Source organism: Methylobacterium sp. Leaf113, from assembly GCF_001423325.1.
In the GTDB taxonomy this organism is placed as follows: domain Bacteria; phylum Pseudomonadota; class Alphaproteobacteria; order Rhizobiales; family Beijerinckiaceae; genus Methylobacterium.
The window spans coordinates 281,795-337,760 of sequence record NZ_LMNJ01000012.1; the positions used below are offsets into that span (position 1 = coordinate 281,795).

At 68.0% G+C, this 55,966-nt stretch carries 52 protein-coding genes and 1 tRNA gene (2 of these 53 cut by a window edge); 16 read left to right on the top strand and 37 right to left on the bottom strand.

From position 1 onward, the window contains the following. A protein-coding gene (locus ASF60_RS10455; RefSeq protein WP_162241303.1) for a GGDEF domain-containing protein crosses the window boundary here: on the bottom strand, positions 1-868 show its 5' portion. 452 nt of this gene lie to the left of the window's left edge; only the first 868 of its 1,320 coding nucleotides appear in the window; it begins with the start codon at positions 866-868; its stop codon lies beyond the left edge, outside the window. Positions 869-1,330: 462 nt separating this feature from the next. Between ASF60_RS10455 and ASF60_RS10460 the strand changes: the two genes are divergently transcribed. Together ASF60_RS10460 and mobA are read left to right on the top strand one after the other, a co-directional pair. Next, a complete protein-coding gene (locus tag ASF60_RS10460; protein ID WP_056184102.1) occupies positions 1,331-2,470 on the top strand; it encodes an Mrp/NBP35 family ATP-binding protein in 1,140 nt (379 codons plus the stop codon). 4 nt (positions 2,471-2,474) lie between these two features. After that, positions 2,475-3,095, top strand: a complete 621-nt coding sequence (gene mobA, locus ASF60_RS10465) for a molybdenum cofactor guanylyltransferase MobA (protein ID WP_056184104.1) — start codon at positions 2,475-2,477, stop codon at positions 3,093-3,095. A 154-nt stretch (positions 3,096-3,249) separates the two neighbouring features. Here the strand turns inward: mobA and ASF60_RS10470 are convergent, their stop codons facing one another. The 7 genes from ASF60_RS10470 to ASF60_RS10500 form a co-directional block, all read right to left on the bottom strand. After that, positions 3,250-3,708: a peptidylprolyl isomerase gene (locus ASF60_RS10470; RefSeq protein WP_056184106.1), complete on the bottom strand. Its 459-nt coding sequence runs from the start codon at positions 3,706-3,708 to the stop codon at positions 3,250-3,252. 4 nt (positions 3,709-3,712) lie between these two features. Then, a complete protein-coding gene (locus ASF60_RS10475) occupies positions 3,713-4,192 on the bottom strand; it encodes a hypothetical protein (protein WP_443136750.1) in 480 nt (159 codons plus the stop codon). Between the two features lies 1 nt (position 4,193). After that, positions 4,194-4,766, bottom strand: a complete 573-nt coding sequence (locus tag ASF60_RS10480) for a peptidylprolyl isomerase (RefSeq protein WP_056184108.1) — start codon at positions 4,764-4,766, stop codon at positions 4,194-4,196. 48 nt (positions 4,767-4,814) lie between these two features. Next, complete coding sequence (coaD, locus tag ASF60_RS10485; protein WP_056184111.1) at positions 4,815-5,315, bottom strand: pantetheine-phosphate adenylyltransferase; 501 nt, start codon at positions 5,313-5,315, stop codon at positions 4,815-4,817. 174 nt (positions 5,316-5,489) lie between these two features. Beyond that, a complete protein-coding gene (gene gyrA, locus ASF60_RS10490) occupies positions 5,490-8,150 on the bottom strand; it encodes a DNA gyrase subunit A (RefSeq protein WP_443136753.1) in 2,661 nt (886 codons plus the stop codon). A 501-nt stretch (positions 8,151-8,651) separates the two neighbouring features. Beyond that, a complete protein-coding gene (ssb, locus tag ASF60_RS10495; protein WP_056184115.1) occupies positions 8,652-9,236 on the bottom strand; it encodes a single-stranded DNA-binding protein in 585 nt (194 codons plus the stop codon). Positions 9,237-9,457: 221 nt separating this feature from the next. Next, on the bottom strand, positions 9,458-10,489 hold the full coding sequence (locus ASF60_RS10500; RefSeq protein WP_056184118.1) for an NADP-dependent oxidoreductase: 1,032 nt from the start codon (positions 10,487-10,489) through the stop codon (positions 9,458-9,460). A 356-nt stretch (positions 10,490-10,845) separates the two neighbouring features. Between ASF60_RS10500 and ASF60_RS10505 the strand changes: the two genes are divergently transcribed. Further along, positions 10,846-11,241, top strand: a complete 396-nt coding sequence (locus tag ASF60_RS10505; RefSeq protein ID WP_056184120.1) for a DUF4174 domain-containing protein — start codon at positions 10,846-10,848, stop codon at positions 11,239-11,241. 132 nt (positions 11,242-11,373) lie between these two features. Here ASF60_RS10505 and ASF60_RS10510 read toward each other — a convergent pair whose 3' ends face one another. Then, the gene (locus ASF60_RS10510; protein ID WP_056184121.1) at positions 11,374-11,865 is read right to left on the bottom strand and encodes a hypothetical protein; all 492 of its coding nucleotides are present in this window, start codon (positions 11,863-11,865) and stop codon (positions 11,374-11,376) included. A 242-nt stretch (positions 11,866-12,107) separates the two neighbouring features. Between ASF60_RS10510 and ASF60_RS10515 the strand changes: the two genes are divergently transcribed. Further along, on the top strand, positions 12,108-12,965 hold the full coding sequence (locus tag ASF60_RS10515) for a phosphodiester glycosidase family protein (protein WP_244478387.1): 858 nt from the start codon (positions 12,108-12,110) through the stop codon (positions 12,963-12,965). Between the two features lie 9 nt (positions 12,966-12,974). Here the strand turns inward: ASF60_RS10515 and ASF60_RS10520 are convergent, their stop codons facing one another. From ASF60_RS10520 to ASF60_RS10545, 6 genes are all read right to left on the bottom strand, one after another. Next, positions 12,975-13,289, bottom strand: coding sequence for a hypothetical protein (locus ASF60_RS10520; RefSeq protein WP_056184123.1), 315 nt, complete (start codon positions 13,287-13,289; stop codon positions 12,975-12,977). Between the two features lie 25 nt (positions 13,290-13,314). Further along, complete coding sequence (locus ASF60_RS10525) at positions 13,315-13,497, bottom strand: hypothetical protein (protein WP_056184125.1); 183 nt, start codon at positions 13,495-13,497, stop codon at positions 13,315-13,317. Between the two features lie 33 nt (positions 13,498-13,530). Next, positions 13,531-13,890, bottom strand: coding sequence for a hypothetical protein (locus tag ASF60_RS10530; protein WP_056184127.1), 360 nt, complete (start codon positions 13,888-13,890; stop codon positions 13,531-13,533). Positions 13,891-13,974: 84 nt separating this feature from the next. Then, the gene (locus tag ASF60_RS10535; RefSeq protein ID WP_056184129.1) at positions 13,975-15,093 is read right to left on the bottom strand and encodes an NADH:flavin oxidoreductase/NADH oxidase; all 1,119 of its coding nucleotides are present in this window, start codon (positions 15,091-15,093) and stop codon (positions 13,975-13,977) included. Positions 15,094-15,189: 96 nt separating this feature from the next. Continuing rightward, positions 15,190-17,160: a propionyl-CoA synthetase gene (locus tag ASF60_RS10540; RefSeq protein ID WP_056184132.1), complete on the bottom strand. Its 1,971-nt coding sequence runs from the start codon at positions 17,158-17,160 to the stop codon at positions 15,190-15,192. A gap of 221 nt (positions 17,161-17,381) precedes the next feature. Beyond that, on the bottom strand, positions 17,382-17,564 hold the full coding sequence (locus tag ASF60_RS10545) for a YdcH family protein (protein ID WP_056184134.1): 183 nt from the start codon (positions 17,562-17,564) through the stop codon (positions 17,382-17,384). A gap of 242 nt (positions 17,565-17,806) precedes the next feature. Here ASF60_RS10545 and ASF60_RS10550 point away from each other — a divergent pair, with 242 nt between their 5' ends. From ASF60_RS10550 to ASF60_RS10565, 4 genes are all read left to right on the top strand, one after another. Beyond that, positions 17,807-18,025, top strand: coding sequence for a YdcH family protein (locus ASF60_RS10550; RefSeq protein ID WP_056184136.1), 219 nt, complete (start codon positions 17,807-17,809; stop codon positions 18,023-18,025). 136 nt (positions 18,026-18,161) lie between these two features. After that, a complete protein-coding gene (gene purE, locus ASF60_RS10555) occupies positions 18,162-18,659 on the top strand; it encodes a 5-(carboxyamino)imidazole ribonucleotide mutase (protein ID WP_056184138.1) in 498 nt (165 codons plus the stop codon). Between the two features lie 48 nt (positions 18,660-18,707). After that, positions 18,708-19,817, top strand: coding sequence for a 5-(carboxyamino)imidazole ribonucleotide synthase (locus tag ASF60_RS10560; protein WP_082507856.1), 1,110 nt, complete (start codon positions 18,708-18,710; stop codon positions 19,815-19,817). Positions 19,818-20,078: 261 nt separating this feature from the next. Continuing rightward, a complete protein-coding gene (locus ASF60_RS10565; protein ID WP_056184142.1) occupies positions 20,079-20,954 on the top strand; it encodes a tetratricopeptide repeat protein in 876 nt (291 codons plus the stop codon). Between the two features lie 11 nt (positions 20,955-20,965). Here ASF60_RS10565 and ASF60_RS10570 read toward each other — a convergent pair whose 3' ends face one another. The 5 genes from ASF60_RS10570 to ASF60_RS10590 form a co-directional block, all read right to left on the bottom strand. After that, positions 20,966-21,748, bottom strand: a complete 783-nt coding sequence (locus tag ASF60_RS10570) for an SGNH/GDSL hydrolase family protein (protein ID WP_082507857.1) — start codon at positions 21,746-21,748, stop codon at positions 20,966-20,968. 90 nt (positions 21,749-21,838) lie between these two features. Next, positions 21,839-23,506, bottom strand: a complete 1,668-nt coding sequence (locus tag ASF60_RS10575) for a methyl-accepting chemotaxis protein (RefSeq protein WP_056184146.1) — start codon at positions 23,504-23,506, stop codon at positions 21,839-21,841. Between the two features lie 289 nt (positions 23,507-23,795). Continuing rightward, positions 23,796-24,788: a class II fructose-bisphosphatase gene (gene glpX, locus ASF60_RS10580; protein ID WP_056184148.1), complete on the bottom strand. Its 993-nt coding sequence runs from the start codon at positions 24,786-24,788 to the stop codon at positions 23,796-23,798. Positions 24,789-24,924: 136 nt separating this feature from the next. Then, a complete protein-coding gene (locus ASF60_RS10585) occupies positions 24,925-26,247 on the bottom strand; it encodes a homoserine dehydrogenase (RefSeq protein ID WP_056184149.1) in 1,323 nt (440 codons plus the stop codon). A gap of 172 nt (positions 26,248-26,419) precedes the next feature. Beyond that, entirely contained in the window at positions 26,420-27,124 is a 705-nt protein-coding gene (locus ASF60_RS10590; RefSeq protein ID WP_056184355.1) for a ceramidase domain-containing protein, read from the bottom strand. Positions 27,125-27,357: 233 nt separating this feature from the next. Between ASF60_RS10590 and xth the strand changes: the two genes are divergently transcribed. Both xth and ASF60_RS10600 read left to right on the top strand, forming a co-directional pair. Next, positions 27,358-28,152: an exodeoxyribonuclease III gene (xth, locus tag ASF60_RS10595; RefSeq protein WP_056184152.1), complete on the top strand. Its 795-nt coding sequence runs from the start codon at positions 27,358-27,360 to the stop codon at positions 28,150-28,152. Between the two features lie 82 nt (positions 28,153-28,234). Next, complete coding sequence (locus ASF60_RS10600) at positions 28,235-28,864, top strand: glutathione S-transferase family protein (RefSeq protein ID WP_056184154.1); 630 nt, start codon at positions 28,235-28,237, stop codon at positions 28,862-28,864. A gap of 46 nt (positions 28,865-28,910) precedes the next feature. Here the strand turns inward: ASF60_RS10600 and ASF60_RS10605 are convergent, their stop codons facing one another. The 5 genes from ASF60_RS10605 to ASF60_RS10625 all read right to left on the bottom strand — a co-directional run bounded on the left by ASF60_RS10605 (position 28,911) and on the right by ASF60_RS10625 (position 35,089). Continuing rightward, positions 28,911-29,810, bottom strand: coding sequence for a tetratricopeptide repeat protein (locus tag ASF60_RS10605; protein ID WP_056184156.1), 900 nt, complete (start codon positions 29,808-29,810; stop codon positions 28,911-28,913). Then, a complete protein-coding gene (gene ilvD / locus ASF60_RS10610; RefSeq protein ID WP_056184157.1) occupies positions 29,797-31,527 on the bottom strand; it encodes a dihydroxy-acid dehydratase in 1,731 nt (576 codons plus the stop codon). Before ilvD ends, ASF60_RS10605 begins: the two co-directional genes overlap by 14 nt. Before the next feature lie 354 nt (positions 31,528-31,881). After that, positions 31,882-32,697, bottom strand: a complete 816-nt coding sequence (gene eutC / locus ASF60_RS10615; RefSeq protein ID WP_056184159.1) for an ethanolamine ammonia-lyase subunit EutC — start codon at positions 32,695-32,697, stop codon at positions 31,882-31,884. Then, positions 32,694-34,091: an ethanolamine ammonia-lyase subunit EutB gene (locus ASF60_RS10620; RefSeq protein ID WP_056184162.1), complete on the bottom strand. Its 1,398-nt coding sequence runs from the start codon at positions 34,089-34,091 to the stop codon at positions 32,694-32,696. Before ASF60_RS10620 ends, eutC begins: the two co-directional genes overlap by 4 nt. 137 nt (positions 34,092-34,228) lie before the next feature. Next, positions 34,229-35,089, bottom strand: coding sequence for a transglutaminase-like domain-containing protein (locus ASF60_RS10625; RefSeq protein ID WP_056184357.1), 861 nt, complete (start codon positions 35,087-35,089; stop codon positions 34,229-34,231). A 301-nt stretch (positions 35,090-35,390) separates the two neighbouring features. On the opposite strand from ASF60_RS10625, the gene ASF60_RS10630 reads away from it, so the two are divergent. Beyond that, on the top strand, positions 35,391-35,867 hold the full coding sequence (locus tag ASF60_RS10630) for a hypothetical protein (RefSeq protein ID WP_056184164.1): 477 nt from the start codon (positions 35,391-35,393) through the stop codon (positions 35,865-35,867). 41 nt (positions 35,868-35,908) lie between these two features. On the opposite strand, the gene ASF60_RS10635 is transcribed toward ASF60_RS10630, so the two are convergent. Genes ASF60_RS10635 through ASF60_RS10645 form a run of 3 tightly spaced genes read right to left on the bottom strand, consistent with a single transcriptional unit; the run spans position 35,909 to position 38,891 of the window. Beyond that, entirely contained in the window at positions 35,909-36,505 is a 597-nt protein-coding gene (locus ASF60_RS10635; RefSeq protein ID WP_056184166.1) for a LutC/YkgG family protein, read from the bottom strand. Further along, positions 36,502-38,151 (bottom strand): lactate utilization protein B, encoded by a 1,650-nt coding sequence (locus tag ASF60_RS10640; protein WP_056184169.1) that lies wholly within the window; start codon positions 38,149-38,151, stop codon positions 36,502-36,504. The genes ASF60_RS10635 and ASF60_RS10640 overlap by 4 nt, the downstream gene beginning before the upstream one ends. Continuing rightward, positions 38,148-38,891, bottom strand: coding sequence for a (Fe-S)-binding protein (locus tag ASF60_RS10645; protein WP_056184171.1), 744 nt, complete (start codon positions 38,889-38,891; stop codon positions 38,148-38,150). The genes ASF60_RS10640 and ASF60_RS10645 overlap by 4 nt, the downstream gene beginning before the upstream one ends. A gap of 693 nt (positions 38,892-39,584) precedes the next feature. On the opposite strand from ASF60_RS10645, the gene ASF60_RS10650 reads away from it, so the two are divergent. Both ASF60_RS10650 and ASF60_RS10655 read left to right on the top strand, forming a co-directional pair. Further along, positions 39,585-41,486 (top strand): putative bifunctional diguanylate cyclase/phosphodiesterase, encoded by a 1,902-nt coding sequence (locus tag ASF60_RS10650; protein ID WP_056184174.1) that lies wholly within the window; start codon positions 39,585-39,587, stop codon positions 41,484-41,486. Between the two features lie 212 nt (positions 41,487-41,698). After that, positions 41,699-42,319: a hypothetical protein gene (locus ASF60_RS10655; protein WP_056184176.1), complete on the top strand. Its 621-nt coding sequence runs from the start codon at positions 41,699-41,701 to the stop codon at positions 42,317-42,319. 140 nt (positions 42,320-42,459) lie between these two features. Here the strand turns inward: ASF60_RS10655 and ASF60_RS24355 are convergent, their stop codons facing one another. The 8 genes from ASF60_RS24355 to ASF60_RS10690 form a co-directional block, all read right to left on the bottom strand. After that, positions 42,460-42,603, bottom strand: coding sequence for a hypothetical protein (locus ASF60_RS24355; RefSeq protein ID WP_156633981.1), 144 nt, complete (start codon positions 42,601-42,603; stop codon positions 42,460-42,462). 301 nt (positions 42,604-42,904) lie between these two features. Beyond that, positions 42,905-44,947, bottom strand: coding sequence for a calcium-binding protein (locus ASF60_RS10660; RefSeq protein ID WP_056184177.1), 2,043 nt, complete (start codon positions 44,945-44,947; stop codon positions 42,905-42,907). Positions 44,948-45,294: 347 nt separating this feature from the next. Further along, positions 45,295-47,070 carry a ubiquinone-dependent pyruvate dehydrogenase gene (gene poxB / locus ASF60_RS10665; protein ID WP_056184179.1) on the bottom strand — a complete coding sequence of 592 codons (1,776 nt, stop codon included), beginning with the start codon at positions 47,068-47,070 and terminating at the stop codon, positions 45,295-45,297. Between the two features lie 209 nt (positions 47,071-47,279). Beyond that, a tRNA-Pro gene (locus ASF60_RS10670) sits at positions 47,280-47,357 on the bottom strand. 103 nt (positions 47,358-47,460) lie between these two features. Continuing rightward, positions 47,461-50,673, bottom strand: coding sequence for an efflux RND transporter permease subunit (locus ASF60_RS10675; protein ID WP_056184181.1), 3,213 nt, complete (start codon positions 50,671-50,673; stop codon positions 47,461-47,463). Positions 50,674-50,798: 125 nt separating this feature from the next. After that, a complete protein-coding gene (locus ASF60_RS10680; RefSeq protein WP_200935840.1) occupies positions 50,799-51,935 on the bottom strand; it encodes an efflux RND transporter periplasmic adaptor subunit in 1,137 nt (378 codons plus the stop codon). A 128-nt stretch (positions 51,936-52,063) separates the two neighbouring features. Then, a complete protein-coding gene (locus tag ASF60_RS10685) occupies positions 52,064-52,387 on the bottom strand; it encodes a rhodanese-like domain-containing protein (protein WP_056184185.1) in 324 nt (107 codons plus the stop codon). Positions 52,388-52,451: 64 nt separating this feature from the next. Continuing rightward, positions 52,452-53,786 carry a glycosyltransferase family 4 protein gene (locus ASF60_RS10690; protein ID WP_156633983.1) on the bottom strand — a complete coding sequence of 445 codons (1,335 nt, stop codon included), beginning with the start codon at positions 53,784-53,786 and terminating at the stop codon, positions 52,452-52,454. Between the two features lie 119 nt (positions 53,787-53,905). On the opposite strand from ASF60_RS10690, the gene ASF60_RS10695 reads away from it, so the two are divergent. Further along, positions 53,906-54,775 (top strand): MBL fold metallo-hydrolase, encoded by an 870-nt coding sequence (locus tag ASF60_RS10695; RefSeq protein ID WP_056184189.1) that lies wholly within the window; start codon positions 53,906-53,908, stop codon positions 54,773-54,775. Positions 54,776-54,781: 6 nt separating this feature from the next. Here ASF60_RS10695 and ASF60_RS10700 read toward each other — a convergent pair whose 3' ends face one another. Continuing rightward, positions 54,782-55,486 carry a glutathione binding-like protein gene (locus ASF60_RS10700; RefSeq protein WP_056184191.1) on the bottom strand — a complete coding sequence of 235 codons (705 nt, stop codon included), beginning with the start codon at positions 55,484-55,486 and terminating at the stop codon, positions 54,782-54,784. Between the two features lie 194 nt (positions 55,487-55,680). Between ASF60_RS10700 and ASF60_RS23545 the strand changes: the two genes are divergently transcribed. Together ASF60_RS23545 and ASF60_RS10705 are read left to right on the top strand one after the other, a co-directional pair. Next, positions 55,681-55,914: a hypothetical protein gene (locus ASF60_RS23545; protein ID WP_082507858.1), complete on the top strand. Its 234-nt coding sequence runs from the start codon at positions 55,681-55,683 to the stop codon at positions 55,912-55,914. Positions 55,915-55,955: 41 nt separating this feature from the next. Continuing rightward, positions 55,956-55,966, top strand: the beginning of a protein-coding gene (locus ASF60_RS10705) for a hypothetical protein (protein ID WP_056184194.1). 193 nt of this gene lie beyond the right edge of the window; 11 of the gene's 204 nt are visible here — the first part of the coding sequence; it begins with the start codon at positions 55,956-55,958; the stop codon falls past the right edge of the window.

The window sequence follows — 55,966 nt, forward strand, 5'->3', positions numbered from 1 at the left end:
AGCGCGCCACGCAATCGCGTCCGTTGCGCGTCTCGCCGGACAGGGATTCGGCGATCCGGCGCAGGCAGGCATCGCCTGCCGGATGGCCATAGGCGTCGTTGAAGCGCTTGAAGTGATCGACGTCGATCATCAGCAGGGCGATTCCGCGGGTTTCCCCGGCGGTGGCGGCCAGGGCGGAATCCAGGGCGCGGCGGTTGGCCAGGCCCGTCAGGGCGTCGGTTTCGGACAGGACGGTGAGCACCCGCCGGTCCTGCTCCAGGCCGGCCGAGCGCAGGATCTCGCGGAGCGAAACCAGGTAGGCCCGCCGCCGGACCCCTTCGATCTGGTGGTTGCCGTAGAGCACGAAGAAGCTGCCGGTCAGGGTCTGGAAGGCGAGGCAGAGGGCGAGGTCGGACGAGAGGTCCGAGCGCAGCCCGATGCTGGCGAAGGACGCCGCCGCGCTGAGGCCGGTGAGGATGAGAGCGTGCGGGAATCGCAGCACCAGCATCATGGTGGCGAACACCATCATCAGAGGATACTCGATGTAGCAGACGGCGCTCACCGTCTCGTGCTCGAGGCTGAACAGCAGGATCGGCACCGCCGTCACCAGCAGCATCGTGGCGGTGACCATGCGCTCGCGTCGCGGACCCGACATCCGGGTCACCGACCAGGCCAGCAGCAGGCCGATCGGCGTGACCAGCAGCAGTCTCAGGCCCATCGCCAGGGGCAGCATGCCGGGCATCAGCAGCGCCGTCGTGAGATTGTAGGCGTTGTGGAACACGAGACCGATCAGGATCGTGCGGCGCAGATGCAGCGCCCGCTCCCGGCCGGTGTCGATCTCGAAGCGGGCCGAGACGGGCCGCGAGAATCGCAGCAGCGTGCGGCTCATCGTCAGGTCGCCGTCGGCGACGTCACCGCGCGCGCGGACCTGCGAGCTCCGTACCGAAGTCGGAGACCGAAAACGCAACCAATGAAACACGAATGGGCGATCCTGAGAGGAGCGAGGCCGCCGTCCGGCGCCCTCCTTATGTGGCCTATCGAACGTTGCCGAGGGGCGGGTGGACGCAAAGTCCCCCTCGTCCCCTCGCCTCATGCCTAGCGAAATCTGAATGGAGTCTCCGAAACCCGGATCTTGGCGGATGATGCCGGCGCCCTCGTCCCGATCCGGCCAGCGCCCACCCGCGACCCGCGGTCTCGCCCCCGGGAGGCCGGGCAAGCCTTGCGCTCGGGCGGCGCCTGTGCTGTCGCATGGGTTCCCCGTGGATGGGACGGCCGCCGCCGGACGATCCGCGCTTCCCCGTTAGTCTCCCGCCCCAGCCGTTTCGGCCGGACGCGGTAAGGAGCCGGCCCCTTGGCGATCACCCGTGACGACGTCCTGAAGGTGCTCTCGACCGTGACCGTGGACGCGGCCGGGACCACCCTGCCGGCCTCCGGCCGCCTGTCGCAGGTGGTGGTGGATCCGACCAACCGGGTCATGTTCTCGATCCTGATCGACCCGAGCGAAGCCGAGCGGTTCGAGCCGATCCGGCGCCGGGCGGAGGGCGCGCTCCTGGCGACACCGGGCGTCTCCGGCGTGTTCGCGAGCCTGACCTCGGAGCGCGGCCCGAACCAATCGGCCCAGACGCCGCCGCCGTCCCAGCCCCCCGCCTCCGGTCGCGCAGCGGCGGCCCCGCCGCCTCGCACCGGCCCGGCCCTGCCGGGCGTCCGCCACATCGTCGCGGTCGCCTCCGGCAAGGGCGGCGTCGGCAAGTCCACCACGGCCTGCAACCTCGCCCTCGCGCTCGCCGCACAGGGCCTGAAGGTCGGTCTGCTCGATGCCGACATCTACGGACCCTCGGTGCCGAAGCTGTTCGGCCTGTCGGGCAAGCCCCGCGTCATCGAGGAGCGCCTGCTCGCCCCGATGGAGGGCTTCGGCATCAAGGTGATGTCGATCGGCTTCCTGATCGAACCCGAGACGGCGATGATCTGGCGCGGTCCGATGGTCCAATCCGCCATCACCCAGATGCTGCGCGAAGTCGCCTGGGGCGAACTCGACGTCCTGGTGGTCGATATGCCCCCCGGCACCGGCGATGCCCAGCTCACCATGGCGCAGGCGACGCCGCTTTCCGGCGCCGTCATCGTCTCGACGCCCCAGGATCTGGCCCTGATCGACGCCCGCCGGGGCGTCACCATGTTCCGTAAGGTCGCGGTGCCGATCCTCGGCGTCATCGAGAACATGGCGACCTTCATCTGCCCACATTGCGGCACTGCCTCGCACATCTTCGGGCATGGCGGCGCCCGCGCCGAGGCCGAGCGCCTGGAGGTGCCGTTCCTCGGCGAGGTGCCGCTGAACATGACCATCCGCGAGACCTCCGATGCCGGCCGCCCCGTGGTGGCGGTGGACCCGGACGGGCCGCACGCGCAGGTCTATCGCGGCATCGCCGCCAAGCTCTGGGCCAACCTGACCGGCGGCCCGGCCCCGCGCGCGGCCCCCCGCATCGTCATCGAGTAGGCCGATGCCGCCGGTGCTGGGCGTCGTCCTCGCCGGAGGGCTCTCGCGACGCATGGGCGGCGGCGACAAGCCCCTGCGCCAGCTCGGCGGCCGCACCCTCCTCGACCGGGTGGTGTCGCGCTTGGCGCCGCAATGCGGGGCCGGCCTGATCCTCAACGCCAATGGCGACCCGGCGCGGTTTCCGGGGTTTCCCGGCACGGTCGTGCCCGACGGCGTTCCGGACCACCCGGGTCCCCTGGCCGGCATTCTCGCCGGCCTCGATCACGCGGCGTCCCACCATCCGGTGGTGACCCATCTCGCCAGCGTTTCGGGCGATGCGCCGTTCCTGCCCCTCGACCTCGTCGCCCGACTCGCCGACGCGGCCGAACGGGTCGGCACCATCGCGATGGCGGCCTCGGGCGCGCGCGAACACTTCACGGTGGCGCTGTGGCCGGTGGCCCTGCGGGCGGACTTGCGCGAGGCCCTCGTGGTGCGGGGCGAGCGCCGGGTCGGCGCCTTCCTGAGGCGCCACGCGGCCGTCGCGGTATCGTGGCCGGTGGAACCCTACGATCCGTTCGCCAACATCAATGCGCCGGAGGACCTGGTCGCGGCGGAGGTGGTCCTGGCCGACATGGCCGGGCCGTGATCGCCCGGCCGGCCGGCGACGGGACCGGGTGCGGCGGGAATTGAGGACGGACCCCGAAAAACGAAAGACGTGCCCGCGCTCTCGCGCGGACACGTCTTTCAAGATCGATCGTTCCCGAAGAAGCGTTCCCGAAGACCGGTCGATCCGGGTCGGATCAGGCGGCGCCGACGGTCGCCTTGACGATCTTGTCGGGGGTGCGCGGCGGCTCGCCCTTGTTCAGGGTGTCGACCACGTCCATGCCCTCAACCACCTTGCCCCAGACGGTGTACTGCTTGTCGAGGAAGCGGGCATCGCCAAAGCAGATGAAGAACTGCGAGTTGGCCGAGTGCGGGAAGTTGGTGCGGGCCATCGAGCAGGTGCCGCGCACGTGCGGCTCGGCGTTGAACTCGGCATTCAGGTCGGGGAGGTCGGAGCCGCCCGAGCCGGTGCCAGTCGGGTCGCCGGTCTGGGCCATGAAGCCGTCGATGACGCGGTGGAACGGCACCCCGTCATAGAAGCCCTGTCCGGCGAGCGTCTTCAGGCGCTCGACGTGGCTGGGGGCGAGGTCGGGGCGGAGCCCGATCACGACGCGGCCCTTGGTGGTCTCCAGGATGATGGTCTCGGTCTCTGCCATGGGTCTAGACTCCTTGTCCCTTGGGTCCTTGGTAGATGAAGCGGAGCGCGATGGGGCGCCCCGCAATGGCCGCGCCGAGGGCGGGGGTGATCCGGGCCGGCGTGCAGCGCCGGATCGCCGCCAGGGTCGCATCGGTGAGGATGCGGTCGGCACGGGTATCCAAATCCTGCGTCGCGTAGGTGACGCGCGGCGCGCCGATGACGCTGCCGTCGCGCCGGAGCGCGAAGCGGGTCGTGATCTCGGCGCGCCCCAAACCCGTCAGCCCCGGCGGGATTTTCCAGCAGGCGGCGAGGACGGGATACAGGCTCCGGAGCGTATCGGCGGGCGACCGCGCGTCCGCCCGGCCCGGGACCGGCACCCGGACGGTGCCGCGCAGGGTTTCGGGAAGGCTCAGCGGGCCGGTCGACGGGGCGGCCTGCGCGACGGCCGAGACCGTGAGCGTGGCCGCTCCGATCAGGGCGCTCCGCAGGCCGCCCTGCCGCACCTTACTTGGCCCCCTGTGCCATCTGCATCTTCACGATCTTGTCGGGGTTCTGGACCGCGCCGCCGGGCGCGCCCGGGGCGGCCTTCTTGATCGCGTCGACGGCCTCCATCCCGGAGGAGACCAGCCCCACCACCGTGTACTGGCCGTTCAGGAACGGCGCGTCGCCGAGGCAGATGAAGAACTGGGAATTGGCCGAATTCGGGTCCGACGAGCGGGCCATTCCGACCGTGCCGCGACGGAACGAGGCCTGCGAGAACTCGGCCGGAATGTTGGGCAGACTCGAGCCGCCGGTGCCGTTGCCCTTCGGGTCGCCGGTCTGGGCCATGAAGCCGTCCATCACCCGGTGGAACTTGAGGCCGTTGTAGAAGCCCTGCTTGATCAGGGTCTTGAGCTGCGCCACGTGTTTCGGCGCCAGCTCGGGCCGCAGCTCGATGGTGACGCGGCCGTCCTTGGTGTCCAGGTAGACGGTGTTCTCGTCCGCCGCCCGCGCCGCCGGTGCGGTCGCCAGCAGGCCGGCCACGGCCAGAAGGGCGACCCGGCGGTTGAGTCCGAAAGTCTTTTTGCCAGAAGTCATGAGAATCAGCGGTCTCTCGTTGGACGTGACGGAGGGAATCAGTGGCGTTCAGGCCGTGCTGAAGCGCTGCGCGAGTCGCGTCGCCACCACCTGCGGCACGAACGGCGAAACATCGCCACCCATGGCGGCGATCTGGCGGACCAGGGTGGCGGTGATGGGCCGGACGCCCGTGGACGCAGGCAGGAACACGGTCTGCACCTCCGGCGCCATGGCGCCGTTCATGCCCGCGAGCTGCATCTCGTAGTCGAGGTCGGTGCCGTCGCGCAGGCCGCGGATGAAGACGCTGGCGCCGACCCGTCGCGCCGCCGTCACCGCGAGGTCGTCGAAGGTCACGATCGTCAGCGCCGTGCCCTCGGCCTCGGCCAGGGGCTCGCAGGTGAGGCGCAGAAGCTCCGCCCGTTCCTCGGGCGAGAACATCGGCGCCTTGCCGGGATGCACACCGATGGCGATGACGAGGGTGTGCACGAGCCGGCACGCCTGACGGATGACGTCGAGGTGTCCGTTCGTGACCGGGTCGAACGAGCCGGCATAGAGGGCGGTGCGGATCATCGCGGCCCGGGGTAGAGCATTTCGTCTCGAAACGGAACCTCCGGCCCGGAGGGAACCCCTCAGCCGGGAGGGAAGCCCTCAGCCGCGAAGCAACCCCTCAGCCCGGAAACGACACGGGCGGGTCCTCCGCCGAGGGCCCGCCCGTGTCGTTCGTTCGTGGCCGTGCGCCGTGGCCTACGCGGCCTCGTCGCCGCCCTCGGTCTCGTCCTCGCCCTCGATGTGCTCCACCGACACGACCTTCTCGGTCTTCTCGGTGTTGAACACCGTCACGCCCTGCGAGGCGCGGCCGACGATGCGGATGTCGTCCACCGGCACCCGGATGAGCTGGCCGCCATCGGTGACCAGCATGATCTGGTCGGAGGGCTGGACCGGGAAGGAGGCCACGAGGTTGCCGTTGCGGGCATTGACCCGCATGGCCGTGATGCCTTTGCCGCCGCGGCCCGAGGTCCGGTATTCGTAGGACGACGTCCGCTTGCCGAATCCGCGCTCCGACAGCGTAAGCACGAACTGCTCGTTGGCGCCCATCTCGTTGTAGCGATCGAGCGAGATCGCGCTGGCCTCTGCGACGCCCTCCTCCGCCTCGGGGCTCGTCGTCTCCTCGCCCTCGACGCCGTCGCCGATCACAGCGCGCCGCATCTTCAGGTAGCCGGCGCGCTCCTCGGGGCTGGCGTCGAAGCTGTTGAGGATGGTCATCGAGATGACGCGGTCGTCCTTGGCCAGGTTGATGCCGCGCACGCCGGTGGAATCGCGGCCCTTGAAGACGCGGACATCTTCGACGGGGAAGCGGATGCACTGGCCCGCCTGCGTGGTGAGCAGCACGTTCTGGTCGGCGCGGCAGATCTCCACGTGGACGATGTGGTCACCCTCATCGAGCTTCATGGCGATCTTGCCGGCGCGGTTCACCTGCACGAAGTCCGAGAGCTTGTTGCGTCGGACCCCGCCGCTGGCGGTGGCGAACATGACGTCCAGGGTCTCCCAGGAGGCCTCGTCCTCCGGCAGCGGCATGATGGTGGTGATGCGCTCGGTGCCGGCATCCATGGACAGGATGTTGACCAGCGCCTTGCCGCGCGCGTTCGGCGCCGCCATCGGCAGGCGCCAGACCTTCTCCTTGTAGACCTGGCCCTGGTTCGAGAAGAACAGCACCGGCGTGTGGGTGTTGGCCACGAACAGGCGGGTGACGAAATCCTCGTCGCGGGTCGCCATGCCGGAGCGGCCCTTGCCGCCGCGGCGCTGGGAGCGGTAGGTCGAGAGCGGCACGCGCTTGACGTAGCCCGCGTGGGACACGGTGACGACCATGTCCTCGCGTTGGATCAGGTCCTCGTCCTCGACGTTGGCGTCCCAGTCCAGGATCATGGTCCGGCGCGGGGTGGCGTAGGCCTCGCGGACCTCGGCGAACTCGTCCTTGACGATACCCATGATGCGCAGGCGCGAGCGCAGGATGTCGAGATAGTCGGCGATCTCGTCGGCGAGCTTCTTCAACTCGTCGCCGATCTCGTCGCGCCCGAGGGCGGTCAGGCGCTGCAGGCGCAGGTCGAGGATGGCGCGGGCCTGGACCTCGGACAGGCGATAGGTGCCGTCATCCGACACCCGGTGGCGCGGATCGTCCACGAGGGCGATCAGCGGCGCGATGTCGTGGGCCGGCCAGTCGCGCGCCATCAGCGCGTCGCGGGCGCTGTTGGGGTCGGGCGAGGTCCGGATCAGGCGGATCACCTCGTCGATGTTGGCGACCGCGATGGCGAGGCCGCACAACACGTGGGCGCGCTCGCGCGCCTTGTTGAGGAGGAACTTGGTCCGGCGGGACACCACCTCTTCGCGGAAATCGATGAAGGCCTGGAGCAGGTCCTTCAGGTTCATCAGCTCGGGGCGGCCGCCGTTCAGCGCCACCATGTTGCAGCCGAAGGACGATTGCAGCGGGGTGAAGCGGTAGAGCTGGTTGAGCACCACGTCCGCCATGGCGTCGCGCTTGATCTCGACCACGATGCGCATGCCGTCGCGGTCGGATTCGTCGCGCAGGTCGGAGATGCCCTCGATGCGCTTCTCCTTCACCAGCTCGGCGATCTTCTCCATCAGAGTCGCCTTGTTCACCTGATACGGGATCTCGGTGAAGATCAGCGCCTCGCGCTCCTTGCGCAGCTCCTCCACGTGGGACTTGGCCCGCATGATGACCGAGCCGCGCCCCGTGGCGTAGGCCTGGCGCGTGCCGGCCCGTCCCAGGATCGAACCGCCGGTGGGGAAATCGGGGCCGGGCACGATCTCGGTGAGCTGCTCGATCGACAGGCCGGGTTCGTCGATGAGGGCGACGCAGGCGTCGATCAGCTCGCCGAGATTGTGCGGCGGGATGTTGGTGGCCATGCCCACCGCGATGCCGCCGGCGCCGTTGACCAGCAGGTTGGGGAAGCGGGCCGGCAGGACGGTCGGCTCCTCGCGCGACTCGTCGTAGTTCGGCTGGAAGTCGACGGTGTTCTTGTCGATATCCGCCAGCAGCGCGTTGGCGGGCTTGGCGAGACGCGACTCGGTGTAGCGCATGGCCGCCGCCGGATCGCCGTCGACGGAGCCGAAATTGCCCTGCCCGTCGATGAGCATCAGGCGCATCGAGAAGTCCTGGGCCATGCGGACCAAGGCGTCGTAGATCGATTGGTCGCCGTGCGGGTGGTAGAGACCGATCACGTCGCCGACGATGCGGGCCGACTTGACGTATTTGCGCTCGGGCAGGTGCCCGCTCTCGTAGGCCGCGTAGAGGATGCGCCGGTGCACCGGCTTGAGGCCGTCGCGCGCATCCGGCAGCGCCCGGCTCACGATCACGCTCATGGCGTAATCGAGGTAGGAGCGCTTCATCTCGTCGGTGATGGAGACGGGCTTGATATCGGAGGCGGGCGGCGGCGTGCCGGCGCCCGGAAGTTCGTTGTCTGCCAAGGTCTTCGGTCTCTGCTGATACGAAGGCCCGGAGCGTCGGCGGCGCCGGTCAGGCGCGCCCGCTCACGGGATGTGTGTGCGCATCACCGGCGATCGGGCCGGGCCACGCATGGTCCTGCCCAAAGCCATAGCGCATTTCGATGGCGCAGGCCACCAAATCAGCCTTAACCCTCTGGCAACCAACGGTTTGCGCAGGCGTCGCCCAGGACGCTTTCGTGCGGGGGTGGCGAGCGACGGCCGTCCACCGAACGCGAACGGGCGCGACACCCCCGGTGCCGCGCCCGTCAGCCGCCGCGAGGGCTCGGCTGATCCGTGAGGGACGATCTTCGGTACGGCGCGTGGCCTTGAAGACCTTGGCCCGGGAGTCTTCCGTTCTCGTGTGTCTGGTCGGGATCACCGGTTTCCCCTGATCCCTGACAAACTCTAGAACGGGATATCGTCGTCGAGGTCGAAGTTCGGCTTGGAGCCGCCGCTGCCCCCACCCGATGCGGGCCGGCGATCGCCGCCGCCACCGGACGAGCGGCCGCCGCCGGCACCGCCACCACCGCCGTAATCCCCGCCCCGGTCGCCGCCGCGTCCGCCACCGCCGCCGAAATCGCCGCCGCGGCTGATCTGGCCGCCGCCCTCTTCGTCCATGCCCATCTCGCCGCCGCCGCTGCGCCCGTCGAGGAGCGTCAGCTCACCGCGGAAACGCTGCAGCACCACCTCGGTGGTGTACTTCTCCGCGCCGGATTGGTCGGCCCATTTGCGGGTCTGGAGCTGGCCCTCGATATAGACCTTCGAGCCCTTGCGCAGGTACTGCTCCGCCACGCGGGCGAGGTTCTCGTTGTAGATCACCACCGAGTGCCATTCGGTCTTCTCCTTGCGCTCACCCGACATCTTGTCCTTCCAGGACTCGGATGTGGCGATGCGCAGGTTCACCACCGGATCGCCGGAGGCGAGGCGCCGCGTCTCGGGATCGCGCCCGAGATTGCCCACCAGGATCACCTTATTCACGCTGCCGGCCATGCCGCTCTCTCCTACCGATCGATCTCACGATGCGCCGCAGCTCCGGGACCCGTCCTCCCGGCGGCCGCGATGTCGCCTTTCATGAGCTTCCGAACGGCTCCGGGCAATCGCGGCCAGCGAACTGTCCCCGTGACTCTCACGGGATTCGCGCAGGTTCACGTTCTATATTTGTTCTCATCGCTTGGCAAGGCGCATCGCGGGGATGCGCCTTGCCCTCGGCCTCACCCGAGGCGCACGAGGAGCTTGCCGAAGTTGCGCCCCTTCAGCAGGCCCGCGAAGGCATCGGGGGCGTTCTCCAGGCCGTCGACGATGTCCTCACGGTGGACGATCAGCCCGTCGCGGAGCCAGCCGCCGACCTCGGCGAGGAAGTCCCGCTCCTGGGCGGCGAAATCCCAGACGATGAAGCCCTGGACGTGCAGGCGCTTCGACAGGATCGCCCGCATCAGCAGCGGGATCCGGTCCGGCCCGGGCGGCAGTTCGGTGGCGCTGTAGCCGGAGACGAGACCGCAGACCGGGATACGCGCGAAGGTGTTGAGGAGCGGCAGGACCGCATCGAACACCGCCCCGCCGACATTCTCGAAATAGACGTCGATGCCGTCCGGGCAGGCGGCCGCCAGGGCGTCGGGGAAATCCTCGGCCCGGTGATCGAGGGCGACGTCGAAACCGAGGGTCTCGCGCAGATAGGCGCATTTCTCGGGGCCGCCCGCGATGCCCACCGCCCGCGCGCCCTTGCGCTTGGCGATCTGCCCGACGAGGGAGCCGACCGGTCCAGCGGCGGCGGCCACCACCACGGTCTCGCCGGCCTTGGGCTGTCCGATGTTGAGGAGGCCCGTATAGGCGGTCATGCCGGGCATCCCGAGGACCCCGAGGGCGGTGGTCACGGGGGCCGCTTCGGGATCGAGCTTGCGCAGGCCCTCACCCGCCGCGGTATAGGAATCCTGCCAGCCGCCGAACCCCACCACCCATTCGCCGACGCGGTAATCGGGATGGTTCGAGGCCGCGACCTCAGCCACGGTGGCCCCCACCATGGTGTCGCCGATCGCGACGGGCTCGGCATAGGATTTCGCCGCGCTCATGCGGCCGCGCATGTAGGGATCGAGGGAGAGATAGCGGTTGGCGAGCAGCACCTCGCCGGCCTGCGGGGTCGGCATCCGCGCCTCTTCCAGGCGGAAGTGCGACGCGTTCGGTTCGCCGTGCGGGCGGGCGGCGAGGACGATGCGGCGATTGAGGGTGGTCGCAGGAACGGCGGTCATGGCGTCTCCGGGGATTTTCACGCCTGCGCGATGGCGGGCGAATCGACGAACGGGTGAGTGGGCCAGAAGGTGGGCACGGCCGGCCCCGCATGCGGTCAACAACGCGGATGGCAGACATGGCGGAAGAGCCGGCAACGCGGAAAAACGGGCAACGCGGAAAATGGGCAACGCGAAAGAACAGAAAACGTCGATGAATGCGCAACGCGGTTCCATGAACGAGAACGGGGGCCGGATTGCGAAAATGGATGCAGCGGGGCGAAGACAACGCGTCGAATCGACTGCACGAACCGGGCGCCGGGTTCCGCGCGGGGCGGTTGTGCGTTGTCCGATCGGAACGCTCAGGCGGGAGGACGCGGATGCGGCTGGGGTTGATGATCGGTGCGACGCTGCTGGGGATCGGCGCGGCGGAGGCCGCAGAGGATGCGCTGGCCCGGTATCGCGGGGTCTCGCGGGTTCTGGTGCTCTCGGCGCCCGACGCCGCCGATCCGAACCTCGCCGCGCAGCGCGCCATTCTGGCGAAGGCCGCGCCGGGTGTGAGGGAGCGGGACCTGGTAACCCTGGAGGCCATCGGCGACACCCCGGAGGCCCATCGGCTGCGCGGCGCACTCGGTTTGCCGGGCGGCACGTTCCGGGTCGTCCTGGTCGGTAAGGACGGCGGGGCGAAACGGACCGACTCATCTCCGCTGGCGGCCGGTGCGCTGTTCGACACCATCGACGCGATGCCCATGCGCCGCGACGAGCGGCGTCGCTGAGGTCAAGCGCCGCGACGAGCGGCGTCGTTAAGATGGAGCGCCGCGACGAGCGGCGTCGCTGATCGGCCGGAAATCCGTCGCCCAACGAAAAAGGGCCGCACGCGGCGGCCCTTTCCGTGTCGCCGGAACGGCTCAGTAGCAGCGCTCGACCAGCACCCGGCGATAGCCGTAAGGCGTCCAGCGCACGCGCGGGACAGTGTAGCAGCCGCCGCCGTAGCCGTAATCGTAGGCCCCGTAGCCGACGGGGGCGTAGCCGTAGCCGTAGCCCGGGCCGTAGCCACCGTAGAGACCGCCGGCGGCGAGGCCGAGGCCGACGCCGAGACCCAGGCCGCCGAGACCGTAGCCGAAACCGCGTCCATAGCCACGGCCATAATAGCCGCCGCGATAACCCCCGAAGCCGCCGCGGTAGCCGCCGAATCCGGCATGGCGATAGCCCCCGAAGCCGCCGCGATAGCCGCCGAAGCCACCCCGGAAGCCGCCGCCGCCAAAGCCGCCCCGGAACCCACCGCCGCCGAATCCGCCGCCGTGGAAACCACCACCATGGAAGCCGCGGGCCTCGACCGTGGCCGGGATCATCGCGAGGGCGCCGATCATGGCCGCAGAGGCCAGAACCACTCGTTTCATCGCAGGATACTCCGAGAGAATCGAAAACAGTCCCCTTATGACTGAGAACGCCGTGGCACCGGAAACGGTTCAGGTGCGTTGCATCTCTCCCGCTTTCGTGAAACCCACCCCGCCCGTCGCCCGCGTGCGGGCGCACTTGACCCATTGCCCGCGTGCGGGCGCTCTTGAAATCAGCGTCGGTTTCGGGCGAGGAAGCGGGCCACCGCCGCGATCCCTCGGCGCGCGGTCGTCGGACATGCGGGATGATGATGGTTCAGGGTGTCGCGCGGGCTCGCCTTGGGACGAGCCGTTCTCCGGGTCAGGTCCGGACCCTGATCCGCGCCGCCTGCCTCGGCCTCGCGCTGACCGGCACGGCATTCGCCGCTCCGGCCTCCCCTCCCAAAGCGGCGTCGGTCCCTGCACCGGTCCCTGCCCCGGTGTCCTCCGCGGTGTCGGCACCTTGCCGCGCCGTCCTGGCGGGGGGCGAGACCTATACGGTGTGCACGGTCGACCTGCGGCGTGAGCGGGTGCGCCTGTTCTGGCTCGGGGCGGACGGCCTGCCCTATTCCTCGCTCTCGACTCTGGCGGAGAAGCAGGGCGCGTCCCTCCGCTTCGCCATGAATGCCGGCATGTACGACAAGGGTCAGGCCCCGGTCGGGCTCTACATCGAGGACGGGCGCGAGCTGAAGGGCGTCTCCACCGCCAACGGGCCGGGCAATTTCCATCTCAAACCGAATGGCATCTTCTGGGTGAAGGGCGACCGGGCCGGGGTGATGGAGACGGGCCGCTACCTGCGCAGCCCGCCCAAGCCCGATTTCGCCACGCAATCCGGCCCGATGCTGGTGGTGGACGGGCACATCCATCCCAAGATCTCCGCCGACGGCCCGAGCCAGAAGATCCGCAACGGCGTCGGGGTGCGCGACGACGGGCGCACCGCCGTGTTCGCGATCTCGGAGCGTCCGGTGAGCTTCGGCGCCTTCGCGCGCCTGTTCAAGGACGGCCTGGGCTGCCGCAACGCGCTGTTTCTCGACGGCAGCGTGTCGAGCCTCTATGCCCCGTCGATGAAGCGCCAGGACATCAGCCGCCCCCTCGGCCCGATGGTCGGGGCGGTGGCGCGCTGACCTCCGGCCTCAGGCATCGTCCTCGCGGCTGAAGACCTCGCCCTCCTCCGCCAGCCGCGCATCGGCCTCATCGCTGCGAAGGATCTGGTCGTCACGAAGAATCTGGAGGGCGCGGTACTGCTGGAGCAGGCCGCGCAGGCGGATGTTGGCCTCGGTGCAGTCGGCCGGCTCCGGGCTGTCCGCCGCACAGCCCGCGATGGTCTCGTCGGTCTGCCGCTCGATGACCGCCCGATCGGCCGCGCTCGCGGCGTCGAGGTCGCCGAAGCCCAGCTCCAGCGCGATCAGTTCGGCGATCTCATGCCGCTTGTCCTCGATCTCGGACATGTCCCCTCCCGGGTTGCTCTCCGTCCTAGAGAACGGTCAGGGCGGTCAGGTCGATCCAGGCCTCCTGCTCGTCGCCATCGACGTCGCCGTCCACGAACCAGCGGCACAGGGCCCGGTCGCCGTCCAGGGCCACCACCGTCATGGTGGCCTCGTTGTCGTCGGATGCGACGTAGTCGCCGACCTTGATCGCCACGGCTCGGGTCTCCACGGAACGCCTCCTCGCCTCTGTGATGGATGGGTGTCAGGCCCGCCTGGCCCGTTTGCCGAAGGCGACCGAGAGGCGCGCGCGCACGCCCTCGGGGATCTCGGTGCGTGATTCGATCCGCACGCAGGGCATCTCGGCCCCGATGGTGCTGCGCGGGTCGAAGTCGAAGCGCATGTGGCGCAGGCCGAGTTCGAGGCCGGTGACGCCGTCCGACTGGGTCAGGTCCTCGCCGAAGACCTCGATCAGCGGCCCGTCCGGATCGCCCTTCTCGATCTGGATGATGAAGTAGCCCGCCGGCTCCTCCTCGTCGTCGGCCCCCGAGATCAGGGTGATGCCATTCTCGATGTCGAGGCGGACCCGCTCCACCGCGAAGGTCGTGACGTCGTCGTCGTCCATGCCGTGTGTCTCTCGCGAAACGCCCGCCGCGGCGGGGTGACTGAAGGGAAGCGGCCGAGGGCCGGGAGGTTTCGGCGGGCTCGCTCAGCGCTGTCCGTGCCGGGTATCGGTGAAGAGGTCCTTGAACTGACGCGGCTGCGAACGCCAGTACTGCCGGGGCGCCCGCACCTGCGCGCCGAGCTCGGCCGCCGCGTGCCAGGGCCAGCGCGGGTTGTAGAGGAGGGCGCGCGCCAGCGAGACCGCGTCGGCTTTGCCCTCCTTGAGGATCGATTCGGCGTGGGCCGCCTCGGTGATGAGCCCGACCGCGATGGTGGTGAGACCGGTCTCGGCCTTGATCCGCTCGGCGAAGGGCACCTGGTATCCCGCCGAGAGCGGGATCTGCTGGCGGGTGGAGAGGCCGCCAGTGGAGACGTGGATCGCCGCCGCGCCCCGGCGCTTCAGGGCATGGGCGAATTCCACCGTCTCCTCCAGGGTCCAGCCGTCCTCGACCCAGTCGGTGGCCGAGACCCGCATCCAGACCGGCTTGCCGGCCGGCACGACCTCGCGCACCGCCTCGAAACATTCCAGGGGAAACCGCATCCGGTTGGTCAGCGAGCCGCCATACTGGTCGGTGCGCTGGTTCGAGAGCGGCGACAGGAACTGGTGCAGGAGGTATCCGTGGGCGCCGTGCAGCTCGAACCCGTCGACGCCGAGGCGCAGGGCGCGCCGCGCGGTCTCGACGAAGCCGTCGCGGATGCGCTTCAGCCCCTCCGAATCGAGGGCGTGGGGCGCGACCTCGCCGTCCCCGTGCGCCAGGGCCGAGGGGCCTTCCGTGCGCCAGCCGTCCGCAGCCTCCGGGTCGATCTGGGCGCCGCCGTCCCAGGGGGCGCGACTGGAAGCCTTGCGGCCCGCATGGTTGATCTGGATGGCGATCGGCACCGGCGCATAGCCCCGGACCGCATCGAGGACGCGGCCGAGCGCCCGCTCGGTCTCGTCGGAATAGAGCCCGAGGTCGGTGGGCGAGATGCGGGCCTCCGGCGAGATCGCGGTCGCCTCCAGGGTGAGGAGGCCGGCGCCCGACATCGCCATCTGGCCGAGATGCATCAGGTGCCAATCGCCGGCCTCGCCCGCATGGGCCGAGTACTGGCACATCGGCGCGACGATGATGCGGTTGTCGAGGGTGAGGTCGTCGAGGCGCAGGGGCTCGAACAGGCGGGCATTCATGCGGGGCTCCGGCTTGGATGCATGCTGGCTGGGCCACGGGCCTGGCTGCATGCGCGGCGGCGTCCCCGCATAGGTGGCGCGCCGGCGCGCGCTTGGCTACCCGCCCGATCGGTTCCCCTGCCCCGTTCCGCCTCCTCCGATCCCCCGGCTCTTCAGGCTGGCGCCGATCTCGTCGAGGACGCCGGCATCGTCGATGGTCGGCGGCGTCGTCCAGGGCTCGCCGTCGGCGATGCGCTTCATGGTTCCGCGTAGGATCTTGCCCGAGCGCGTCTTCGGCAGCCGCTGCACGGTGAGCGCCAGCTTGAAGGCCGCGACAGGGCCGATCTGGTCGCGGACCAGGGCCACCAGCTCGGCCTCGATCGCCGCCGTCGACCGGTCCACGCCCGATTTCAGCACGACGAAGCCGCAGGGCTGCTCGCCCTTCAGGGCGTCGCGGATGCCGATCACGGCGCATTCGGCGACGTCCGGGTGGCTCGCCAGCACCGCCTCCATGCCGCCGGTGGAGAGCCGGTGCCCGGCGACGTTGATGATGTCGTCGGTGCGCCCCAGCACGGTGACGTAGCCGTCGGAATCGACGATGCCGGCATCCGAGGTGTCGTACCAGCCCGGGAAGGTGGCGAGGTAGCTCGACCGGAAGCGCGCCTCCGAACCCCAGAGGGTCGGCAGGCAGCCCGGCGGCAGGGGCAGCTTCAGCGCGATGGTACCCATGGTGCCGGCGGGCACCGGCTTGCCGGCCTCGTCGAGGACCTTGAGGTCGTAGCCGGGCATCGGCACGCAGGCGCTGCCGTGCTTGACCGGCAAGGCTTCGAGGCCGACCGGATTGCCCGCGATGGCCCAGCCGGTCTCGGTCTGCCACCAATGGTCGATGACCGGTCGGCCGAGGGTGCGTTCGGCCCAGGCCACCGAATCGGGATCGGCCCGCTCGCCGGCGAGGAACAGGGTGCGGAAGGCCGAGAGGTCGTAGGCGCCGACCCGCTCGGCCCGCGGGTCCTCCTTCTTGATCGCTCGGAGCGCCGTCGGCGCGGTGAACAGGCAGGCGGCGCCGTAATCCGAGACCACCCGCCACAGGGCGCCGGCATCGGGCGTGCCGACCGGCTTGCCCTCGTAAAGCACCGTCGTGCAGCCCTGCAGCAGGGGCGCGTAGACGATGTAGGAATGGCCCACCACCCAGCCGATGTCGGAGGCGCAGAAGTAGGTCTCGCCCGGCGCCACGGCGTAGAGGTTGGGCATCGACCAGGCCAGCGCCACGCAGTAGCCGCCGGTGTCCCGCACCACGCCCTTCGGCTTCCCCGTCGTGCCCGAGGTGTAGAGGATGTAGAGCGGGTCGGTGGCCGCCACGCTCACGCATGCGGCCTCCCGGCCTGCGGCGGCGGCCCGCGCCACCGTCTCGGCCCAGTCGTGGTCGCGCCCCGGCACCAGATCGGCCGGGCCCTGCGGGCGCTGGAGGATGAGGCAGGCGGCCGGTATGTGGGTCGAGGCCGCCAGCGCCGCGTCGAGCAGCGGCTTGTAGGCGACGACGCGGCTCGGCTCGATGCCGCAGGAGGCGGCCAGCACCACCTTCGGGGCGGCGTCCTCGATGCGGATCGCCAGCTCGTTGGCGGCGAACCCGCCGAAAACCACGGAATGGACGGCTCCGAGCCGGGCGCAGGCAAGCATCCCGAACAGGGCCTCGGGCACCATCGGCATGTAGATCACCACGCGATCGCCCCGCCCGACCCCGAGATCGCGCAGCACGCCGGCCAGCACCGCCACCGAATCGCGCAGCTCCGCGTAGGTGATTCGGCGCTTCGTGCCGGTGACGGGCGAATCGTACAGGATCGCCGCCTGGTCGCCGCGCCCGGCGGCGACGTGGCGATCGACGGCGTTGTGGCAGGCGTTCAGGGTCGCGTCGGGAAACCAGCGGCCATAGGCGCCGAGCGTCGGATCGAAGGCGCGGGTCGGTGGGCTGGCCCAGTCGATCGCCCGTGCCGCGTCGAGCCAGAAGGCCTCCGGATCGGCCAGCGAGGCCGCGTGGGTCTCGGCATAGCGGCCGGGCCGCGGGTTCGGGGCGTGAGGCGTGGCGTCCATGGCGTATCCTGCGGGCGACCGGTCGTGCGCGCCGGTTTGCCCGGCACTCTACCGGACTTTTCGCCGCCGGACTGCACGGCCCTGACGAACAGCGGCGCAGAGCCTCTTCCCAACGAAAGTCCCTTCCCCACGAAAGTCCCTTCTCAACGAAAACCGCCGCCCTGGAGACCAGCGGCGGCGGCGAACGCTCTAGAGACTACGAGGGAGGAACGGGACGGCCGCTAATGCAGCGCGTCGGTATCGGTTCGCAGGCGGTTCATCTCGTCCTTGAGGTGGAGCTTGCGTCTCTTGAGCTCTGCGATGCGCAGGTCGTTCGCCGAGGGTCGGACGGTGGCGTTGTGGATCTCCCGCTCGAGGGCTTCGTGCTTGCGGGCGAGCTGGGTCAGGTGCGTCTGCAGTGACATGAGCTGTGTCTCCTGTCTCGTTTCGACGGGTCCAGACTGGCATATGATCAGCCGGCTGTCGAAGGGTATCGACGGCCATGCTTGCGGGATTTTTGGCGTGATGAATTTTTGGCGTGATGGATCTTTGCGCAGGCCCAGGGTCGAGTCCGCGGATGGTTGTGCAGGAGCCCGGCCGGGTTCTTGCCGGGGCCGACCGGCTGTCGCATGGTCCCCCATGACGGTGGCCCGGGACATCAGGTGCGATGGCGGTTCAGTTCGATAACGATGCCTCGGTGGAACCGGCCGACGAGTTGGCGCGGTTGAAGCAGGAACATCGCGACCTCGACGGGGCGATCGATGCCCTCGAACTCGGCGTGATCGCCGACCAGCTCCAGATCCAGCGCCTGAAGAAGCGCAAACTCTCCCTGCGCGACCGGATCTCCTATCTCGAGGACCAGATCACCCCCGACATCATCGCCTGATCACGGGGGTGCCTCGGCGTGCTGCCGCGCTGGCCTGCTCCCTTGCGGGCGCGGCGTCGCTTTTGTATTCGGCGTTCCGGTAGCCTCGGCACGTCGCCCGGCTTGTCTCGCATGTGCGCGAAGGGATGTGACGACGATGGCGGGAGCCTCCCCGGTCGCGATCATCATGGGCAGTCAGTCGGACTGGGCGACCATGCGGCATGCGGCCGAGACGCTGGATGCGCTCGGCGTCGCCCATGACGACCGCATCGTCTCGGCCCATCGCACGCCCGACCGCCTCGTGGCCTTCGCCAAGGGCGCCAAGGCGGAAGGCTTCCAGGTTGTGATCGCGGGAGCCGGCGGCGCCGCCCACCTGCCGGGCATGACGGCGGCGATGACGTCCCTCCCCGTCCTCGGCGTGCCGGTCGAATCGAAGGCGTTGTCCGGCCAGGACAGCCTGCTCTCCATCGTGCAGATGCCGGCCGGCATCCCGGTGGGCACCCTCGCCATCGGGCGGGCGGGGGCGGTCAACGCCGCCCTGCTCGCCGCCGCCATCCTGGCTTTGACCAACGCGGACCTCGCCGCGCGGCTCGAATCCTGGCGTGCCGCGCAGACGGCCAGCGTCGCCGAGACGCCGCGCAGCGATCTCCCCTGAAGCCTCGTGACTCCTGGAAAAGCAGCCCGTTTTGAGAAGTCCCCGTTCGTGACCGCACGCCCTCCCCTCCAGCCCGGCGCGACCCTCGGCATCGTGGGCGGCGGCCAACTCGGCCGCATGATCGCCCTCGCGGCCGCGCCTTACGGCCTCAAGGTCCACATCTTCGCCCCCGACGCCGACAGCCCGGCCTTCGACGTGTCGTCCGAGCGCACGGTCGCGGCCTATGACGACGTGGCCGCCCTGGCGCGCTTCGCGGCCAGCGTCGACGTGGTCACCTACGAGTTCGAGAATATCCCGGCCGAGGCCGCCGAAGCCCTGGCCGCCAAGGCGCCGCTGCATCCCAATGCCGCCGCCCTGGCGACGACCCAGGACCGGCTCGCCGAAAAGCGCTTCATCAACGATCTCGGCATCGAGACCGCGCCGTTCCGGGCCGTCGACACGCCCGAGGACCTGACCCGGGCGCTGGCCGAGATCGGCCGTCCGGCGGTGCTGAAGACCCGCCGCTTCGGCTATGACGGCAAGGGCCAGTGCATGATCCGGGCCGAGGGTGACGCCGACGCGGCGGCGATCCTGGCCGCCTTCAACGGCGCGCCCTGCATCCTGGAAGGCTTCGTGCCGTTCGAGGCGGAGGTCTCGGTGGTGGCCGCCCGCGGCGCCGACGGGGCGTTCGCGGCCTACGACCCCTGCGCCAACGAGCATCGCGACCACATCCTCGCGGTCACCCGCGTGCCCGCCCCCGGCATCGCGCCGCAGACGGAGGCCGCCGCCATCGGCATCGCCCGGCGCATCGCCGAGGCGCTCGACTATGTCGGCGTGCTGGCCGTCGAGTTGTTCCTGGTGCCCCAGGCGGATGGCCCCGCTCGGGTCGTGGTCAACGAGATCGCCCCACGGGTTCACAATTCCGGTCACTGGACCATCGAGGGGGCGACCGCCTCTCAGTTCGACCAGCATGTCCGCGCGGTGTGCGGCTGGCCCCTCGGCGATCCGTCGCGGATCGGCGGCATGGCGGTCACGATGCACAACCTGATCGGCGACGATGTCGATGCGTGGGCCACGATTCTGGCCCGCCCCGGCGCGCATCTCCACCTCTACGGCAAGGGCGAGGCCCGGCCCGGCCGCAAGATGGGGCACGTCACCGAGTTGCTGCCGAAGACCTGATTCCGGCCCGAAACCGCGGCCCGTTTGCTACACCCGACCCCGGCCTGACCGGTCCGCGATGCTTTCGGAAGCGCGGCTTCCGGCGGGACATACCTTCGCCACATCCGAACGCTTGAGCGGGACCTGTCGCCGATTTTAAGCGCGCATTCACCGCGATGCGGGAGGGTGCCGGCGCACCCGGTTCCGCCCAGGCGGATGCCGGGCGGGGATGCGATCGATTCGGGGGCGGCATCGCGCGCGATGCCGGGGGGAGCGAGGACCATGACGGTTTTGAAGCTGCGGGCATCGAAGGCGGGGCTGATCGGGGCCACGGCGCTCGTGGCGGCCGCGTTGGCGGGCTGCGAGACCTATGGCGGCGGCGCCACCGCGTCGCGCCAGTTCGCCGTGCTCGAATCCGACCAGACGGGCGCCACCACGGTCAACATCGCCTCGCTCTCCGACGTGATCCAGCGCAACCCGAACGACGCGGCCGCCTACGTGACGCGCGGCGCGGCCTATGCCCGGGCCGGCCAGTTCAACGACGCCATCGGCGATTTCACCAAGGCGGTGCAGATCGACCCGAACTCGGCCTCGGCCTACAACAACCGCGCGCTCGCCAACCGCCAGATCGGCCGCAATGACGCCGCGCTGCAGGATTTCTCGAAGTCGATCTCGGCCGATCCGAACTATGCCCCGGCCTATATCGGCCGCGCCAACGTGCTGCGCGCCCAGGGCGACCTGGACGGCGCCACCACCGACCTCAATCAGGCGATCCGCCTCGCGCCGGAATCGGCCGAGGCCTACCACGCCCGTGGGCTCGTCCGGCAGAAGCAGGGCCAGAACACCCAGGCCATCGCGGATTTCGACGCCGCCATCGACCGCAACCCCTTCGTGGCGGCGCCCTACGCCGCCCGGGGCCAGAGCCTGATCGCCACCAACCAGTACGACAAGGCGATCGAGGACTACAACGCGGCCCTCAACGTCAACAACAAGGACGCGACCTCCTGGGCCTATCGCGGCCTCGCCTACGAGAAGTCGAACCGCAAGAAGGAAGCGACGGAGAGCTACCAGCGCGCCGCGCAGATCGAGCCCGGCAACCCGATCGCCAAGCAGGGCCTCGGCCGCGTCCAGGGTGGCGTCGGGTCGCTGTTCAACTAAGGGCCGGCTGTTCAGTCCGGCGCTCGGTCGGCGGCCATCGCCCGCAGATACGCCGCGATCCCGGCCGCCAGGGCCTCGTAGTCCTGCAGGTGCACGCCGTCCGGCGGCACCGCCCGGGTGGTGAGCCCCGGTTCCCCGTCGCGCAGCTCCGCGAACGGGTCGAAGACCCGGCATCCGTGCCGGGCGCAGAGCCGCTGCAGGACCGCCGTGTAGGCGGCCACCGCCGCCGGATCGCGCCCCGTTCGCGCCTCCGGTCCGATCGGCGGCACGGCGGCGACCAGCACGCGATCCGCCTGCGCCGCCAGCCCGGTGACGATGCGCGCCACCGCCGCTTCGAATCCGCCGGACGTGCGCGTCGACAGGGGATCGGCCCGGCGCAGGATGTCGTTCGTGCCGACGAACAGCACCGCGATTCCGGCCCGGACCGGGAAGACCAGCGCGTCGATCACGTCGGCATAGCGGCGGGCCGAGGTGCCGCCGATGCCGCCGTTGACCACGTCCGGCCGCCGCGCCAGCACGTCGCCGACAAGCTCGGCATGCGAGTTGCCCGCCAGGAACACGAAGCCTGGAGCCGCTTCCGCCAGCGCCGCGCGGATCGCCGGCAGGCGCTTGGCCAAGTGCGCGTCGGCGATCTCCCGGTTCCGCCGCCCCGCCTCCGATGGCTCGGACCGCGTCCCGACGCCGAACACCGAAACGCCGAATGTCAGGGCGCCGAGCGCTGCGGCCCCGAGACCGCCGGCGAGCAACCGGCGTCGCGTCCCCCATCCCGGCCGGCCGTCATGGGACCCGCTCATCCGTTCTCCCGATGTCACACGCGCTCGCGATCACCGGCATCAGCCGCGAAAGACGGGCTCCCGGCAAGCCCAGCCAGCCTGTCTACGGTGTCAGGCCGCCTGGACCGTGGCGAGGAAGCCCGCGACCTCGGCCCCGAGCTGTTCGGACTGGCGCGACAGCTCGGAGGCGGCGGCCAGGACCTGGGACGACGCCGCACCGGTCTCGCCGGCGGCCTGGGTCACGCTGCCGATGCTGAGGGTGACCGAGTGCGTGCCCTGGGCGGCCTGGTTCACGTTGCGGACGATCTCCTGGGTGGCCGCCCCCTGCTCCTCCATCGCCGCCGCGACGCCCATCGCGATGCTGCGCAATTCGCCGATGGTCGCCCCGATGGTCCGGATCGACGCGACCGCCTGGCGGGTCTCACCCTGGATCGTGGTGATCTGATCGGAGATCGTCGCGGTGGCCCGGGCGGTCTGGGATGCCAGCTTCTTGACCTCGCCCGCCACCACGGCGAAGCCCCGGCCGGCCTCCCCGGCGCGGGCCGCCTCGATGGTGGCGTTGAGCGCCAGCAGGTTGGTCTGGGCCGCGATCCCGGAGATCAGGCCCACCACCGTGCCGATGCGCTCGGCGCCCTCGGCGAGGCCGAGCATGATCGTGTCGGTGGCGGCGGCGTTCTCGGCGGCCCGCTCGGCCATTGCCGTCGAGCGGGCGACCTGGGCGGCGATCTCACCGATCGAGGAGGCCATCTCCTCGCTCGCGGCCGCCACGGTCTGGACGTTGGCCGAGGTCTGCCCGGCGGCCGAGGCGGCACGCGAGGCCTGGTCGGCCGTCTGGTCGGCGGTGCGGCTCATGGCCCGCGCCGTCGCCTCCATCTCGGTGGCGGCGGAGGACAGACCATGGGTCAGCTGCGAGACCTGGGCCTGGAACGCCCGCGTGGCCGCGTCCAGGATTTCGGCCCGGCGCATCTTCGCCGCGCCCTCGATGGCGGCGGCGGCATCGGCGTCGCGCTTGGCGATCATCGCGTCCTTGAAGACCTGGACGGCGCGGGCCATCGCGCCGATCTCGTCCCGGCGGTGCGCTCCCGCGACGGCGGCGTCGACATCGCCGCCCGCGAGGCGGGCCATGGTGCCGGTCATACCGCCGAGCGGGCGCACCACCAGGGCCAGCACGGTGTAGAGGCCGACCCCGATCGCGGCGGTGGCCAGGGCCAGCAGGACGAGGAGCGCCAGGCGCGACCGGCCGGACGTGGTCTCGGCCCGCTCGAACTCGGCCTGCGCCTCGCGGACCTGCAGGGCGGTGAGCCGGCTGAGGACGCCGTTGGCCTCCTCCATGCCCTTCACCAGCGCCGCATGGGTCGCCTCGAAATCCGGTGTGCCCCCGGCGGCGAGGCGGCGCAGGATGTCGGCCGCGACCGCGCCGTTGTGGTCGATGCGCCGCTGCATCTCGGCGGCGAGGTCCTTCTCCTCGGGCGTCAGGTAGGTGGCGAGATAGGCCGACCACTGCGTCCCGATGCTGCCGAGATCCGCCGCGATCTTCGCCTCCGCGCGGCTGGCCTGCCCGTGCCGGTTCCGGAGTTCGCGCGAAGTAGCCAGCAGGTCGTCATAGGCATCGCGGATCAGGCTGAACTGGCGCAGCGGCACGATGCGGTCGCCGAACACCGCGTTGAAGCTCTGGTGGTTGGCCGACAGGGCGAGATTGCCGATCCCCGATGCGGCGAGCAGCAGAAGCCCCATCACGCCGAGGAGCGTGACGAGGCGGCCTTTGATGGTGGTGAGCATGGGATGGCCTGCCGAAACGAACGTCGGGTGTCCGAAGCCCCGCCGCGTCGGCACAGGCCCGGGGTTCATGGAAGAACCTTCTCAAGCCCAGGTATCCGCCAAGGTATGAAGATCGACGTCGGTCCTCACGAGCAGCGTTTCACGGCCCATAAAAATCTTCGTGAGAAACTTCTGCCGTGCTTTCTTTGACGGCATGGAGCGCTGACCGATGTTTGTCTTCGGCTCGCCGATCTTGATCTTTGATGGTTTAAGAGATCTTCGCGTTCGCCCGCCGTGCGGCGCCCGATCCCTACGACGCAGCGGTGTCGGCCTGGCGGTGCTCGCACAGCATGCGGCGCACCGTTCCGGTGGCCGAGCGGTAGACCACGGTCTCGGTCTCGATCATGCCGGGCTTGAAGCGCACGCCCCTGAGCAGGGCGCCGTCGGTGACGCCGGTGGCCGCCACGATGACGTCGCCGCGGGCCATGTCGCGCAGCTCGTATTTCCGGTTCGGATCGCTGATGCCCATCCGGGCGGCGCGCTCGCGCTTGTCGTGGCTGTCGAGGATCAGGCGGCCCTGCATGTGGCCGCCGATGCAGCGGAGCACGCCGGCGGCGATGACGCCCTCCGGCGCGGCACCGGTGCCGAGATAGATGTCGGCCCCCGTCGCGTCGGCATTGGCGGTGTGGATGATGCCCGCGATGTCGCCGTCCGAGATCAGGCGGATGCCCGCCCCCGTGGCCCGCACGGCGGCGACGAGCTGCATGTGGCGCGGCCGGTCGAGGATGATCGCGGTGATCTGGGCCGGGTCGACGCCCTTGTGCCGGGCGAGTGCCGCGATGTTGTCGGCCGGGCTGGCGTCGAGGTCGACGAGGCCGGCCGGATAGCCGGGCCCGATGGCGATCTTCTGCATGTAGACGTCGGGCGCGGCCAGCAGGGAGCCGGCCTCCGCCAGGGCCGTCACCGCGATGGCGCCGGGCATGTCCTTGGCGCAGAGGGTGGTGCCCTCCAGGGGATCGACCGCGATGTCGACCTTGGGGCCGTGGCCGGTGCCGAGGCGTTCGCCGATGTAGAGCATCGGGGCGTTGTCGCGCTCGCCCTCGCCGATCACCACGGTGCCGTCAATGGGCAGGAGGTTGAGTTCGAGGCGCATGGCGTCGACGGCGGCTTGGTCGGCCTCTTTCTCGCGGCCCTGCCCCCGCAGGCGGGCCGCCGCGATGGCCGCGCGCTCGGTGACGCGCGCGAGTTCGAGCGTCAGCGAGCGGGCCACCGGCACGCGCGATTCCAAATTGCCACCGGACATGTGAGCCTCGCGCCCCTGCGCCTCTCTACGGGCGCTCCTTATGAACTAAAATGCGAGCGAGGCACGAAGTTTCGCCGCGAGCACGCACTTTATCGTCGTGGGTCCACACACCGTACCAAACCGGACGGAACCGTCGCTACTCGCGCTCGATCCGGATCAGCTGAGGCGCCTCGGCCAGCAACCCGTCCTGCGCGATGGCATCGAGGGCCGCCCGGATGGTGCCCTCGGTGGCCGCGTAGGTGATCAGCACCAGGGGCACTGGCTGCCCCGAGCGGCCGTGCGGGTCCTTCGTGGCGGCGCTCTCGGAGCGGCGCTGCAGGATGCTCTCGATCGAGATGTCGCGCTCAGCCATGCGGGTGGCGACGCCGGCCGCGACGCCGGGGCGGTCGTGCACGGTGAGGCGGATGTAGTAGCCGCCTTCGTGCCGCTGCATGGCGACGCGCTGCGACGGACTCAAGGCGGCCGCGGCCCGCCCGAAGGTCGGGCGCCGGGTGCCGGCGGCGATGTCGGTGATATCCGCGACCACGGCCGAGGCGGTGGCCTCGCCCCCGGCGCCGGGGCCGATCAGGGTGAGCTCGCCCACCGCGTCGGCGTCGATGGTGACCGCGTTGGTCACGCCCATGACCTGCGCGATGGCGGAGGATTTCGGCACCATCGTCGGGTGGACCCGCTGCTCGATGCCGCCGGCCGCCGCCTGGGCCACGCCCAGGAGCTTGATCCGGTAGCCGAGTTCCTCCGCCATGGTCAGGTCGAGGGGCTGGATCGCCGAGATGCCCTCGACCGAGACGCCCTCGGCGTCGATTTCGGTGCCGAAGGCGAGGCTGGTCAGGATGGCGAGCTTGTGCGCGGTGTCGAAGCCCTCGACATCGAAGGTCGGGTCGGCCTCGGCATAGCCCAGGGCCTGGGCGTCCTTGAGGCAGGCCTCGAAGGTCAGGCCCTCGCGCTCCATCCGGGTCAGGATGTAGTTGCAGGTGCCGTTCATGATTCCGTAGACGCGCGACACGGCATTGCCGGTCAGGCCCTCGCGCAGGGCCTTGATCACCGGGATGCCGCCCGCGACGGAGGCCTCGTAGGCCAGGGCCACGCCCGCCGCCTCGGCCTGCCGGGCCAGGGCCGCGCCGTGCTTGGCGAGCAGTGCCTTGTTGGCGGTGACCACGTGCTTGCCGGCCGCGAGGGCGGCCTCGACGGTGGTCCGGGCCGGGCCTTCGGCACCCCCGATCAGCTCCACCACGCAATCGACCTCGCCCGAGTGCGCCAAAGCCACCGGATCGTCGAACCAGGTCACGCCCGCGAGGTCGAGGCCCCGGTCGCGGCCCTTGTCGCGCGACGAGACGGCGGTGACGCGAATCGCCCGCCCGCTGGTCTGCCCGAGGGCTTCGGCCCGGCGGGCGACCATGCGGACGACGGCGGCGCCCACGGTGCCGAGGCCGGCAACGCCGAGGCGAAGGCTCTGTGTCATGGCTGTCTGTCCGTCACTCTGTCGCGCCGTGGACCTGCCGCGCCGGCGGTGAACCCGGCGGGGGTCTCGCGTCGATCGGCGGATGCGTGCGCCGCGCTCGACGCGGCCCGATCTTCTGCAACGAATTGTTGGGGGGCGCAACAAAACGGCGGTCCGCCGCCGTCCGTGCGGGTCACGCACCGCGCCGGCGGTAGCGGACGGCGGTGAGGGTCAGCCCGAAGAGCACGCCCGCGTTCAGGACATGCCACAGGGCATGGGTGCCTAGCGGCCAGACCGGGCAGATTGCCCGGTCCAGGGTGCGGAGGGTCAGCGACAGGCAGAACAGGGCCGCGATCCACAGGAGCGCCCGCCCGGCCTCGGCGCGGGCCGGGCCGAGGGCACAAGCCTGGGGCCGCAGCAGGCCGGCGGCGACGCCCGCCAGCGCCAGGATGGCCGGAAGGTAGGCGACCGAACCGTTGGTGAGCACCTCCGTCGAGCGCCCGGTGAGCGCGTCGAGGGCCGGCTCCAGGCCGAAGCCGAAGGCCGCGAAGGCCAGGGTGGCCAGGAGCGCGGGCGTGAGGCCGAGGCCGAAGAAGCGCCGCAGGGCGAGCAGGACGTAGCCGTGGATGAACAGCGCGATCGGGATCACGTCGGCCAGCAGCGACCAGCGCACCGCCAGGGTGTGAAACAGGAACGAGCCCAGGCCCACCACCGCCATCAGGGCGCCGAGGAGCAGCGCCGGTCCGTCGGAGCGTTCCGAGCGCCGAATCCGCCAGACCACGGCGGCGGAAGCGGCCAGGAAGGCCCCGTTCGACAGGGCGTTGACCGGCTCTGCCCAGAAGCCCGGATCGGACCGCTCGCAATAGGCGCAGATCGGTGCCCACCAGTCCCCGGCCATCCGGCCCTCCATCGCAGGCCTCGAGCCTTGCGCTCCGGGAGCCTTGCGCGCTTGAGCCTTGCCCGCCTCAAGCCTTGCCCGCCTCAAGCCTTGCCCGCCTCAAGCCTTGCCCGCCTCAAGCCTTGCCCGCCTCAAGCCTTGCCCGCGCCTTGCCCGCCTCAAGCCTTGCCAGCCGGAAGCGAAGGCCCGATGACGGACCTTCGCGCGCAAACGCCCTCAGAGACCCCCTGCCCATGCGGATCGCCACCTGGAACGTCAACTCGATCAAGCAGCGCGTCGGGCACCTCGTCGGGTTCCTCGACGACGCCAAGCCGGACGTGGTCTGCCTGCAGGAGCTGAAATGTCAGGACGAGGGCTTTCCCCGGGCCGAGATCGAGGCGGCGGGTTACGCGGTCGAGACCCTCGGTCAGAAGGCCTATAACGGAGTCGCCCTGCTGGTCCGGGCACCGCTCGCCATGTCCGAGATCCGCCGCGGCCTGCCGGGCGACGACACCGACGAGCAGGCCCGCTACATCGAGGCGCTGATCTCCGGCGAGGGCGTGCGGCCGGTCCGCGTCGCCTCGATCTACCTGCCGAACGGCAACCCGGTCGACACCCCGAAATACCCCTACAAGCTCGGCTTTCTGGAGCGCCTGCGCGCCCACGCGCGGGCTCTGCGCGAGACCGAGGAGGCGCTGGTCCTGGCCGGTGACTACAACGTCATCCCGGAGCCCGAGGACGCCGCCGATCCCGAGGCCTGGCGCGCGGACGCGCTGTTCCTGCCACAGAGCCGGGCGGCGTTCCGCGCCCTCCTGGCCGAGGGCTTCACGGATGCGGTCCGCGCCTGCGATCCGCGGCCGGGCCTCTACAGCTTCTGGGACTATCAGGCCGGCGCCTGGAACCGGAATGCCGGCATCCGCATCGACCACCTGCTGCTCTCGCCTCAGGCCGCCGACCGGCTGGTCTCGGCCTCGGTGCAAAAGCACCTGCGCGGCCTGGAGAAGCCCTCCGACCACGTACCGGTGACGGTGGAACTCACCAACGCGTGAGCGAACGAACGGCTCCCCCGGGGGTTGGGCCACGCTGTCTCTATGCGCAGACGCTTCCCCATCCACCAGGAGAAACCCCCGCGTGAAACTCTACGGCACCGGTTATTCGCCCTACGTCCGCAAGGTCCTCGTCGCCCTGGCCGAGAAGCGCCAGGATTTCGAGCACATCCCGCTGTTCTTCCACGACACGGATCCGGCCTTCCAGGCGGCGAGTCCGCTCGGCAAGATCCCGGCTTTCGACGATGACGGCTTCCTGCTCGCCGATTCCTCGGCAATCCTGACCTATCTCGAAGCGAAGGTTCCGAGCCCGGCGCTGTACCCGACCGACGCCAAGGCGCTCGGCCGCGCGATCTGGTTCGACAAGTACGGCGATACCGAGATGTTCGACGTGATCATCAAGCCGTTCGCCAACCGGGTCGTGAAGCCGAAGATGCAGGGCAAGCCCGGCGACGAGGCCGCCGTCACCAAGGCGCTGACCGAGGAACTGCCGCCCATCTACGATTACCTGGAGGCGCAGATCGACGGGCCCTACCTCGTCGGTGATGCCTTCAGCATCGCGGACATCTCGGTGGTGACGGGTTTCCACAACCTGCATCTGGCGGGCGAGCGGGTCGATGCCGGGCGCTGGCCCAAGCTGGCGGCCTATGTCGACGCCATCCTGGCGCGGCCGTCCTTCGTCACCGCCCTGGCGGCGCGGACGAGCGCGAACTGACGGTTCCGCTCGAATTCGCAGCGGGATCGATTCGATCCCGCGCGGGTCAGCGGCGGCGGCGGGCCGAGCCGGTGACCTGCGCGCTGGCCTGGGAGGCCTGCTCCATCGCGGCGGCGCGGTCCTCCTCGCTCGCCGAGGCCCAGACCTTCTCGTAGAGTGCGACGATCCAGTCGTCCTTGCGCCCTTGTGCGGCGTCGCGGGCCATCGACAGCCACATCAGCCCGCGGGCGCGCTGGGCCGGCACGCCCTGGCCGTTGACCAGGAGCTGGCCCAGCAGGGCCTGGGCCGGGGCATGACCCTTCTCGGCGGCGAGGTTGAACCAGCGCGCGGCCTGGCGCGCATCGGTGTCGACGCCGGTGCCGTCGAGGTAGAGGCGGCCGAGATTGTACTGCGCGTTCGGGTCGCCGAAATACGAGGCGGCATAGTTGAACATGTCGTAGGCGCGCTCGGGATTCGGGCGCACGTAGGTGCCCTTGATCCCGTCGAGGAAGTAGGCCCCGAGCGCCGTGAAGGCGCTCGCGACCACGCCCGAGTTCTGGGCATCCGGCCCCTCGTCGGTCGGATCGTCGGCGATGCGCGAGAAGAACTCGAACGCCTTGAGGTCGTCGTGGGGCACGCCGTCGCCCTCCGCATACATGCGGCCGAGCTTCCACAGCGCCAGGGCATGGCCCTGGTCAGCGGCATATTCGAGGGCGCGGGCGGCGCCGACCTTGTCGCCGGCATTGTAGTCACGCACGCCCGTGCGCAGGGCCTCGCGGGCGCTGCGATAGTTGCCGGTCGGCACGGGTGTCCGCACGGTGGCGTCGAGCGCCATCGCCGGACCGGCGCCGAGGAACACGAGCCCCGCCGCCGCCGCGAGCCGACGGACGCGCAGCGCCAGCGGCCGATCCCGGGCGGCCCGGACCGGCCGCAGGGCGCGGCCGTGGGCTGTCCTAGATGTCCGCATAGGTGTGCGTCTCCTCGGCGCCGCCCGGATGGGTCACCGCGCCGTTCACCGCCGGACCGACGGTCTGCTGGTACTTCCACAGGTAGCCGGAGGTGGCCGAGTTGGTGCGCGGGGTCCAGGCGGCCCGGCGCTTGGCGAATTCCTCGTCGGTCACGGCCACGTCGAGCGTGCCCTTGATGGCGTCGAGGGTGATGACGTCGCCGTCCTGGATCAGGCCGATCGGGCCGCCGATCGCCGCCTCGGGACCGACATGGCCGACGCAGAAGCCGCGGGTGGCGCCCGAGAAGCGTCCGTCGGTGATCAGCGCGACCTTGTCGCCCATCCCCTGCCCGTAGAGGGCGGCGGTGGTGGACAGCATCTCGCGCATGCCGGGGCCGCCCTTCGGACCCTCGTAGCGGATGACCAGCACCTCGCCTTCCCGGTAGGTGCGCTTCTGGACCGCCTCGAAGCAGGCCTCCTCGCCGTCGAAGACGCGGGCCGGGCCGGTGAAGACCTGCTTGTCCTCCGACATGCCCGCCACCTTCACGATGGCGCCCTCGGGGGCGAGGTTGCCGCGCAGGCCGACGACGCCGCCGGTCGGCGTCAGGGGCGTGGCGGCGGAGCGGACCACGTCCTGGTCCGGGTTCCAATGCACCTTCTCCATGTTCTCCGCCATGGTGCGGCCGGTCACGGTCATGCAGTCGCCGTGCAGGAAGCCGTGATCCAGCAGCGTCTTGAGCAGGAGCGGGATGCCGCCGACCTCGAACATGTCCTTGGCGACGTAGCGCCCGCCCGGCTTCAGGTCGGCGATGTAGGGCGTCCGCTTGAACACCTCGGCGACGTCGAACAGGTCGAACTTGATGCCGCATTCGTGGGCGATCGCCGGCAGGTGCAGGGCGGCGTTGGTGGAGCCGCCCGAGGCCGCGACGGCGGCCGCCGCGTTCTCCAGGCTCTTGCGGGTGACGATGTCGCGCGGGCGGATGTTCTTGGCGATGAGCTCCATCACCTTCTCGCCCGCGGTCATGCAGAATCTGTCGCGGATCTCGTAGGGCGCCGGGGCGCCGGCCGAATAGGGCAGCGCCAGGCCGATGGCCTCGGAGACGGTCGCCATGGTGTTGGCGGTGAACTGCGCGCCGCAGGCTCCGGCCGAGGGACAGGCGACCTGCTCCAGCTCGTCGAGATCGTCGAGGGACATGTCGCCGACCGCGACCTTGCCGACGGCCTCGAACAGGTCCTGCACCGTCACCGGGCGACCCCGGAAGGAGCCGGGCAGGATCGAGCCGCCATAGATGAAGATCGCCGGCACGTTGAGGCGCACCATCGACATCATCATGCCGGGCAGGGACTTGTCGCAGCCGGCCAGCCCCACGAGGGCGTCGTAGGCGTGGCCCCGCATGGTCAGCTCGACCGAATCGGCGATGACCTCGCGGGAGGGCAGCGAGGCGCGCATGCCGGCATGGCCCATGGCGATGCCGTCCGTCACCGTGATGGTGCAGAACTCGCGCGGGGTGCCGTTGGCGGCCGAGACGCCCTTCTTGACCGCCTGCGCCTGGCGCATCAGCGAGATGTTGCAGGGCGCGGCCTCGTTCCAGCACGAGGCGACGCCCACCAGCGGCTGGTGAATCTGCTCGCGGGTGAGGCCCATGGCGTAGAGGTACGAGCGGTGGGGGGCGCGCTCGGGCCCCTCCGTGACATGGCGGCTCGGAAGCTTCGACTTGTCGGTTTTACGCGCGTCCATCGTGGTGTCTCGCCGCCCCGGCCTGATCCGCATGGGTGAGCTCGGGGCGACCGCGGACAGGTGGGTGCGTTCCGGGGAAACCCACGGCGCGCGGTCCCACCGGACCGTTTCTCGGAAAGCGTCTGAACTCCGCGGTAAAGCGTTGGGGGGACTATCGTTTACCGCGCTTGCTGAGGTGGTCCCGGTTTATGGCGGGATCGCGGCGGCGAAAGGGGTCTCCCAAGGCAAAGTCGGGATGCTTTCAGGGTGTTGCGACCCCGCCACAGCCACGCTTTGGTGCGGAAAACCTTCCGAACAACCTGCGCCCGCAGCGGTTTTCGCGCTCCGGCGTCTTGGCGGAGCTTGGCCGGGCCTTCAGGCGGGCGGCTGCCCCGTCGGGCCGGGCCCGAGCTTCGTCGGGTCCGGCGCCGCCTCCAGGGCCGGCCCGCTGCCGTCCTTCAGGGACACGCCCGAGATCCCCAGGGCGAAGGCCTGGGTCAGCAGCCAGTCGAGCTTGAAGGCGGCCAGTTCGTGCGAGAGCCCGGCCGGGCGCACGTTCGAGATGCAGTTGCGCTCGGCATCCGAGCGCCCCACCCGCGGGTCGAAGGTGAGGTAGAGCCCGAGGCTGTCCGGCGAGGACAGGCCGGGCCGTTCGCCGATGATCACCACCACGGCGCGGGCCTCAAGCGCGGCGCCGATGCCGTCGCCGAGGGCGACCCGGGCTTGCGTCGCCACCACGACGGGGGCGAGGCGCCAGCTGGCGCGCGCGATGTGCGGCTGGAAGGCGGCGAGGAAGCCGGCCGCGCCCTCGTGCACCGCCCGCGCCGAGAGCCCGTCCGCGACCACCAGGGCGAGGTCGACCGGCCCGTCGCCCCGGGCCGCGAGGGCGGCCTGCGCCTCGTCCCCGAGGGCACGGCCGAGGTCGGGGCGGCGCAGGTAGGTCGCCCGGTCCGGCGCGGCGGAGGCCAGCGCCAGGGTGTCGAAGCCGAGCGCCGCGATGCCGGCCCTGACCGTCTCCCCGTCGAGAGGCGTGTGCACGGCGTCGCGGGCCTGGGCGTGGGCGAGGCCGAAGCGCAGCACCTCGCGGGTCGGCAGGCCGGAGCCGACCCGTCCGAGTCCGATGCGGGCGGGGGTAAGCCGCGCGAGGCGGGCCCAGGGATCGGCGTCCGTCGTGGTGTGATCGTCGCTCATGCGGCCATCCCCCGATCGTCCAGGCCGGGGGCGGCGGCGATGAGGCGGGCGCTCGGCCCCTCCGGCAGCAGGGTGCCGTCCGCGTCGGTGAGCCCGATCTGCGCGAGCCAGGCCTCGAATTCCGGGGCGCGCTTCAGGCCCAGCACCTCGCGCAGGTAGAGCGAGTCGTGGAACGAGGTCGACTGGTAGTTCAGCATCACGTCGTCGGCCCCCGGAATGCCCATGACGAAGTTGCAGCCCGCCGTCCCCAGCAGGGTCAGCAGGGTGTCCATGTCGTTCTGGTCGGCCTCGGCGTGGTTGGTGTAGCAGACGTCCACTCCCAGCGGCACGCCCATGAGCTTGCCGCAGAAATGGTCCTCCAGCCCGGCCCGGATGATCTCCTTGCCGTCGTAGAGGTATTCCGGCCCGATGAAGCCCACCACGGTGTTGACGAGCAGCGGCCGGAACGGGCGCGCCACCGCGTAGGCCCGCGCCTCCAGGGTCTGCTGATCGATGCCGTGGTGCTGGCCGGCCGAGAGGGCCGAGCCCTGCCCGGTCTCGAAATACATGCAGTTGTCGCCGATTGTGCCGCGCTTGAGGGCCAGCGCCGCCTCGTGCGCCTCCCGGAGGATCGGCAGGGTCACGCCGAAGCTGGCATTGGCCCCTTGCGTGCCGGCGATCGACTGGAACACCAGATCGACCGGCAGGCCCCGGTTCATCGCCTCGATCGTGGTGGTGACGTGGGTGAGGATGCAGCCCTGCGTCGGGATCTCCAGGCGGCGGATCAGGTCGTCGAAGAGGCGGAGCAGCCCGCTCAGGGTCGAGACCGAATCGGAGGCCGGGTTCAGGCCGATCACCGCGTCGCCGCAGCCGTAGGACAGGCCGTCGAGGATCGAGGCGGTGATGCCGGCGGCATCGTCGGTGGGGTGGTTCGGCTGCAGCCGCACCGCGAGGCGCCCCGGCAGCCCGATGGTGTTGCGAAAGCGCGTGACCACCCGGCACTTGCGCGCCACCAGGATCAGGTCCTGATTGCGCATGATCTTGCTGACCGCCGCCGCGATTTCCGGGGTGATGCCCGGCGCGATCCGCGCCAGGGTCTCGGACGTGGCCGTGAGCAGGAATTCGCGAAAGTCGCCGACCGTGAGATGGGCGATGTCCGCGAAGGCCGGCACGTCGTGGGTGTCGAGGATCAGCCGGGTGACGTCGTCGTCCTCGTAGGGAATCAGCGGCCGGGCCAGGATCTCGCGCAGGGGCACCTCGGCGAGGCACCAGCGCGCCGCCATCTCCTCCTCGGCCGATTCCGCCGCCACGCCGGCGAGCCGGTCGCCGGAGCGCACCGGCGTCGCCTTGGCCATCAGGGTCGCGAGATCGGCGAAGACGTGGGTGCGTGGACCGACGATGTGACGATAGGCCATGGCTCGACCCTCTCCTGAAGGACAGACATTCGCATCCTCGAACGCAGCCGCGAATGGGCCGCGCCGCGCCGCTCGCCACAAGGGGTACGGTACGCCCGCCGGCAGGGGAACCGGGGATCACCGCATCCTGTGACGCCTCAGGCCGCGCCCGCGTGCGGGGCCGGCTCCTCCGTGGAGATCGCGTCGACGGTGCGCTGGGGCGGGCTGCCCTGCCCGTCCGAGCGGCTGATCCGGATCTGCTGGTTGACCGGCTGCATGTTGCCCCAGGGGGTCGAGAACGCGATCTCGGCGGCATCGCGGCCGACGCCGATGCGCACCAGCCCGTCGAGGTCGGCCTGCCGTGTGGCGTCGAACAGCCACCAGCGCCCGTCGAGATAGGCCTCGAACACCGCGTGGAAATCGCTCGGCACGAGGCCGTGGGCGTAGCAGCTGACGAAGCGGGCCGGGATGCCGAGCGCCCGGCAGAAGGCGGCGCCGATATGCGCGAAGTCGCGGCAGACGCCGGCCCGCTTCAGCAGGCTCTCATGCGCCGTGGTCTCGCCGTCGCTGGAACCCGGCTGATAGGTCAGGTGGTCGTGAATCCAGTTGCAGATCGCGTTGACGCGCTGGTGGCCCTTCGGCAGCGCGCCGAACTCGGCCAGCGCGAACGGCGTCAGCCGGTCGGACGAGACGAAGCGGCTCGGCAGCAGGAACGGCAGGATGTCGAGGGGCAGTTGCGCGATCGGGGTCTCGTTCACCGTCGCCGGGTCGGCCCGGTGCACGGTCAGATCGACCTCGGCGTTGTATTCCAACGCGAACTGCCCGACCGGGACGTTGACGCCGAGATAGCGGTTCTGAAGGTCGGGCGTGATGTAGATGTCGCGCTTGAGGTCGGGGCTCAGCGTCAAGCTTTCACTGAGAATCTCGACGCTGCGCAGGCGCGCCACTTCAAGATTGAAGATGAAGGTCGTGTCCGAGAGGATGTTGTAGGATAAATTGCAGCCCAGTTGATAGCGCACCATCCGCTCCTTCGGCGACGTTTCCTATCTCTCAGCATAGCAAGGTTCGGGCCTGCGGGAGCGCCCGAGCGGGTTGGATTCTGAGATCGGACCGGGAGCGAGTGCCGATATCTCGATCGTTTCTGGGACGTTTTTTAGAAACTGTAAATCTCAAGTTGCGAAACAACGCGAATAAATAAAACTTGAGGTGTCATCCAATGCATTCGCGGGAACCTCCCTTCCTGGCTGACACGAATGAGGAAACGTCGTGCTGCACCGGCAGTGGCCTGACGCCGATCACTGCTGCCGCGAGGAATCGTCCATGAGCGTTTCATTCAGTGTCGTCGGTGTTTTCTACCGCACCGAAGTCGATCTTGCGAACACGAAGGGAAACACTGTCGCCAACATCATGCAGTACCTGTATCAAGCCGATCCGAATTTTTTTTATACCCAGATCACGTTCGATCAGAACGAGATCGTCAATTCGATCGCCCAATACCACCCTGCCCCATTCACGGGCCGGACCGGAATTCCCTATCCGGCGGGGTTCTATCGCCTCGCCCAGAGCTTCACTGAGCCGACGCCGAATCCCTACTCGGTTTGGCAGTACTATCTCAGCGACCAGAACGGCGTCCGGCAGCCGACGCAGGCGAATTTCTCCTTCACCAAGGCGATGGTCGAGGACGGATGGTCGATTGTCTGGCGTCTGGTTACGATCTGCAACGCGCCAACCAATCTGGCCAAGCGGATGCGTAAGCTCGTTCCGTCCCCATTGCAGACGGCGATGGCGATGGCCTGACGCGACAAATCGAGCCTCGCCGCACGCAAAGCGACGAGGCTTCAGTCCCGGCGCGGCACCAGGATCACCGTGAGCGAGCGCACGCCCTGCGCGCCGTGGATCAGCACGCCCTCGATGTCGGCGGTGGCCGAGGGGCCGGTGTGGAGCACGGCGTAATCGGCGCGGGCGAAATCCGGGCGGCGGTAGGCCGCCTGGATGTTCACCAGGATGTCGGCGGGGTCGAGGAGCACGATCAGGTGCTGGGCGAGGTAGGCGACCGCATTCACCTGCAGCTCGGCTTGCGTGAACAGCACCGAGCCGGTCTCGGCGACCCCGAACACCGCCCGCACGATGGCGACGTCGACGTCGGCGAGGTCCTGCGGCCGGGCCACGGCGCGCAGGTCCCGGTTGCCCGCGATCTCCGGGACGGCCGAGGCGATGACCGCCGCGCCGTCGAGGCGCTCGCGCACGCTGGCGAAGGGATCGGCGCCCGGGACCACCTCGGCCAGCCGGCCGCCCATGCGCTTCAGGCGCTCGCCGAACTCGGCCACGTGGTCGTCGCCGACGAGCGGCGCGAACAGCGGCACGTCCGGCAGCGGATAGTCGCCCGCCGGCCGGTTCTGGCGGATGCGCGCGAGGGTGGCTTCGCGGACGCTCATTTCACACCGTCCGAAATTTTGCTGCCCGAACTCTTGCTGCCGACGCTCTTGGGGTCGGCCTTGCCCATGCGGTTCTGCTTGTACCAGGCATGGAAGGTCTGGCGCGGGGCCTCGGGCATCTCGCGGCCCTTCCCCCAGGTGTTGAGCGGGTTGTAGACGGCGAAGCGCGGCAGCACCTTGAGGGCGGAATCGGCGGCGCCGATGGCGGCCCGGTAGGTGGCGGGGCGGCTCAGCACCTGGCCCGCCGCCTTCATCATGCCCTGCTTCAGGAGCGGGATCTGGTGCTCCTCGGCCAGGACCTTGCGCCAGGCGAAGATCTGCTCGTGGATGTTGATCTTCACCGGGCAGACATTGGTGCAGCTGCCGTTCATCGTCGAGGAGAACGGCAGGGTCGAGTATTTCCGCTTGTTGAAGGTCGGGTCGATGATCAGCCCGATCGGCCCCGAATAGGTGGCGCCGTAGGAAAGGCCGCCCGAGCGCCGGTAGACCGGACAGGTGTTCATGCAGGCGCCGCAGCGGATGCATTTCAGCGAGGTCCAGAACTCCTCCATGCCGAGGCGCTCGGAGCGGCCGTTATCGACCAGCACCATGTGCATCTCGGTGCCCTTGCGGGGCGCGCGGAAATGCGAGGTGTACTGGGTGATCGGCGAGCCCAGAGCCGAGCGCGAGAGCAGGCGCAGGAACACCCCGAGATGCTCGATGCGCGGGATCAGCTTCTCGATGCCGATGGAGTGGATCTGGAGCTTCGGGACGTTACCCGAGAGATCGGCATTGCCCTCGTTGGTGCAGGTCACCACCGTGCCGGTCTCCGCGATGGCGAAGTTGCAGCCGGTCAGCCCCGCATCCGCCTCCAGGATGAGCGGGCGCGTGTGCATGCGCTGGCTCTCGGCGAGGTAGTGGGCGTCGTCGTTCTCGGGGTCGGTCCCCATGGTGCGGGAGAAGACCTCGGCCACGTCGAAGCGGGTCTTGTGCACGGCCGGCACCACCACGTGACTCGGCTCCTCGTTGTCGAGCTGCTGGATGCGCTCGCCGAGGTCGGTCTCGATCACCTCGATGCCGGTGCCGGCCATGTAGTGCCGGAAGCCGCATTCCTCGGTGAGCATCGACTTCGACTTGATCAGCGATTTCGCTCCGTGATCCTTGAGGATGCCGTGGACGATGCGGTTGTGCTCGGCCCCGTCGGCGGCCCAGTGCACGTGAACGCCGTTGGCCTTGGCCTGGGCCTCGAACTGCTCGAGGTAGCGGTCGAGGTTCGCCAGGGTGTGCGTCTTGATCTGCGAGGCCAGCTCGCGCAGCTCCTCCCATTCGGGGATGCCGAAGGCGGCGGTGTCGCGCTTGGTGCGCAGATCCCAGAGCCGGGCGTCGTGCGCCTTCTGGTGCAGCGGTGCGGCGAGGAAGCGCTCGGCCGCCTCGGCCTGGTCGATCGGCCGGTCGCCCCGGATCTTGGCGCCGCGGGGCTGGGGCTCGCGGGGGGCCTTCGGGGAGATGGCCTTGGCCGAGATCGGCCGCGAGGCGCCCTCGGCGTGCTGGAGGCGCTGGCCGTCCTGGCCCCGCTCGCTCTCGTCGCTGCCGGCCAGCACCTCGGGATGGATCACGCCGTCGCGGCGCGCATCGTCACGGGGACGGAGTTCGTCTGACGCGCTCATGCGGTCGCTCCATTGAGGATGCGGGCGATGTGGATGTACTTGAGCGGCACGCCGAGGCGTTCGGCGCAGCCCTTCTGGTGCATCATGCAGGAGGAATCGGCCGAGACCACGTATTCGGCTCCGGCCTGGGCGTGGTCCGCCACCTTGTCGTAGCCCATCTTGGCCGAGACGGCGGGCTCGAACACCGAGAAGGTGCCGCCGAAGCCGCAGCATTCATCGGGCCGGGCCGGGGCCACGATCTCGATGCCCTTGACCTTCTTGAGGAGGTCGAGGGGCTTGGAAAAGAACGGCGCGTTCAGCTCGGACGGGCGGGCGTGGTGGATACCCCGGAGCGCGTTGCAATTGCCGTGGTAGCCGACCTTGTGGGGGAACTCGGCCCAGGGGAATTCCTCGACCTTGAGGATGTCGTGCAGGAACTCGACCAGCTCGAAGGTCTTGGCCCGCACCGCCTTGACCGCGTCGGTCTGCGGAATCGCCGTCAGATGCTCGCGCACCTGATGCACGCAGGAGCCGGAGGGGGCCACCACGTAGTCGAACCCGGAGAAATTCTTGACGAACAGGGCCTCGGTGGCGGCCGCCTCGGCGTGGCAGCCGGTGTTGGTCATCGGCTGGCCGCAGCAGGTCTGGTCGAAGGGATACTGGACGTCGAGGCCGAAGCGCTCGAGCAGCTCCAGGGTGGCGATGCCCACCTCCGGCTCGAAGGCGTCGACGTAGCACGGCACGAACAGTCCGATGCGCATGATGTGTCCTGGATGAATCCTGGCCCCGCGCGCCCGGCATTGCCTGCCGCCGACCGCCTTGGAAATGTTCTACTCTGGGTCCCGGTTTAGACCATCCCGCGCCACGGGGGAAAGCGCATTCGGCCGTTCCGGGCTGCGTTGTGGAGACGCCCGTCCCGGCCACGGAGCTTCGGCGCCTGCGCACGGTGGGGATGGACAGCTTCCGGTCGTACGGCCTCGTCCGAGATCAAGTCCGTCGCAAGTCGTGCTCCCGGAAACTCAGATGTCGATATCGGTCGCGTGTCTTCGGACACGGGTCCTAGCCCGCTGAACAGGAACTGTATCAAAGGTGGCGATACGTTTTTGTATGAGCTGCAGTAAGCCGCGACAGAGGGTCGGATTTCAGAAGCCTCTTTGTCATAGATCAAAGTATGTCCATCCCCGGTTCCGGGAATTGTCCGACATATGTTATACAAAAAAAATTGAGGCCACTCGAATACAAAATGAAAGACCGCGAAAGCTGGCCGGCTTCATGAACCCTTAATTCCTGGCCGGGATAAATGCTCCAGGTTGCAGGTGTCCACCTGCCGGGAGGGGTCTGGATGGCGGCACGTTTGGCAGCAATCCCCATGCGCTGCGCGGGGCGGGACGACCGCCCGAGCGCGCGCCGACGTCAACGATGAATTCGGCCAGAAACCCGACGAGGACATCGGCATGACCGGCAGGGTCCTGAGTTTTGCAGGCGAGCGCGACGACGACAGCGACCGCGGGAGGGCGCCGAACATGAGCACGGCCTGGTCCCTGGCGCCGCGGCTGTCGGCGTGGCTGCTCGGGCGCGAGGCGGAGGCGGCCCCGCGCGTCGGGGAAGGTCCGATGCGGCCGGGCCAGGACGGGCTCGCCCTCGCCCTCGACAGCGGCGTCGAGGGGATCTGGGACTGGGATTTCGTCACCGGGCGGATCTGGGTGTCGCGCGCCTGGCTCGCCCGGCTCGGCTATGCCGGCGACACCGTCGAGACGCGCCAGCCGATGGAGCACATCATCCATCCGGACGATCGCGACCGCCTGAGCGCGGTGATGATCGAGCACATCCGGGGCGCCACCCTCGCCTTCGAGTGCGAGCACCGCGTGGTGTGCAGCGACGGCAGCGCGGTCTGGGTGCTCACCCGCGGGCGGGTGGTCGATCACGATCCGCAGGGGCTCGCCCTGCGGGCGGTCGGCACCCAGATCGACATCACCCATCGGCGCGAGGCCGAGGCGCGGGTCGCCCACATGGCCCTGCACGACGACCTCACCGGGCTGCCGAACCGCCGCCTGTTCCGCCAGCGCCTCGAACAGGCGGTGGCGCAGGCCGAGCACGGCCCGCATCCGGCGGTGGTGCTGGCCTGCGATCTCGACGGCTTCAAGGTGGTCAACGACACCCTCGGCCACGAGGGCGGCGACCGCCTGCTTTGCGTGGTGGCCGAACGGCTGCGCCGGGCGGCGGGCGCGTCCAACACCGTGGCGCGCCTCGGCGGCGACGAGTTCGCGGTGGTGCTGCAGGCTTCCGCCGGTCTGGAACAGAGTCCCGCCGGTTTGGAACAGGCTGCCGCCGGTTTCGGAGAGGAGGCCGCCGGTTTCGCGGAAGCCGACGCGGTGGCGGCCCGCATCATCGCGGCCCTCGGCGAGCCGATCGAGATCGACGGCATGAGCGTCGCGGTCGGCGTCGGCATCGGGTCGGCCCTGGCCTGGCGCGAGCGCATCAGCGCCGATGCCCTGCTGCGCCGGGCCGACATCGCGCTCTACGAGGCCAAGACCCTCGGGCGCGATACCTATCGGCGCTTCGCCCCGGCCCTGGCCGCGCGCCATTCGCGGCGCCAGGGCCTGGCCTTCGAGATGAAAGAGGCGATCCGGCGCGGCGACTTCTTCCTGGCCTACCAGCCGGTCGTCGACGTCGCCACCGACACGGTCACGGGCTGCGAGGCGCTGATGCGCTGGCGCCATCCCGAGCACGGGGTGATCGCGCCCGCCGAGTTCATTCCGGTGGCCGAGGAGACCGGCCTGATCGTGGCGCTCGGTAGCTGGGCCCTGACCGAGGCCTGCCGCGAGGCGATGGCCTGGCCCGAGGCGATCCGGGTCGCCGTCAACGTGTCGCCGGTGCAGGTGCGCGACGGCCTCGAACAGGCGGTGCGGCAGGCGCTGGACGCGGCCGGGCTGTCGGCCAGCCGGCTCAGGCTCGAAGTCACCGAAAGCGCCCTGATGAAGGACCCGGAGGCCGCGGTGGCGACGCTGCACCGCCTGCGGGCGCAGGGCGTGAAGATCGCCCTCGATGATTTCGGCACCGGATACGCGTCGCTGAGCTACCTGCGCCACTTCCCGTTCGACGAGATCAAGATCGACCGCACCTTCATCCGCGACATCGCCGAGCCGGACGCCGCCGCCATCGTGCGCGCGGTGGTCGGCCTCGGCGACCGCCTCGGCATGGCCATCGTGGCCGAGGGGGTGGAGACGCCGGAGCAGCTCGAACGCGTCCGCGGTGAGGGTTGCAGCGAAGTGCAGGGCTTCCTGTTCAGCCAGCCCCTCACCCCCGAGGCCGCCCGGGACTTCCTCCGGGCCGACCGCGCCCGGGCCGCAGCGTGACCGGGGCTACACCCCTGACCGGGACCAGAATCGTGACCGGTCGGACGACCCGCCTGATGAGCGCCGGCCCAAGAACAGGAAACCCGGTTCGAAAATAGGACCGCCGGCAAGATTTCGGCTAGATTTTCGGTTTCCGCACGCGTCTCATTTCCCCCAGAAATCCCGGCCGGTGCGGCCGAGCCCTGCCCCTCCCCTCTGGCGACATCCGATCCATGGACGCACCCACGATCCTGTCCGGCCGCATCATGGTCGCCGACGGCCCCGAATTCACCTGCACGGCGCAGTTCACCGAGCTGAAAGCCGACGATCCGCAGCCGAATGATCCGCAGGCCAACGATCTGCAAACCCTGACCGTGTTCACCCAGGCCCCGGGCCAGCTGCTCGCCGAGGCGGTGTGCTATCTCGACGGCATCGGCGCCGTCCCCGGCCGGATCACCGCGCGGAACCCGAACGGCCTGACCCTGCACCCGACGCTCAACGAGGAGCGCCGCAAGCGCATCACCGCACGGCTGGCCTGGAAGACCACCCGGGCCGGATGGACCACCGAGCAGCGCGAGGCCCTGCGCCTGGTGCCGGAACACCGCGAGGTGCAGGTGCGCTTCGCCGACGACGCGATCACAACCGGTGAAATGCTGCACGGCGAAATCCTGGACCTGTCCAGGACCGGCGCCAAGATCCAACTCTTCCGCGCCACCCCCGCCGCCATCGTCGGCGCCGCCGTGACGGCCGGCAAGCGCTTCGCCACCGTGGTCCGCGTCGAGGACACCGTCATCGCGATTCGCTTCCGCCTGCCGTTCAGCGACGAAACGTTCAATGCGAGCTTGGTGCTTTGACCGACATTGACTTTGAAGAGGTTGGTACAGTTGATCGGGTACAGGATCATCCAAGATATGAATGACTTGCCTCAATAATTCAGGCCGCCGAACGGTCAAGGAGGCGCAGTTCGTCATCGAAGGCTGGGGACGTCGACACATCACCCTGCGCGCGCTTGCTTTGCCCCCCAGATGTCGACACCGCTCAGTGCCGATATCGAGTCCTGCCAGAACTCGAAGGCACGGTCCGGCTCGGCCTCTGCCGTGCTTTGCAAAAGCGTTTCGACAAAGAACGGGCTGGTCAAAACAATCGCTCTCCTGACCGGGCTCGCATCCTGTGATCCGACGGCAACTCCTTATGCGACCGTCTCAAAAGCGGACTGAGGCTTTCCACCCGGCCCGGTCTTCGCGCGGATGGCGGGCCGATCTTTGGCAAACCCTGTGTCGATCCACTTTCAAATCACTGAGGGCGCAGAGAGTCCGACAAGGTCGGGTGGTTCTTGCTGATCCACTTTTGAGCGGGTGATTGGCGAAGTGGACGTTGCTGTTCTGCGTCCGGGTGCTCCAAAGTAAGGGACCCGGACCAAGCCGGGTCCCTTCCGAGGTTCAGGCGAAGGCGTAGTCGCTCGTGGTGAGCACCTGACCCAGCGTACCACCTGCGCTGATCAGAAGCTGTCCCTCGGACACACCCGCACCGTCCTGCACTTCGTACACCCGCGCGTTGCCCGAGGTGCCAACCAGTTCCAGGGTCGAGTCTGCAGCAAAGCCGCTGAAGCGGATCACATCGCCCCCGGCTTGGCCTGCGCCCTGGAAGTCCACGATCAGATCGGTAGCGCCCCGTATGGCCAAGTCGCCAAAATCGATGACGAAGGTATCATCCCCTGCACCGCCACCCTGGCGGTCAGCACCAAGACCACCTGTGATGACGTCGTTTCCAGCATCACCCGCAATGATGTCGTTGCCGGAGCCGCCGCTCAGGGAGTCATTGCCTGTGCCGCCACGTAGGGTGTCGTCACCGCCAGCCCCAATCAGCTGATCATTTCCGCCGCCACCAACGAGCACGTTTGCAGCGTCGTTTCCAAGGACCCGATTGTCGAGTTCGTTCCCGGTGCCGTTGATGGCACCCATGCCGATGAGGGACATATTCTCGACGTTGGTACCAAGCGTGTAGCTCACTGAGCTGCCGACGCTGTCGATGCCCGTCGCGCCTGTCTCGTCGACGACGTCTCCAACATTGTCGACGATGTAGGCGTCGTTACCGGCACCCCCGACCATCGTGTCGATACCTGTACCTCCGTCGAGGGTATCGTCACCACCGTTGCCGATGATCGTATCGCTGCCGGCGCCACTGCGGATGATGTCATTGCCGCCGCCGCCGGTTACGCGGTTGTCCAGGTCGTTGCCGACGGCGGTGAAGTTCCCCTGACCGGTGTAGGTCAGGTTCTCGACATTCGCTGCAAGTACATACCGACCCAAGCCTGTCAGGATGGTATCGGTACCCCCACTGTCTGCTTCAGTCACGACATCGCGCAAAGAGTCGACGATGTAGGTGTCGTTACCACCGCCGCCAAACATCTGGTCGTTTCCGAGACCACCGACCAGGAAGTCGTTGCCAGCCCCGGCGGTGATCGTGTCATCGCCCTGCCCTGCGTTGTAGTAGAAGTCCTGCCCAGCGCGGAAAGGCGGGAAGAACGTCAGTGCGTCGTTCCCGTTGGTTCCGAGTACGACGCCCTCGAAGGTGTTGCCGCGCGCCGCACCTGATACGAGGTCACGGACATCGAAGGTGACCCCCTGCGTTCCGGCAACGAAGGTCATGCCCTCATCATCGTAGCGGGAAACCGCTCCAGTAAGGTTGCCGTCCGCATCTTCGGCTTGGACACGGACAGCAAGGCCCCCATCCTGGTTTGCCGCGCTTCCACCGTCATTGGTGTTGCCGTTACCAACTTCAGCCGAAGTGAAGGTCAGCCGGACGTTGCCGGTGCCGCCATCGAAGCGATCGAAACGGACCGTGTCATTTCCCGCCCCAAGGTTCACCTGGTCGCTGCCGTCGGTGTAAACGTTGACGCCGAAGGTGTCGTCGCCATCACCGCCGAGCACCGTGTCATTCCCCGAGCCGGCACTGATCGTATCATTGCCGCTACCGGTCGAGATGATGTTGTTGCCGCCGCCCCCGAATACGAAGTCGTCCGAGGATCCCGTTGTGAGCGTGTCGTTCCCGTTTCCACCCGTGATCTGAGCCTGGACGTTGCCGGTGTTCACGACGTTGTTGCCGATATCGGACAGGTTGAAGTTCACTGACTCAAAGCCGGTGATGAAGGTGCCGTCAGATGCCGTGCCAGTTCCATCTGCATCGAGGGTCAACGATATTGGTTGAGCCGAGCCGGCAACTGGACCATTGAAATTGAAATTGAGAAGTAAGAAGTCGTTGCCTTCTCCGCCATCAAGCTGATCCAGCTTGCCGCCGGTCACGAAGTCGTCTCCCGTGCCAGCGTTGACGAGGTCGCGCCTCGGATTGATTGATCCCGCGAAGATATTTTCCGGACGATCAATCGAGTCGATCGTGTCGTTGCCGCCCAGGCCGTTGATCACATCTTCTTCTTCGGTGCCATTCAGGAAGTTGTTGCCGCCATCGCCATTGATCGTAGCCATTACGTCTTCTCCCTTGCTCGCAGCCTGAGATGCACGTGCGGCTCGCAGGTCGGCAGCTTGGAGGTTACGTATCGTTAACCAAGAAAGTTTCAGGCCTCAAAAGTCAGAATATGGAATTCGTTGATCTCACGTTCTTTCCAGCAGAAATAATTGGATGGCTTTGCAAAAACAAAGTTCGAATTTCAATATTTTTGCGGATTAAAACGATGTTTGGCCCTGTTGCATGCTTTGGGCGAATTTAAACAAGGCTGTTCATTGCTTAAAAGCAGGCGGTCCGGAAACCGGTGGGTGTGGATGTGCTTGGAGACACCCATCCGATTTCTCCTACGGCTCGGCAGCCCCTGCCCTCACCGCCAAAGGTTCGTCTTCGCCAGATCCAGCACCGAATCCCCGCGCCCACTCATCACGGCGCGGAGCACGTAGAGGCTGAAGCCCTTCACCTGCTGGCCGTCGATCTTGGGGGGCATCGAGAGTTCCTGGCGGGCCACGACGCAGTCGAGGAGGGCCGGGCCGGGATGGGCCAGGACGTCGTGGACGGCCGCCTCCAGCTCGGCCGGGTCCTCGACCCGGACGGCGTGGAGGCCGGCGCCGCGGGCCATGGCGGCGAAGTCCGGGTTGTCCAGGGTGACGCCGGTCTCGAGGTAGCCGGCGGCCTTCATCTCCATCTCGACGAAGCCGAGGGTGCCGTTGTTGTAGACCACGATCTTCAGCGGCAATTTTTGCTGGCGCAGGGTCAGGAGGTCGCCCATCAGCATCGCGAAGCCTCCGTCGCCCGAAAGCGACACCACCTGCCGGTCGGGATAGGCCGATTGCGCGCCGATGCCCTGCGCCATGGCGTTGGCCATCGAGCCGTGGACCCAGGAGCCGATGAGCCGGCGCCGGCCGTTCATCTTGAGGTAGCGCGCCGCCCAGATCGTCGGGGTGCCGACATCGGCGGTGAACACCGCATCGTCGGCGGCCGCCTCGCTGACGAGCTTGGTCAGGTATTGCGGGTGGATCGGCTGAGGGCCGGTCTTGCGTCCGAACCAGCCCTTGGCGGGTGCGCCGGTGGCGAGGTCGTCGAGATCTTCCCGCGCCTTGGCGTAATGCTTCAGGGCGGCGTCGAGATGCTTGCGCTCGGTCTTCGGGGTCAGCTTCGGCAGCAGCGCCCGCAGGGTGTCGTCGACATGGCCGACGAGGCCGAGATCGAGCTTGCACCGTCGCCCGAGCTGGCCCGGGCGGATGTCGACCTGGGCGATGCGGGCGTCCTTCGGGTAGAACTGCCGGTAGGGGAAGTCGGTCCCGAGCATCAGCAGGGTGTCGCAGGACATCATCGCGGCGTAGCCGGAGGCGAAGCCGATCAGCCCGGTCATGCCGACGTCGTAGGGGTTGTCGTACTCGACCACGTCCTTGCCGCCGAGGGCGTGGACGATCGGACTCTTCAGGGCCTCGGCCAGCTGGAGCAGCTCGGCATGGGCCCCGGCGCAGCCTCGCCCGCACAGCAGGGTGATCCGCTCCGAGCCGTTCAGCAGGTCGGCCAGGGCGTTCAGCTCGGGCTCGGCCGGACGCACCATGGGCCGGGGCGGGATCAGCCCGGCATTGGGCGCGACGCCGCGGGTCGGCGCGTCCATCAGCGCGACGTCGCCCGGGATGATCACCACGGCGACGCCGCTCATCCCGATCGCCGCCCGCATGGCGTTCTCCAGCACCTGCGGCAGTTGCGAGGCGTCGCCCACCATCTCGCAGTAATGGCTGCACTCGCGAAAGAGCTCGCCCGGATGCGTCTCCTGGAAATACCCGGAGCCGATCTCGGCGGTGGGGACATGCGCCGCGATCGCCAGAACCGGGGTGCGGGTCCGGTGGCAATCGTACAGGCCGTTGATCAGGTGGACGTGGCCCGGTCCACACGACCCGGCGCAGACCGCGAGCTTGCCCGAGAGCTGACTGTCCGCCCCCGCCGCGAAGGCCGCCACCTCCTCGTGCCGGACATGGACCCAATCGATGGTCCCGCGCGCCCGCAGCGATTCGGTCAGGGCGTTCAGGCTGTCGCCGACGATGCCGTAGATGCGCTGGATACCGGCCTGGTCGAGGGTGTCGACGATCAGGTCCGCGACGGTCACGATCTTGGTGGGGGCACTCGTCATGGCGCTCGGCTCCGGTTCACCCGAGCCGAACCCGACGCCGCGCCCCGGGGTTCCGCCCCAGGGTTGTAGTGGGCGCGGATCTGTCATCCCCCACGCCTCGTGACCGCGACGAAACGCATACCCCCGCGTTTCGCGACGTCGACGAAACGGTGTTGGTATACGAGAGACTGGTTTGGGGGGAGAATCTGCGGCGTCGCCGGGCGGGGAAATGGTCGGAGCGAGAGGATTCGAACCTCCGACCCCTAGTCCCCCAGACTAGTGCGCTAACCGGGCTGCGCTACGCTCCGACGGCCCTTTCGGGCTGAGGGGTCTTTAGCTTTCCGGTCTGCGGGGCGCAACCCCTAACGTGAAGCCCGGGCGCGGTATCCGCGTCCGGGCTGTCGGGTCGTATCAGGCGTGGGAGGGCGCCGTGTGCGGATCGTGCTTGTCCGGCGTGGTGTTGTGCGGATCCTTCCCGCGCTTTTTCGCGATCCAGATCAGGAGCTTACGGATCACCACGTAGAAGACCGGGGTCAGGAAGAGGCCGAACACCGTGGCGCCGATCATGCCGAAGCACACGGCGGTTCCGAGCGCCTGACGCATCTCGGCGCCCGGGCCCGTGGCGATCACCAGCGGCACCGTGCCGAGGATGAAGGCGAAGGCGGTCATCAGGATCGGGCGCAGGCGCAGGCGGCAAGCTTCCACGGCGGCGGCCACCGGCCCCTTGCGCTCGGTTTCCTCGAGTTGGTGCGCGAACTCCACGATCAGGATGGCGTTCTTGGCGGCCAGACCGATCAGCACGATCAGACCGATCTGGGTGAGGATGTTGTTGTCCTGCCCCCGCAACTGCACCCCGAACAAAGCTGCGAGCACACCTGTCGGTACCACCAGCAAGATCGCGAGAGGCAACGCCCAGGATTCATACTGTGCCGCGAGCACCAGGAACACCAGGAGAACACCGAGGGCGAAGACATAGATCGCGGTGTTGCCTGCGGCTTTCTGCTGATAGGCGATTTCGGTCCAGTCATAGGAGTAGCCATCGGGCAGCGTGTCCTTGGCGATGGCCTCCATGGCGTCGAGGGCCTGACCGGTCGAGATGCCGGGCTTGGCCGTCCCCTGGACCGGGACCGAGTAGTACAGATTGAAGCGCTGGACGATCTGCGGACCCGTGATCTCCCGGATCGTGGCCAGCGTCCCCATGGGCACCAGGGCGCCGGTGGAGGAGCGGACCTTCAGCTGCTCGATGTCCTGCTTCGAGACGCGGAACTGCGCATCGCCCTGAACGCGAACCTGATAGATGCGGCCCAGCGTATTGAAGTCGTTGACGTAGGCGCCTCCCAATGCCGTCTGCACGGTCGAGAAGACGTTGGACAGCGGCACGTTGAGCATTCGCGCCACGGTGCGATCGATATCGAGATAGAGCTGCGGAGTATCATTGCCGAAGGTGGTGAACACCCGCTGGACGTCGTTGCTCTGGTTTGCTTTGCCGAGGACTTCGCCGACGGCGCCGAGCAACGGACCGATGGCCGAACTCTGTCGGCTCTCGATCTGCATCTTGAAGCCGCCGCCCTGACCGAGGCCGCGCACCGGCGGAGGCGGGATGACGATGACGCGGGCCTCCTGGATGTCGGCGGTGGCCTTGATCACCTCGTTGGTGATCACCGCCGCGCTCCGTCCTTGCGTCGCGCGCTCCTTGGCGCCCGCCAGGGTGATGAACATCACGCCCGAGTTCGTCGTGTTGGTGAAGGTCGCGCCATCGAAGCCCGCGATGATGACGGTGTTGGTCACGCCTTCGATCTTGCGTGCCGCCGCCGCCGCCCGGTTCACCACAGCGGTGGTACGGTCGAGGGAGGCGCCCGAGGGCAACTGCACCACGCCGATGAGGTAACCCTGGTCCTGGTCGGGAATGAAGCCAGTGGGCGTGGTCTGAACGAGATGCAGGGTCGCGGCGATGACCCCTGCATAGACGATCATCATGGCGATCAACCCGATCGCGTAATTCGTCAGACCGTAGATGATCCGGCCATAGGTGTTGGAAAGCCAGTCGAAGCCTTTGTTGAACATGTCCGCCAGCCAGGCGACGAAGCGGAAGAGGAAGAACTTCGGCTTCGCGTGCTCGTGGTGGGGCTTCAGCAGAAGCTTACACAACGCGGGCGAGAGCGTCAGCGAGTTGAACATCGAGATGATGGTCGACGCCGCGATCGTCAGCGCGAACTGCTTGTAGAACTGGCCGGTAATACCGGGGATGAAGGCGGTGGGAATGAACACCGCCGACAGCACGAGCGCGATGGCGATGACCGCGCCGCCGACCTCATCCATCGTCTTGTGGGCGGCGTCGCCAGGCGACAAGCCTTCCGCCATGTTGCGCTCGACGTTCTCCACCACCACGATCGCGTCGTCGACGACGATGCCGATAGCAAGCACGAGGCCGAACAGGGTCAGATTGTTCAGCGAGAACCCGAAGGCCGACATGGCGGCGAAGGTGCCGACCAGTGAGACCGGAATGGCGATGACCGGGATCAGCGCCGTGCGCCAGCTCTGGAGGAACACCAGCACCACGATGACCACGAGCCCTACAGCCTCGAAGAGTGTCTTGTAGACCTCGTGGATCGACTCCTCGATGAACTCGGTCGGATTGTACGCGATGCGGTACTCAATATCCGGTGGGAAGTTCTTCTTGAGGCTGTCCATCACCTTGCGCACGGATGCCGCTGCATCCAACGCGTTGGTCCCGGGTCGCTGGAAAGCACCGATGCCGATGGCCGGCGTGTCGTTCAGGAACGAATTGGTCGTGTAGTCCTTCTGGCCCATCTCGACGCGCGCCACGTCCTTCACGCGAACGAGTCGACCATCGGAGGCCTTGACGATGACGTCGGCGAATTCCTCAGGGCTCTGGAAGCGGCCCTGAGACTGCACGATGAGCTGAAAGGCCTGGCCCGTGGCGGCCGGCGGCGAGTTCAGGGCGCCGGCTGCCACCTGCACGTTCTGCTCGGACAAGGATGTGATGACGTCCGAGGTGGTCAGGCCGTAGGCAGCGAGCTTGTTCGGGTCGAGCCAGACGCGCTCGGCGTACTCGTTGCCGCCGAAGATCGTGATGTCGCCGACGCCGTCGAGGCGAAGGAGTTCGTCGCGAATGTTCAGGTAGATGTAGTTGGCAAGGTAGTTCTGGTCGTAGGTCTTTTTCGGTGACAGCAGGTGTACCACCAGCATCAGGTCGGGCGACGCCTTGCGCACGGTGACGCCGAGGTTGCGTACGTCTGGCGGCAGACGCGGCTGAGCGACGGAGAGCCGATTCTGGACGAGGACGTTGGCGATATCGAGGTTGGTGCCGACCTTGAAGGTCACCGTCAGCAGCATGTTGCCGTCATTGGTCGACAGCGACGTCATGTAGAGCATGTTGTCGACGCCGTTGACCTCCTGCTCGATCGGCGTCGCGATGGTCGCCGCAACCGTCTCGGCATTGGCGCCCGGGAAGCTCGCGCGCACCGTCACCGTCGGCGGCACGATCTCCGGATACTGCGCCACCGGCAGGGCCAGGTAGGCGACGTAACCGAGGATCAGGAAGACGATCGACGTGACCGACGCGAAGATCGGCCGATCGACGAAGAAGTGGGCAAAACGCATCGCTTGAACCTCTCGCCGCAAGCGGACCGCACGCGCGGGTCCGAGGCGGCACCGTTTCTTCGTCCGCGGTCTGTTGGCCGCTCCCCGGCCGCGGACGGCCGGGGCCTATCGCATTGGGATGCGTATCAGGTCTTGCTCGGCGGCAGAGTTGACGCTTCAGCCGTGACTTTCGCGCCAGGACGAACGCGGCTCACGCCGTTTACCACCACGTTCTCGTCGCCCTTGAGGCCGTCGCGGATGACTCGGTAGCCATCGACTTTCGGACCGAGCTTGACCTCGCGCAGCGATACCGTGCCGTCATCGGCAACCACATAGACGATGCGCTTATCCTGGTTGGCTGAAACTGCCTCGTCGGGCAGCAAGATGCCCTGATAGGGCTTCGTTGCCGGCAGGGAGACCACGCCGAAAAGACCCGGCTTGATGAAGCCATCCGGGTTCTCGACCGTAGCGCGCAGCAGTACCGTGCCTGTGGCATTGTCCACGCGGTTGTCCACGAAGTCGAGCGTGCCCTTGCGAGTCGGCTTCTCATCGCCCGTCAGCGCCACAAGGATCGGTACGCCCTTGCCCTTCTGCGTCTGGCCCATGCCGATACCGAGGCTACCCTGATATTTCAGGAACGAGCGCTCATCGACCGTGAAGCCAAAATAGATCGGATCGAGGGAGACAATCGTCGTCAGCTGGGTCTGATCAGTGATGACGATATTGCCTTCGGTGACCAGGCGCCGGCTGATGCGGCCCGAGATCGGTGCCTTCACCTCGGTGAAGTCGTAGTTGAGCTGGGCTTGGCGCAACTGCGCATCGGCGCTGTCGACATCGGCCTGCGCGGTCTGCGAGGCCTGACGGCGCTGATCGGTGACCTGTTCAGAGATGTTGCCGGATTTGCTCAGGGTCTGCGCACGGTCGAGGTCGGTCTGCGAGAAATTCAGGCGCGCTTTCGCCGAGACGAGTGCAGCCTGCGCCTGATCCAGCGCAGCCTTGTAGGGGCGACGGTCGATGACGAAGAGCAGGTCGCCCTTCTTGACCGTGGCACCGTCCGTGAAATTCACCTTATCGAGGTAACCAGTGACCCGGGCACGGACATCGACGATGTCCACCGGGTCGAAGCGGCCTGTATAGGTGTCGGTCTCGACGATCTCACGCACGACCGGCTTGGCGGTGGTGACCTTCGGCGGCGGCCCTCCCGGCGCCTGTGCCAGGGCTGGTCCGGCGCCGGTGGTCGCGACGAGGCCGAGGAGCGGAAGCAGTCGGAAGAGCGAGCGCATGCGCATATGGTTATTCCCTACGATGCGCCAGCTAGAGGTACGGCGCGTGGCATGTCGTGCGCTGCCACACATGATCAGCGGAATGCAGATGTTCGGCTGGACGATCTTTCGGCTCGAACTGATTCTGATCAGATCTCGATTGGCTCGCCTGAGCTGGCCCAATCCTTGAAACCGCCGGCATAATGTTCCTCGATGGACAGACCGGCTTGCTGCGCCGCGGACAGAGCGTGGACGGAGCGCACGCCCGACATGCAGGAAAAAACCGGACGCCGGCCGTCGCGTACGACCAAGTCAGCGATTTCTGCGGCGTCGAAAGTCGAGAGGGGATGCGTGATCGATCCAGGGATATGTCCCTGATCGAACTCGTGTTGTTCCCGTACATCGATCAACAGGAGCGATCGGTCGGCTAAGCCGGCCTTGATCGTATCCCGGTCCAAGCCGACAACCTTCATCCGTTCGGTCCCTGTCTGATGCCTGCCAGTGCCGGCGACCCCGGGTGACGCCTGTTCTTATTCGTCAGACGTCAGGACCGCAAACGACCCGCGCCAACACATCCTCGACCGTTGCGAAGTGATTTGTCCAGGTGGGCAGAGACCGGCCCGCCATCCGTTCGACCAAGGTACGACGCATTGCCGAATTCGGCTGCGCGAGGTTCTCCACGGTTTGTCTCCAGCCGAGACCATCGAGGGGATCCAGGAAGTGTGCAAATTCGCCGCCGATCTCGCGATGCACCGCAAGGTTCGACGCGACCACGGGAAGTCCACTGGCTGCCGCCTCCACGATGGGAAGCCCATACCCCTCGGCGAAGGACGGCATCAGCAGCGCCGTGCAAGAGCGCAGGAGTGCCGCGAGACCGTGGGTCGACAGGCCACTCACTTCGGTGACGCGCATCGCCATCGCGGGACAGCGCTCCAGCATGTCGATGATGTTCTCTGCTTCCCAACCCCGTCGGCCGACGAGCACCAAGCGTGGCGTGTTCGCGCCGTGGCGTTCGTGAAGGTCGCGCCAAAGATGCAGCAGCAAGAGATGATTCTTACGCGGCTCGATCGTGCCGCAGACGACGAAAGTCGGTCGATGGGGAATTCCGTAGGTCCCCTCTCCGAGGGGCTGGAACACTGGCTCAACGCCGAGCAGGGCCGTCGTGACGGACCGTTTTGGTAAGCCACGTGCCTCACAGTATCGGGAGAAGCGGTCACCGACATCCCGCGAATTGACCAGCACATGCGAGGCGTGGCGCGCGATGGTGTCCATCCGGATCCGGTGCCGCTCCGCTTCCCCCGGCCGACCGTATTCCGGGTAGTCGATCGGGATCAGGTCGTGGACGAAGAAGACCGCACGGATATCGCGGCGGTCGTAGAGCCAGTCGAAACGCTCGGGCTTGTCGAGGCGCAGGTGCGAGGTGTGCAGATAGATCGTGCCCTGGGGCAGTATGTCGGGTCCGCAAGCGGGCAACACGGTCGCTGCCGTTTCAGCCTGGATGCGGCGCCGTGTCGTGCTGCTCTGCCTGCGCGCCGTCTGCTTCGTACCAATTTCCGTCGGGCTGTCACTCAGCTCGGAAGCCAATCGGCGATAGATCGGGTCCTGCAACGCATTGAGATCCTCGACCCAGCCCTCTGTCACCGCATCGACGATGCGGATCGCATCCTCCCTGTTGAGGACCTTTGGTCCGAGAACGGTCGAGACCAACCCGAAGCGTTCACCGGCCTGCCCCAAAAAATGGCGTGCATAGGCCAGATCCACCCGGTCGATCCCGCTCGGGCTCGCGTGCCGCAGACGCGTGATCAGGCGCGTCAGGTCGAAGGCAAGGCTCGGAACGGGTCGATGCGCGAGCTGCAAATTGGGAACAGGCATGATCCTCCGGTCGAGTTCAGGCGGACGGCCGTATGGCCACGGTCCGACTTTGGCCTATATGCCGATGCCTCAGCCTGAGGCTACCCGCGGCCTTTGCCGCCAACGAGAGCGACGGTCCCGTGTCTCCCGGATATCTGCCCTTCGCCGGCGCCCTCGATCTGCCAGCTTACACCTGCGACAATTGTGGATTTTGGCAGCGCCACTTCGAGAAGCCACCGGCTTGCCCGATGTGCCTCGACGCGCGCCACGTGGTGCCACAGAAAGGCTGGCAGTTCTGGAGTGAACGCGAGGCCCAGGACCGATTCCCTTGTCACTGGGAAGAACTCGAGGCTGGGATCTGGCGCTTTTGGAATGATCCCGTCTCCGGGATCGGTCCCAGCGCCTACCTGATCCAAACGCCAACCGGGAACATGGGATTCGAGGCCTGTCCGGTCTTCAGCGAGGCGGCACTCCAGCACATCGCTGCCCTCGGAGGAATGCAGGTGTTGTCCTCATCCCATCCGCATGCGTACGGGGCGCTTGTGCAATTACAGGATCGCTTTGATCCCGAACTCTGCCTGCCTGCTTCGGATTTCGTCTGGAGTGCCGCCCTGCAGGTCTCCTGGCCCTACGATGATTTCCTGGAGCCCCTCCCCGGCCTAGAACTGCACCGGACCGCCGGCCATTTCGACGGCCATGCGATCCTCTTCGATCGAGCACGAAAAATCGTGTTCTGCGGCGACGCGCTGAAGTTCGAACTCGATCCGCAAGATCTTCGCAAGGCACTCACCATTTCCGCGCACAAGGCTTTCGTACGCGGAGTGCCACTGACCACGAAAGAGTTACGACGCTATCGGGACGTTTTTGCGCAACTTGACTTCACCCAGACCTGGACACCTTTCGAACCGACTGCGAATTGCGGCCGGGCCGAGGTCCTGGCTCTTCTGGACGGTATGTTGGCAACGCGTCCGCATGCCGCCCCCGTGCCGCTCGACAGCCTCAAGCGTTGACGCCTCTTATCCTCGCGTCGCCGCCGTCTGGCCGAACATGACCTTCTTGGCATCCTCACTCAGCGCTTTACCGAAGTCAGGATTGATCTCCGGGGCCCGAGCGTAGGCAGTCTTGGTTGCCGGCCGCTCGGCGATGGCATGGAACCAGCGCTTGAGATTCGGGAAATCTTCCAGGGACTGCCTCTGTTTCTCGTGCGGTACGATCCACGGATAACATGCCATGTCGGCGATGGTGTAATCCGCCCCGGTGACGAAGGAGCGGTCCGCAAGGCGCCGATCAAGGACGCCGTAAAGTCGGTTGGTCTCCTTGACGTATCGTTCGATGGCGTAGGGCACGGTCTCCGGCGCGTACTGGGTGAAGTGGTGGTTCTGACCGAGCATTGGTCCGAGACCGCCCATTTGCCAGAATAGCCATTGCAGGACCTCTGCGCGGCTTGAAATATCACTGGCAATGAAGCGCTCAGTCTTTTCGGCCAAATAAAGCAAAATCGCGCCAGATTCAAAGAGCGAGATCGGTGGTCCGCCACCGGTTGGCTCACGATCGACGATCGCCGGCATTCGGTTGTTTGGCGAAATATTCAGGAAGTCCGGCTTAAATTGATCACCTTTGCCGATATTTACAGGATGAAGAGTGTAGGAAAGGCCCGCTTCCTCAAGGAACATCGTCACTTTGTGGCCGTTCGGGGTCGGCCAGTAATACAGATCGATCATTGCGCTCTCCGTGGCAGGCGCACGACGGGCGGGACCGATCGCGCCCGTTGGTGACGTGGTGCTCCTACAGCGTTAGGTCAAGCTTCTCGCATGGCAGTGGGTACCAGCGCTCGGTCTATCCAATGCGATGTATTTGCAAAACGATAAATTGAGAGCTGTCATGCTTGCCTTACTTGTGATGCGAGGAGGAAGCAATGGTCAGCGCAATTTCGGCCAGCAGCGGCGGTCTCCTGGCGGCGACACAGCGCTACGCCACGGCGGCCGAGGGGATATCCACTTTTGGTACCAGCCTGCCAAGTGCAACCCAGGTCGATCTTTCGACAACGGCTGTTCAGCTCATTCAAGAACAAGCGAATATCGGTCTAAATACGGCAGTTCTAAAGTCAACTATCGATTCGGAGCGCCAAGTTCTCGATATCCTGGCGTAACGAAGCGGAGACCATCGAAATGTTTCGAAGGATCGACGCCTATGGCAATCAC

What these genes read in the sequence shown, in the direction of transcription:
- mobA (WP_056184104.1), top strand. Translation starts at nt 2,475, where the DNA reads ATGCCGCCGGTGCTGGGCGTCGTCCTCGCCGGAGGGCTCTCGCGACGC.
- ASF60_RS10470 (WP_056184106.1), bottom strand. Translation starts at nt 3,708, where the DNA reads ATGGCAGAGACCGAGACCATCATCCTGGAGACCACCAAGGGCCGCGTC.
- ASF60_RS10480 (WP_056184108.1), bottom strand. Translation starts at nt 4,766, where the DNA reads ATGACTTCTGGCAAAAAGACTTTCGGACTCAACCGCCGGGTCGCCCTT.
- coaD (WP_056184111.1), bottom strand. Translation starts at nt 5,315, where the DNA reads ATGATCCGCACCGCCCTCTATGCCGGCTCGTTCGACCCGGTCACGAAC.
- gyrA (WP_443136753.1), bottom strand. Translation starts at nt 8,150, where the DNA reads ATGAAGCGCTCCTACCTCGATTACGCCATGAGCGTGATCGTGAGCCGG.
- ssb (WP_056184115.1), bottom strand. Translation starts at nt 9,236, where the DNA reads ATGGCCGGCAGCGTGAATAAGGTGATCCTGGTGGGCAATCTCGGGCGC.
- ASF60_RS10500 (WP_056184118.1), bottom strand. Translation starts at nt 10,489, where the DNA reads ATGACCGCCGTTCCTGCGACCACCCTCAATCGCCGCATCGTCCTCGCC.
- ASF60_RS10505 (WP_056184120.1), top strand. Translation starts at nt 10,846, where the DNA reads ATGCGGCTGGGGTTGATGATCGGTGCGACGCTGCTGGGGATCGGCGCG.
- ASF60_RS10510 (WP_056184121.1), bottom strand. Translation starts at nt 11,865, where the DNA reads ATGAAACGAGTGGTTCTGGCCTCTGCGGCCATGATCGGCGCCCTCGCG.
- ASF60_RS10515 (WP_244478387.1), top strand. Translation starts at nt 12,108, where the DNA reads ATGATGATGGTTCAGGGTGTCGCGCGGGCTCGCCTTGGGACGAGCCGT.
- ASF60_RS10520 (WP_056184123.1), bottom strand. Translation starts at nt 13,289, where the DNA reads ATGTCCGAGATCGAGGACAAGCGGCATGAGATCGCCGAACTGATCGCG.
- ASF60_RS10530 (WP_056184127.1), bottom strand. Translation starts at nt 13,890, where the DNA reads ATGGACGACGACGACGTCACGACCTTCGCGGTGGAGCGGGTCCGCCTC.
- ASF60_RS10535 (WP_056184129.1), bottom strand. Translation starts at nt 15,093, where the DNA reads ATGAATGCCCGCCTGTTCGAGCCCCTGCGCCTCGACGACCTCACCCTC.
- ASF60_RS10540 (WP_056184132.1), bottom strand. Translation starts at nt 17,160, where the DNA reads ATGGACGCCACGCCTCACGCCCCGAACCCGCGGCCCGGCCGCTATGCC.
- ASF60_RS10545 (WP_056184134.1), bottom strand. Translation starts at nt 17,564, where the DNA reads ATGTCACTGCAGACGCACCTGACCCAGCTCGCCCGCAAGCACGAAGCC.
- ASF60_RS10550 (WP_056184136.1), top strand. Translation starts at nt 17,807, where the DNA reads ATGGCGGTTCAGTTCGATAACGATGCCTCGGTGGAACCGGCCGACGAG.
- purE (WP_056184138.1), top strand. Translation starts at nt 18,162, where the DNA reads ATGGCGGGAGCCTCCCCGGTCGCGATCATCATGGGCAGTCAGTCGGAC.
- ASF60_RS10565 (WP_056184142.1), top strand. Translation starts at nt 20,079, where the DNA reads ATGACGGTTTTGAAGCTGCGGGCATCGAAGGCGGGGCTGATCGGGGCC.
- ASF60_RS10570 (WP_082507857.1), bottom strand. Translation starts at nt 21,748, where the DNA reads ATGAGCGGGTCCCATGACGGCCGGCCGGGATGGGGGACGCGACGCCGG.
- ASF60_RS10575 (WP_056184146.1), bottom strand. Translation starts at nt 23,506, where the DNA reads ATGCTCACCACCATCAAAGGCCGCCTCGTCACGCTCCTCGGCGTGATG.
- glpX (WP_056184148.1), bottom strand. Translation starts at nt 24,788, where the DNA reads ATGTCCGGTGGCAATTTGGAATCGCGCGTGCCGGTGGCCCGCTCGCTG.
- ASF60_RS10585 (WP_056184149.1), bottom strand. Translation starts at nt 26,247, where the DNA reads ATGACACAGAGCCTTCGCCTCGGCGTTGCCGGCCTCGGCACCGTGGGC.
- ASF60_RS10590 (WP_056184355.1), bottom strand. Translation starts at nt 27,124, where the DNA reads ATGGCCGGGGACTGGTGGGCACCGATCTGCGCCTATTGCGAGCGGTCC.
- xth (WP_056184152.1), top strand. Translation starts at nt 27,358, where the DNA reads ATGCGGATCGCCACCTGGAACGTCAACTCGATCAAGCAGCGCGTCGGG.
- ASF60_RS10605 (WP_056184156.1), bottom strand. Translation starts at nt 29,810, where the DNA reads ATGCGGACATCTAGGACAGCCCACGGCCGCGCCCTGCGGCCGGTCCGG.
- ilvD (WP_056184157.1), bottom strand. Translation starts at nt 31,527, where the DNA reads ATGGACGCGCGTAAAACCGACAAGTCGAAGCTTCCGAGCCGCCATGTC.
- eutC (WP_056184159.1), bottom strand. Translation starts at nt 32,697, where the DNA reads ATGAGCGACGATCACACCACGACGGACGCCGATCCCTGGGCCCGCCTC.
- ASF60_RS10620 (WP_056184162.1), bottom strand. Translation starts at nt 34,091, where the DNA reads ATGGCCTATCGTCACATCGTCGGTCCACGCACCCACGTCTTCGCCGAT.
- ASF60_RS10630 (WP_056184164.1), top strand. Translation starts at nt 35,391, where the DNA reads ATGAGCGTTTCATTCAGTGTCGTCGGTGTTTTCTACCGCACCGAAGTC.
- ASF60_RS10635 (WP_056184166.1), bottom strand. Translation starts at nt 36,505, where the DNA reads ATGAGCGTCCGCGAAGCCACCCTCGCGCGCATCCGCCAGAACCGGCCG.
- ASF60_RS10640 (WP_056184169.1), bottom strand. Translation starts at nt 38,151, where the DNA reads ATGAGCGCGTCAGACGAACTCCGTCCCCGTGACGATGCGCGCCGCGAC.
- ASF60_RS10645 (WP_056184171.1), bottom strand. Translation starts at nt 38,891, where the DNA reads ATGCGCATCGGACTGTTCGTGCCGTGCTACGTCGACGCCTTCGAGCCG.
- ASF60_RS10650 (WP_056184174.1), top strand. Translation starts at nt 39,585, where the DNA reads ATGACCGGCAGGGTCCTGAGTTTTGCAGGCGAGCGCGACGACGACAGC.
- ASF60_RS10655 (WP_056184176.1), top strand. Translation starts at nt 41,699, where the DNA reads ATGGACGCACCCACGATCCTGTCCGGCCGCATCATGGTCGCCGACGGC.
- ASF60_RS10660 (WP_056184177.1), bottom strand. Translation starts at nt 44,947, where the DNA reads ATGGCTACGATCAATGGCGATGGCGGCAACAACTTCCTGAATGGCACC.
- poxB (WP_056184179.1), bottom strand. Translation starts at nt 47,070, where the DNA reads ATGACGAGTGCCCCCACCAAGATCGTGACCGTCGCGGACCTGATCGTC.
- ASF60_RS10675 (WP_056184181.1), bottom strand. Translation starts at nt 50,673, where the DNA reads ATGCGTTTTGCCCACTTCTTCGTCGATCGGCCGATCTTCGCGTCGGTC.
- ASF60_RS10680 (WP_200935840.1), bottom strand. Translation starts at nt 51,935, where the DNA reads ATGCGCTCGCTCTTCCGACTGCTTCCGCTCCTCGGCCTCGTCGCGACC.
- ASF60_RS10685 (WP_056184185.1), bottom strand. Translation starts at nt 52,387, where the DNA reads ATGAAGGTTGTCGGCTTGGACCGGGATACGATCAAGGCCGGCTTAGCC.
- ASF60_RS10690 (WP_156633983.1), bottom strand. Translation starts at nt 53,786, where the DNA reads ATGCCTGTTCCCAATTTGCAGCTCGCGCATCGACCCGTTCCGAGCCTT.
- ASF60_RS10700 (WP_056184191.1), bottom strand. Translation starts at nt 55,486, where the DNA reads ATGATCGATCTGTATTACTGGCCGACCCCGAACGGCCACAAAGTGACG.
- ASF60_RS23545 (WP_082507858.1), top strand. Translation starts at nt 55,681, where the DNA reads ATGGTCAGCGCAATTTCGGCCAGCAGCGGCGGTCTCCTGGCGGCGACA.